Annotated in this window: 40 protein-coding genes and 2 pseudogenes (2 of these 42 cut by a window edge); 9 read left to right on the top strand and 33 right to left on the bottom strand. The window is 37.3% G+C overall.

Annotation, left to right across the window (positions count from 1 at the left end; translation table 11 throughout):
* The 4 genes from ESZ36_RS20010 to recC form a co-directional block, all read right to left on the bottom strand.
* On the bottom strand, positions 1–305 hold the 5' portion of the coding sequence (locus ESZ36_RS20010; protein WP_146791137.1) for a DUF3087 family protein. The gene continues 256 nt to the left of window position 1, outside the view; the window shows 305 of its 561 coding nt (coding positions 1–305); it begins with the start codon at positions 303–305; the stop codon falls past the left edge of the window.
* 102 nt (positions 306–407) lie between these two features.
* Positions 408–2,678, bottom strand: a complete 2,271-nt coding sequence (gene recD, locus ESZ36_RS20005) for an exodeoxyribonuclease V subunit alpha (protein WP_146791136.1) — start codon at positions 2,676–2,678, stop codon at positions 408–410.
* A 1-nt stretch (position 2,679) separates the two neighbouring features.
* Positions 2,680–6,627 carry an exodeoxyribonuclease V subunit beta gene (gene recB, locus ESZ36_RS20000; RefSeq protein ID WP_146791134.1) on the bottom strand — a complete coding sequence of 1,316 codons (3,948 nt, stop codon included), beginning with the start codon at positions 6,625–6,627 and terminating at the stop codon, positions 2,680–2,682.
* The gene (recC, locus tag ESZ36_RS19995; RefSeq protein WP_146791131.1) at positions 6,627–10,211 is read right to left on the bottom strand and encodes an exodeoxyribonuclease V subunit gamma; all 3,585 of its coding nucleotides are present in this window, start codon (positions 10,209–10,211) and stop codon (positions 6,627–6,629) included. Before recC ends, recB begins: the two co-directional genes overlap by 1 nt.
* Positions 10,212–10,372: 161 nt before the next feature.
* On the opposite strand from recC, the pseudogene ESZ36_RS23005 reads away from it, so the two are divergent.
* The 5 genes and pseudogenes from ESZ36_RS23005 (at position 10,373) to msbA (ending at position 15,446) form a co-directional block, all read left to right on the top strand.
* Positions 10,373–10,600: pseudogene (locus tag ESZ36_RS23005) on the top strand (hypothetical protein).
* Between the two features lie 179 nt (positions 10,601–10,779).
* On the top strand, positions 10,780–12,552 hold the full coding sequence (locus ESZ36_RS19985) for an AMP-binding protein (protein WP_146791129.1): 1,773 nt from the start codon (positions 10,780–10,782) through the stop codon (positions 12,550–12,552).
* On the top strand, positions 12,546–12,776 hold the full coding sequence (locus ESZ36_RS19980; protein ID WP_011043578.1) for a hypothetical protein: 231 nt from the start codon (positions 12,546–12,548) through the stop codon (positions 12,774–12,776). The genes ESZ36_RS19985 and ESZ36_RS19980 overlap by 7 nt, the downstream gene beginning before the upstream one ends.
* Complete coding sequence (locus ESZ36_RS19975) at positions 12,766–13,686, top strand: lysophospholipid acyltransferase family protein (protein WP_146791127.1); 921 nt, start codon at positions 12,766–12,768, stop codon at positions 13,684–13,686. Before ESZ36_RS19980 ends, ESZ36_RS19975 begins: the two co-directional genes overlap by 11 nt.
* Before the next feature lie 5 nt (positions 13,687–13,691).
* The gene (gene msbA / locus ESZ36_RS19970) at positions 13,692–15,446 is read left to right on the top strand and encodes a lipid A export permease/ATP-binding protein MsbA (RefSeq protein WP_146791125.1); all 1,755 of its coding nucleotides are present in this window, start codon (positions 13,692–13,694) and stop codon (positions 15,444–15,446) included.
* A gap of 7 nt (positions 15,447–15,453) precedes the next feature.
* Here the strand turns inward: msbA and ESZ36_RS19965 are convergent, their stop codons facing one another.
* From ESZ36_RS19965 to ESZ36_RS19940, 6 genes are all read right to left on the bottom strand, one after another.
* Positions 15,454–15,813 carry a DUF4870 domain-containing protein gene (locus ESZ36_RS19965; RefSeq protein ID WP_146791123.1) on the bottom strand — a complete coding sequence of 120 codons (360 nt, stop codon included), beginning with the start codon at positions 15,811–15,813 and terminating at the stop codon, positions 15,454–15,456.
* 202 nt (positions 15,814–16,015) lie between these two features.
* Positions 16,016–18,247 carry a transglutaminase TgpA family protein gene (locus tag ESZ36_RS19960; RefSeq protein ID WP_246129182.1) on the bottom strand — a complete coding sequence of 744 codons (2,232 nt, stop codon included), beginning with the start codon at positions 18,245–18,247 and terminating at the stop codon, positions 16,016–16,018.
* Complete coding sequence (locus ESZ36_RS19955) at positions 18,244–19,266, bottom strand: DUF58 domain-containing protein (RefSeq protein WP_246129181.1); 1,023 nt, start codon at positions 19,264–19,266, stop codon at positions 18,244–18,246. Before ESZ36_RS19955 ends, ESZ36_RS19960 begins: the two co-directional genes overlap by 4 nt.
* Positions 19,267–19,275: 9 nt before the next feature.
* The gene (locus ESZ36_RS19950; RefSeq protein ID WP_146791119.1) at positions 19,276–20,328 is read right to left on the bottom strand and encodes an AAA family ATPase; all 1,053 of its coding nucleotides are present in this window, start codon (positions 20,326–20,328) and stop codon (positions 19,276–19,278) included.
* 111 nt (positions 20,329–20,439) lie between these two features.
* Positions 20,440–21,498 carry a 3-deoxy-7-phosphoheptulonate synthase AroG gene (aroG, locus tag ESZ36_RS19945; protein ID WP_146791117.1) on the bottom strand — a complete coding sequence of 353 codons (1,059 nt, stop codon included), beginning with the start codon at positions 21,496–21,498 and terminating at the stop codon, positions 20,440–20,442.
* Positions 21,499–22,053: 555 nt separating this feature from the next.
* A complete protein-coding gene (locus ESZ36_RS19940) occupies positions 22,054–22,314 on the bottom strand; it encodes a DUF5062 family protein (protein WP_041736989.1) in 261 nt (86 codons plus the stop codon).
* A 237-nt stretch (positions 22,315–22,551) separates the two neighbouring features.
* Between ESZ36_RS19940 and ESZ36_RS19935 the strand changes: the two genes are divergently transcribed.
* Complete coding sequence (locus tag ESZ36_RS19935; protein ID WP_146791115.1) at positions 22,552–23,667, top strand: DUF3083 family protein; 1,116 nt, start codon at positions 22,552–22,554, stop codon at positions 23,665–23,667.
* Between the two features lie 93 nt (positions 23,668–23,760).
* Here ESZ36_RS19935 and ESZ36_RS19930 read toward each other — a convergent pair whose 3' ends face one another.
* The 9 genes from ESZ36_RS19930 to ESZ36_RS19890 all read right to left on the bottom strand — a co-directional run bounded on the left by ESZ36_RS19930 (position 23,761) and on the right by ESZ36_RS19890 (position 31,465).
* The gene (locus tag ESZ36_RS19930) at positions 23,761–24,510 is read right to left on the bottom strand and encodes a hypothetical protein (RefSeq protein WP_211357816.1); all 750 of its coding nucleotides are present in this window, start codon (positions 24,508–24,510) and stop codon (positions 23,761–23,763) included.
* On the bottom strand, positions 24,510–25,451 hold the full coding sequence (locus ESZ36_RS19925; RefSeq protein ID WP_146791113.1) for a hypothetical protein: 942 nt from the start codon (positions 25,449–25,451) through the stop codon (positions 24,510–24,512). Before ESZ36_RS19925 ends, ESZ36_RS19930 begins: the two co-directional genes overlap by 1 nt.
* Entirely contained in the window at positions 25,441–25,800 is a 360-nt protein-coding gene (locus tag ESZ36_RS19920) for a cupredoxin domain-containing protein (RefSeq protein WP_281285055.1), read from the bottom strand. Before ESZ36_RS19920 ends, ESZ36_RS19925 begins: the two co-directional genes overlap by 11 nt.
* A gap of 43 nt (positions 25,801–25,843) precedes the next feature.
* Positions 25,844–27,349 (bottom strand): ATP-binding protein, encoded by a 1,506-nt coding sequence (locus ESZ36_RS19915; RefSeq protein WP_146791111.1) that lies wholly within the window; start codon positions 27,347–27,349, stop codon positions 25,844–25,846.
* 226 nt (positions 27,350–27,575) lie between these two features.
* The gene (locus tag ESZ36_RS19910) at positions 27,576–28,328 is read right to left on the bottom strand and encodes a response regulator (protein ID WP_146791109.1); all 753 of its coding nucleotides are present in this window, start codon (positions 28,326–28,328) and stop codon (positions 27,576–27,578) included.
* Between the two features lie 8 nt (positions 28,329–28,336).
* The gene (locus tag ESZ36_RS19905; RefSeq protein ID WP_146791108.1) at positions 28,337–29,254 is read right to left on the bottom strand and encodes an FAD:protein FMN transferase; all 918 of its coding nucleotides are present in this window, start codon (positions 29,252–29,254) and stop codon (positions 28,337–28,339) included.
* 39 nt (positions 29,255–29,293) lie between these two features.
* Positions 29,294–30,628 carry a DUF3570 domain-containing protein gene (locus ESZ36_RS19900; RefSeq protein ID WP_146791106.1) on the bottom strand — a complete coding sequence of 445 codons (1,335 nt, stop codon included), beginning with the start codon at positions 30,626–30,628 and terminating at the stop codon, positions 29,294–29,296.
* Positions 30,628–30,924: a DUF4266 domain-containing protein gene (locus ESZ36_RS19895; RefSeq protein ID WP_425457425.1), complete on the bottom strand. Its 297-nt coding sequence runs from the start codon at positions 30,922–30,924 to the stop codon at positions 30,628–30,630. Before ESZ36_RS19895 ends, ESZ36_RS19900 begins: the two co-directional genes overlap by 1 nt.
* A complete protein-coding gene (locus ESZ36_RS19890) occupies positions 30,911–31,465 on the bottom strand; it encodes a TlpA disulfide reductase family protein (RefSeq protein ID WP_146791104.1) in 555 nt (184 codons plus the stop codon). Before ESZ36_RS19890 ends, ESZ36_RS19895 begins: the two co-directional genes overlap by 14 nt.
* Positions 31,466–32,485: 1,020 nt before the next feature.
* On the opposite strand from ESZ36_RS19890, the gene nhaD reads away from it, so the two are divergent.
* Complete coding sequence (gene nhaD / locus ESZ36_RS19885; RefSeq protein ID WP_211357815.1) at positions 32,486–33,730, top strand: sodium:proton antiporter NhaD; 1,245 nt, start codon at positions 32,486–32,488, stop codon at positions 33,728–33,730.
* A 260-nt stretch (positions 33,731–33,990) separates the two neighbouring features.
* Here the strand turns inward: nhaD and ESZ36_RS19880 are convergent, their stop codons facing one another.
* Positions 33,991–34,686 (bottom strand): substrate-binding periplasmic protein, encoded by a 696-nt coding sequence (locus ESZ36_RS19880; protein ID WP_146791102.1) that lies wholly within the window; start codon positions 34,684–34,686, stop codon positions 33,991–33,993.
* Positions 34,687–35,163: 477 nt separating this feature from the next.
* Between ESZ36_RS19880 and asnB the strand changes: the two genes are divergently transcribed.
* Entirely contained in the window at positions 35,164–36,828 is a 1,665-nt protein-coding gene (gene asnB, locus ESZ36_RS19875) for an asparagine synthase B (RefSeq protein ID WP_146791100.1), read from the top strand.
* 135 nt (positions 36,829–36,963) lie between these two features.
* On the opposite strand, the gene ESZ36_RS19870 is transcribed toward asnB, so the two are convergent.
* On the bottom strand, positions 36,964–38,637 hold the full coding sequence (locus tag ESZ36_RS19870; protein WP_146791098.1) for an amidohydrolase: 1,674 nt from the start codon (positions 38,635–38,637) through the stop codon (positions 36,964–36,966).
* A 232-nt stretch (positions 38,638–38,869) separates the two neighbouring features.
* On the opposite strand from ESZ36_RS19870, the gene ESZ36_RS19865 reads away from it, so the two are divergent.
* Positions 38,870–39,556 carry a cytochrome b/b6 domain-containing protein gene (locus ESZ36_RS19865; protein ID WP_146791096.1) on the top strand — a complete coding sequence of 229 codons (687 nt, stop codon included), beginning with the start codon at positions 38,870–38,872 and terminating at the stop codon, positions 39,554–39,556.
* 152 nt (positions 39,557–39,708) lie between these two features.
* On the opposite strand, the gene ESZ36_RS19860 is transcribed toward ESZ36_RS19865, so the two are convergent.
* The 12 genes and pseudogenes from ESZ36_RS19860 to pepN form a co-directional block, all read right to left on the bottom strand.
* Positions 39,709–41,568 (bottom strand): Lnb N-terminal periplasmic domain-containing protein, encoded by a 1,860-nt coding sequence (locus ESZ36_RS19860; protein WP_146791094.1) that lies wholly within the window; start codon positions 41,566–41,568, stop codon positions 39,709–39,711.
* 106 nt (positions 41,569–41,674) lie between these two features.
* Entirely contained in the window at positions 41,675–42,154 is a 480-nt protein-coding gene (locus tag ESZ36_RS19855; protein WP_146791092.1) for a DUF3015 family protein, read from the bottom strand.
* Positions 42,155–42,266: 112 nt separating this feature from the next.
* A pseudogene (locus tag ESZ36_RS23000) lies at positions 42,267–42,530 on the bottom strand (hypothetical protein).
* A gap of 153 nt (positions 42,531–42,683) precedes the next feature.
* Entirely contained in the window at positions 42,684–43,163 is a 480-nt protein-coding gene (locus ESZ36_RS19845; protein ID WP_146791090.1) for a c-type cytochrome, read from the bottom strand.
* A gap of 161 nt (positions 43,164–43,324) precedes the next feature.
* Positions 43,325–44,335 carry a quinone-dependent dihydroorotate dehydrogenase gene (gene pyrD / locus ESZ36_RS19840; RefSeq protein ID WP_146791088.1) on the bottom strand — a complete coding sequence of 337 codons (1,011 nt, stop codon included), beginning with the start codon at positions 44,333–44,335 and terminating at the stop codon, positions 43,325–43,327.
* Positions 44,336–44,469: 134 nt separating this feature from the next.
* Positions 44,470–49,335, bottom strand: coding sequence for an NAD-glutamate dehydrogenase (locus ESZ36_RS19835; RefSeq protein ID WP_146791086.1), 4,866 nt, complete (start codon positions 49,333–49,335; stop codon positions 44,470–44,472).
* Between the two features lie 494 nt (positions 49,336–49,829).
* Complete coding sequence (locus ESZ36_RS19830; protein WP_146791084.1) at positions 49,830–52,151, bottom strand: efflux RND transporter permease subunit; 2,322 nt, start codon at positions 52,149–52,151, stop codon at positions 49,830–49,832.
* A 60-nt stretch (positions 52,152–52,211) separates the two neighbouring features.
* Positions 52,212–53,246, bottom strand: coding sequence for a WD40/YVTN/BNR-like repeat-containing protein (locus ESZ36_RS19825; protein WP_146791083.1), 1,035 nt, complete (start codon positions 53,244–53,246; stop codon positions 52,212–52,214).
* Between the two features lie 128 nt (positions 53,247–53,374).
* Complete coding sequence (locus ESZ36_RS19820) at positions 53,375–54,736, bottom strand: DUF1329 domain-containing protein (RefSeq protein ID WP_146791173.1); 1,362 nt, start codon at positions 54,734–54,736, stop codon at positions 53,375–53,377.
* Positions 54,737–54,763: 27 nt separating this feature from the next.
* Positions 54,764–56,872 carry a DUF1302 domain-containing protein gene (locus ESZ36_RS19815; protein ID WP_146791081.1) on the bottom strand — a complete coding sequence of 703 codons (2,109 nt, stop codon included), beginning with the start codon at positions 56,870–56,872 and terminating at the stop codon, positions 54,764–54,766.
* A gap of 377 nt (positions 56,873–57,249) precedes the next feature.
* The gene (locus tag ESZ36_RS19810; protein ID WP_146791079.1) at positions 57,250–57,465 is read right to left on the bottom strand and encodes a DUF2835 family protein; all 216 of its coding nucleotides are present in this window, start codon (positions 57,463–57,465) and stop codon (positions 57,250–57,252) included.
* 107 nt (positions 57,466–57,572) lie between these two features.
* Positions 57,573–57,671: the 3' end of an aminopeptidase N gene (gene pepN / locus ESZ36_RS19805; protein ID WP_146791077.1), read on the bottom strand. Its footprint extends 2,520 nt past the window's final position; the window shows 99 of its 2,619 coding nt (coding positions 2,521–2,619); its start codon lies beyond the right edge, outside the window; its stop codon occupies positions 57,573–57,575.

Below are 57,671 nucleotides of genomic sequence, written 5' to 3'. Positions count from 1 at the left end.
ACCTGCCAAACATAATAAATTTCAGTGAAAAACGCGCTGTGTTTAACTTTATATAAAATAGCACCGTTAGCAAATAGTGCTAGAGCAACGCCTACTAGGTTAAATCTAAAGTTACTGTCGGGCTCAGCTTGTACGGCGTCATTAGCCGTTTGTAGAAACTCATTAACATCGCCCACATCAGCAAACAAACTAATGAGTACGGTGCCAAAAAGCAGTGACAACACTAATAACGAGCTAATAAAAGCTACAATCACAATATTTAAATGTTTTCTATAACGTACTTTATCTATATCAATCAATTGCATGGGGGGGATAAAATCCTATGTTGTTCTAAAAAAGAAGGTAAAAAACTAATGAAGTAGTGCTAAAGCACTATCTTATCAGTTTTATTACTTAGGCGTGCGATATTAGACTTGGTCAAAATCTAAATCTAAACCAGAATGGCGTTGAACTTGTCCCGTAACACCTTGTTGCCATACCCGTTGATTTGCGGCAATGGTCAACTGCTTTTTCGCTCGAGTAATACCGGTATAAAGTAATTCTCTAGATAATAACTTACTACCGCTTTGTTGATTGCTCTGCTGCTCTGATTGTGTTGCTGAAATAACCATAGCAACATGAGAGAACTCACTCCCTTGGGTTTTATGGATGGTCATGGCATAAACACTTTCAAATTGAGGCAAACGAGAGGGTAATATTTGTCTAATTGCTTGCTGAGATGTTTCTGTACTCTCAAGCACTTTACTTTCAACAGAGGTATCTTCAAAACAGGCCATCAGATGTACTTTGCCCTCTTGATCGACAACGCGCCAAATAATACCTATATCACCATTGTATAAACCTAAGCGATAGTCATTTTCATTAATCATAATGGGCTGACCATGATAAAGCGTTTGCTGATAAGGTGCGTTGTTTTTTCCTAAATAGCTTTTGATCACTTCATTAAGTCGCTCAACTCCATAATCACCTTGTCTAGTAGCACATAGCACTCTAAATTGTGATAACAATGCAAAAGCATCACTAACATTAGAACAATGCTCAATGGGTTGATAATATTGCTTCACTAGCGGTGCTAGCCAAGTAGAAAGATCACCTTGGGCAAGTGTTAACTGGCTCGACTGCTGATTTTGGTTTTTTCCTTCTTGAAGATAGCCTCCCTTAATGTATCCTTCTTGAGTGACCTGAGGCAGAGAATCGAAAAGCAGTCGCCAACTACTTTTAACATCCCCTTGTATAACACTATTTGCAATGAGACCGATGCCGCCTTTACCGTCAAAGCGTCTTGATTTAACCAAGAAGGTTAAGTAATCAAAACTGGCTTGAGTGCTTTGCTTATTACTTTGAGCGTTGTGGTTACTTGTTATAGATTGGCTCTGTGCTGAAAAATAACCGCTAACTTGATCTGGCGAAAGTTGGCAAACCAGATTTATATATTCTTCATTCTCAAGACTAAACCTACCATGTGGACGCGGAGCTATATCAGCTAAAACACTACCTGCAGCTACTGAAGGTAGTTGATCCGCATCACCTAATAAAATAACTTTAGCCGTGTCTTTTAACGCACGGAAAACTCGAGTCATTAACGGTAAATCGACCATAGACACTTCATCAATAAGGACAATATCATAGGACAAGCGATTATCTTCGTGGTGTCTAAAGTTTGGTGAGTTTGGTAACACCCCTAATAAACGATGAAGTGTTTGTGCCTGCGTAGGAATTTCAGCGAGTACCTTGTCATCAATTAAATCTTTAAAACCAGAGATTGCATTCACAATAGACTCAGACAAACGTTGTGCCGCTTTCCCCGTAGGCGCAACAAGTGCAATATTAAGAACCGGTGTGCCCTGCTGTCTTTGCTGCTCTATGCCTTTTTGTTCTAAACTTTGTTGTTCTAACAGAACCAACGCGGCTAATAATTTAGTCACCGTATAAGTTTTACCCGTACCTGGTCCGCCAGCAATAACACTAAAGTTTTTATTAATGGCATTCGCTACCGCAACTTTTTGCCAATCAATTTCTAACGAATCAGCGTCTTGCGCTTCCCCCTGAGCTGACTCATTAGGAAATAACATCCCAATACACTGACGAATGCTGTCATTATCATACTGGCTTTTTTGAAGTAACCGCACATTAATGGCTTGGCCCAAATCACTTTCAAATTGAAAATAACGTCGCAAATATAGCTTATCTTGTTGAAGAACCAATAATTGTTGGTCTGATGCTAGAATATTTAGCTCGCTTAACATGGCTTGCAGTTGTGTTAATGGCGCAAAAACAAAACCTGCGTGACTGAGTTCCTGAGTATGTTCCTGAGTGAGTCCTTCACTATCTTGTTGATTATCATTCTTTGCTTGATTTACATTATTTGATAAGACAAAGCCTTTGCCCCAATGTTGATCGGCAATTTCACTCAAAGGCAAACAACTGTGTCCCGCACGTAAGCTAGCACTTAAGGCTAAGAACAAATGGTATAAATTACGTTGACGACTTATCTCAGGCGATATATCACATCCTGATTCCGCTTTTTCTTCTGTAAGTGTTTGACTCTTTGTGTGAGAAGTTAACGCACTGAGCATTTCTTTAGCAAAGAAATAATCAATCGCTTCAACACCTTGGATAGCGTCTTTTACTTGGCTAAAACGGCTGTACACTGGTTTGTTCATACTATTATCAACCATGCTACGTTTCCTCATTGCTTTTTTCATTAGAAAACAGCGCATCTAAATTATTGATTTCTTGCTCAGTAATTTTTCGATAATAAACACCTGCACCTTTATGCTCAGGCTTTGTTGTCATACCACGTAGATATAAATAATAGACGCCACCAAAATGCTGATTAACATCATAATCTACTAAGGTTTGTTTCAAATAACGGTGTAATGCTAATGAGTAAATTAGGTATTGTAAGTCATAATAATTTTTCTCAACATTATCGAGCAATGCATCAAACTGATAATCTTGAAAGCTATCGCCTAAGTGACTAGATTTATAATCACACAGATAATATTTCCCTTGATATTCAAAGATCAAATCGATAAAACCATGCATCATGCCTGAGAGTTTTTTATAACTCGGCAACATGACTGGATATTTTAAGGTGTTGTTTAATGCACTACTTTTTCCGGAGTTAATCTCAGCGTCAGTACTACCACTTGAATCACGCTCAGCCCTATTTCGGTGATCGGTTAGCAAATTAGCTAAGGCGTTAGTGCCCTCGCCTCGCATAGGAAAATAAAATTCACTTTCACGTAGCGTTCTATTGATAGCGATATCGGCAAGACACCCGACTTCCTCATCATCGTTAGTGAGTTCACTATGATTGTTCGCGATGAAAGGAGCGCTAATCACTTGCTCTAACCACTGAATCAAATCATCCGAGGTAAATGACGTACTTTTATTGTTAGCGTTATTGGCATTTAGCTCACCATAGGCTAATAAAGGTTTTTCAAAACTCTCTTGCCAATCAGGTTCAGAAAAATCAGTTTGCTCCAAAATATCGTGTAATAAGTTACCCGTATTTGCACCTTTCGTTAATTTAAAGCAAATTTTCTCAGCACTATCATGTTCGGTATCAGTATGCTCTGCACTAGTGGTTAATGCCTCTAATTGCCTGTTCGCTATGTCAGCAGTATCTCTATCAGGATTAGAAACGCCTGCATGGCGAATATTGCGACTTAAAGCGGTAAATGAACTCAACCACCAATCTCGCTCTATTTTACCAACGAATTTACTGACCGCGGTATTGGCAAACGCTTGTGCTTTCTTGTTTGACGGACTTAGGCCTAGCGGATTTAGTGCGGCTTCATCATCCTTATCAATATTAATATTAATATCAAGAGCACAATCAAGCGATACCTCGCGAATACCAATAGCGTGCTCAGCACTTGCCTTAAGTGCTCTTAACGGTTTAATGATGCTCTCTTGCTCTTGAAACTGCAGTGTTTTACCTAAAGGTGATAAATGATACGCATCAAAGGCGCAACAGAGTACGTAACATCTTCGTTCGGCTCTGGTTATCGCAACATAAAGCAAACGAATACTTTCGGCATAAGCTTCATTACTCATAGCTTTTTTTGCTTCTTTTGAGCCATCAAGGCTTAAGCACAGCTCACCGTTTTTATCATGGTACTCTAAATAACTGACTGATTTATTGCCAAACTTAAGCGGATCTTTATGACGACAAGCAAAAGGAATAAAGACATAAGGATATTCAAGTCCTTTAGAACCATGTTGAGTAATTAAACGAATAAGATCGCCATCACTCTCCAAGCGTAGCTCGGCTTCAACGTCATTGGTTTCTAGATGACATTGCTGCTCAAACCAATGTAACAATTCTTGCCCTTGACTTAATCTAACACTCGCCGCTTGTAAAATTTCAAACAAATGCAGCACATTGGTCAAACAACGATCTTTATTATTTTGAGGTACATCAATCAGGTTATGCATCAAATTAATGGCCATGGTAATAAAACCTTGTCGTTGCCATTGCGTTCGATAATCGACAAAAGCAAACTTCAATGTTTGATAAGCCATTTCATCTTGCTGCAATCGATGTAGTTTTTTCGCATCAAAGCCTAACAAACCACAGGACAGCGCGGCGACAAACAATCGTTCATTTTCAGGTAACAATACCCCTTTAAGTAAGCCCAATAATTGCTTAGCTTGTTGAGAATGAAATAAATTGGCTCTATCTGATAAGAACACGCTATCAAGCCCTGCTTGTTGCAAGGCATGTTTGATATCTCGCGCCTCAGCGCCATCTCTGACAAGTATGGCGATGTCTTTCGGATTTATCTTATTTGAAGCCCCTTTTGAAGCCAACAAGGTAACGATTTCATTAGCACACCAGTTAGCCAACATAGGACGACTACCTTGACTCACTTTGTCACCTTGCGGGTTAGTATCATCGGATGTTTCATCATTTGTAAAATGAATAAATTGCAGTGCTTTATCACTGTCTAAGATAACTTGCTCATTTTGTGACGTTTGATCTTGGCTATCTGCTTCTTTCGCTTTTTTTCCCGCTAACACGGGTAAATAAGGAATACCAAAACCAAAGACACTCTCATTTTGTTGGCTCTGTGTTTTAGAAGCCAAAGTCTCTTCAACTAAAGATTCATTACGCTTGTATGTAAAGAACTGATTATAACCTTCAATCATTTGTGGCGTTGAACGCCAATTGGTATCCATCAACCAATGGTGATCACAGCCGCTACGCGCATTTAAATAGGCAAAGATATCACCACCACGAAATCCATAAATAGCCTGCTTTGGATCACCAATAAGGAATAAACCTGCATTAGCTTTTTTAGCATTATCGCCATAATAGATCGATTGTAATATTCCGAATTGCTTAGGGTCAGTATCTTGAAACTCATCTATTAAGGCTACTGGATATTGTGCGAGTAGCTGTTTAGCGAGTAAATGAGAGTTTTCTTCACTAAAATCACCATCAATTGCATTGTCATCGTTTGAACTGTCATCGCTTACAGTGCCAGAGTTAAGACAATTGGCTAAGGTATTAATAAGATCGTCAAAATCTAATAAATTAAGCGCTTTTTTCTGTTCAATGACTTGCTGTCGAATAATGTAAATACCAGATTTAACAATGCTATAGGCTTTCGCTTTGTTAATATTATTCGCTATTTTCTTAACTTGCTCTTTGACTTCTTTTACTGGTGCAAAAGCTTCGAGTAGCTCAGCTTTATAGGTCGATCTAGCATAACGTTTGCCATCAAAAAAACCATCCGGCATTTTCACCTTACCTTCACCAACATCAAGCAGTGATAACTCTTTGCTGATAATGCTCTCAAGCCAAGTATTTAATTGCATGAGTTCACTACGTCTTTTTTCTTGGTCTGCGCCCTTTTTAACCAGTATTAAAGCGTTTTCAAATAAATCACTGTTGGCAGTTAACGCTTGCGCTGCCAGACGTACTAAGGCAATAAATTCAGCTTCAATACTTTCAACATCAACAACCGATAAAGCGCTGGTATGACCTATAGCTTTACTAAAACTGGATAAAAAGCTATCTGGCGTCGCCCAAAAGCTTGCTAGTAGCATAAAGCTATCATGATCAGACTTGGCTAAACTGCGATACCAATCTTGGCAAACTTGCAGGGTAATTTCAGATGAATTAGCTGCCATATTGGCATTGAACGGTAAACCACTGGTAAACGCATATTGATTTAATACCCGCTGACAAAAACCATGGATAGTAAAAATAGCCGCTTCATCTAAAAACAGTAACGCGCGCTTTAATAAAAATTCTCGTTGAGTTTTTTCAATACGTTTATCAAGCGTGGCAAAGTAAGCGTCCTCTACACACAAAGTATCCCAGTCACTCAGGGCTAAACGAATAAAAGCATCAATGCGACCTCTTAATTCTTGGGTCGCATCTTTGGTAAAGGTCATCAATAATATTTGTTCAACCGTTAACTCGCGTTCAAGTAATAAACGTAAGTAGATACGGGTAATATTATAGGTTTTACCCGTACCAGCACTGGCCTCAATAAGATGTTTACCACTTAAGTCAATGGTAGCTGCATCAAGGTTTTTTAGTGTTACGTCTTCATGATTTTCTTTAGTAGAAGCTTGTTGAGACTCTGCAGTATCAAGTTGAGTCATTATTTAGCCTCCTTGCTAGCACTAGTAGATGGCTTAGCAGTAGCTTTTTTAGCTGCTGTTTTGGCTGATTTTTTAGTGACGACTTGATATAAATCCTGATAGATAAACTCGATATCAGCTTGGTGATTATGGTACTGCGGACACTCTGGCCAAAAATAGCTGAGGTAATCATCATCACTTAAGCCGCGCGTGCTCATATCACCTAACCATAAACCTTCAAAACGCGCTTGTGTCATTTCAACGATCTGACCACGTTTTTTAGTAAACACTTGGTCGGCCAACTCACCATTTAACAGTAAAACTTGTTGTTGCCCCTTGAAAAACATTTTAACAAGATTAATCAATTTTGATTTTGCATCAGCAATGTTTGCCACATTGAACTGCTCAACTTTCTGGGCTTTGGTATTAAAATATAAACCAATAGTTTCGCTAACATGCCGTAATTTTTGTTGATTCACATCAGTAATGTGAGTTTCATTGGCTATAGATTGATCTTGCCATACCTGAACGACAAGCTGTTGCAGGTACATAGTAAATTTATCTTTGGCTTTAGCGCTTGAGCTACGATAGTGCACTAAAAGGTTATTCTTAACCCCTAATTGTGTCTTTAAAGAAACGGTAACGTCGTCGATAGTAAGAGCCACATTACAGTCAATAAGTTCAGGATTCTCACAGTTAAGCTTACTAATTTCTTCGCTAAACTGTTGAACATCCTGTTGATAATCATTAAACAGATTAGTTGTTGTCGGTAAATCAGGAAACTTACCTGACAAGTGTGCACGGGTTATAACCTGTTCAAACTCATCTTTATTTGATGGGGAATCTACTGTTCCAGTTAATGCGGCACTGAGTAAGTCTTGTCGTAATAAGTAGCTTTGTAAGTGATTAACGCTAAAGGGTTCAACATCTTCAAGTAAGATGTTGTGATTCTCAAAATATAAATTAAGTTGCTGTTGGGCAAACATTTTTGCAGGATGCTGATAAAAACGTATTAACTGCTGGCTAGATAAACTCACCTCATCCGATTGCTCTTTTGTTACAGCAGAGCTTTCAATAGCGAGAGCGGAGCCTTCTCCTACGCTTTCGTCATTATCACTATCAACACTTTGGCCTAGCGCTAACCAGTTAGCATCGAAACTTGGCCAAGTTCCTCGATAGTTATTAGGACTAAAGGCTTGCATGGCTAGTTGATAGATAGCTGATTGATTGCCTTCGCTATTGGGATCATCATTGGTATCAGAACTGACCTGCTCTTCTGAAAACTGCCAACCATAACCTTGTGCTAGATATTCCATCAGTTCTTTTACGACTAACGACGGTTGTTTTTCATTGTTATTTTTGATATTTCGACCTTGATAGCTCAGATATAACGAGTCTCTCGCCGAGATAATTGCTTCAAGAAATAAGTACCTGTCGTCACCACGACGTGATCTATCGCCTAATTCAGCTTTAGATAACGACATAAGATCAAAACCTAAGGCTTGGCGTTGTCTAGGGAATTCACCATCATTCAAACCCAGAACCGCGATTACCTTAAACGGAATACTACGCATAGGTAACATAGAGCAAAAGGTTACTTGCCCCACCATAAACTGTTTACTGGCATCACCTTGACTGAAATGTTGGGTTAAATAATCAACCACAATTAACAGTGATATGTCATCTTCAAAATGGGCGTGGTGACAATGTTCAACCAGGCCTGCAATTGCTTGCTCAATTACCATCAGGCTATTTTCATTACTGACGTTGTCTGCATCGACTCGGCTAAACAAGTAGCTTAGTTGATCAAGTAAGAAACTTTGCCACTGTATCGCGGTGCGAGACCTTTGCAAATTTTCACTAAAGTAATGTAATTGTTCGATAAATAACATTAATTGACCGAGTAATATGCTGTCACTACCTTCAACATTGCTTAATAACAGTTGTTGTTGATAAATTTGTTCGCTGTCGGCATAAGCAAAACCACGGAGTAAACGTGACAAGCCTTGTTGCCAAGTAAACGAAGCGTTTGCTTGTTGCCCTAACAAGGATTGTTTGTGGGTTAAGTCTAAGCCCCAGTGCACCGTCGCTTGCTCAAGCCAAGCAGAAATTTTAGCTAAGTCTTCACCGTTAATAGAAAAGTTATGTGCCATGGCAGGTAAACGTAAAAAGGCTAACAATTGTGAGACACCAAATCGGCTATCCGGTAACGTTAGTAACTCAGTAAAAGCAGCGACTAGAGGGTCACTATCTTTGGCACTGCGATCAGCAATAGAGCAAGGCAGCGGCGGAACTTCACCCGCTATATCTTGCCAACCACGAGTAAAGACAGCGTTTACATAAGGGGCATATTGTTCTATTTGCGGGCACATAACCAAGATATCTTTAGGTGTTAAACTTTTGTCTTGATTAAATTGATGTAATAAATAGTCATGTAGTGCTTGGACTTCCCGTAAAGCGCTATGACAACTAGTGATAATAATTGAATCATCATGTTGTGATGCTTTAGGAGGAGCTGCCTCATCTTCGGTCTTATTTTCGTTACAACTTCTTGCATCAGTAAGAGAAAGAATATCGTTTTGAAGTTGATGTAAAACACTCTTTACTTCGCTATTATCAATTATTGGCTGGGCACTTTTAGCTTGCTCAAATAATTCAACATCAATGGTACTGTAATCTTGCAACATTGAGATAAATTCTCGCCCTTGCTGGCCCAAGTTTGCTAATAACGGATTACCGACAAAACTTTGCACATCGTCCACACCATCTGACCATTGTGATAACTTATTTAAGGCATATTTCTCAGTAACGACATCTCCCCAATAAGAGAAACACGGATTAAGATGAAAGAAATGTACTTCAACATGCTCACTTAGGGCATTAATAAAATTCAACCACATTGGTGCCATGGTATTAAGACCAAAAAAACTAATGCGCGGTGGAATAAGCTCTTTTTTATCTTGAATATTGTCAATCGCATCATTAAGTAATTCAACTGGATTATACGGTAATTGGGCAATTAATAATCGCCACAACTTGCCTTGCCATTTATGCTCACTGGCTGATAGTTTTTCTAAGCCTTTAAGTTCAAATTTACCTTGCTGCCAATTGTTTAACCACTGCGGCCTAAAAATTAAATACTGCTCATATAAATCGGCTAATTGTGTTGCTAATTGATAACGTTTTAGTTGTGCATGTTTGTCTTCATTATGCCCATCATTGTCATCTGTGGTAGACGCTTTTTCACCACGCCAATAGTGCGTAGCTTGACTAAAATCATCATCTTCTACGACAGAATCTAGTGCTAAAAGTGCATGTATACGCCAACAAAGTACCTCTCTTGAATAAGGTGACTGCTCAGGTACCTTATCATCACTAGCTAGCGATCTTATTAGCTTCCAGAGAAATTGAGCTGGTAACGCGTAACGCATATTCATACTAATACCGCGTTCTTGTGCAATGGCTAAGTTAAGCCAATGCTGCATACCTGCATTTTGTACCACAATGACTTCTTGATTAAATACACCTAGAGGGGAAAGCTGGGAAATTTTGTTGAGTAAGAGCAACAAGTTTTCCATTTTGTTGGCAGGATAAAGATGGATCAAGATAATGCCTTAATGGTTTGGTAAAAGGAGAACATTCCCTAAAAATAGGATTAATAAATGCGTTATACATCAATAGTTAAAGTAAGAACTAAAACTAGGGGCTGTTGATCTTTCAGGGTTAAATTTTGTTCGTGATAAAAGCGTTTTAGTCACGGCGAGTATTGTGTAGCCTAGTCATTCTAAGCAAATACTACTCAACAAAGAATAAAACGCTTTTAGCCGAATCCTTCGGACAGCGTTTGTTGGGCATTTTTACTGCGTTATCGCCTTTTTATGTGGAATAACCACATGACAAACGCTCTTCCTTGTATAAGTACCCAACAACTCGCTGCAAAAGTAACCTCGAAAGATCAACAGCCCCTAAGATAAATTTAACCATAAGGCTATAAAGAATACGAGTTAAATTAATCATATATCGAATAAAGTCCCTATTAATTTTTTAGTCAAAATTTACACTTTTTAACAAAGATACACATTGTTTCGACAGTTTGTCGACATTACACATACTGAAGTAAAGTCAGACTTTGGTTAAATTTATATTCATCGAATCAGCTCCTGAATTATCATTATGAATTTATATCAAGCAAGCTTTTTAAACGCTGTACGTCAGTTCCCTGATAATACTGCATTGTATACGGAAGAGAGTAGCGGCAAAGCCAATCGTTCATCGGCAAAAACATTTACCTATCAAAAGCTATTTGAAGTAAGCCAGCGCTGGGGAAACTACATTGCTCACTTTAATAAGGAACAGCGTCCTGTTGCCATTTATGGTGGTCGACAATGGCACATGTATGCTGGGATATTAGCAATTTTAAGCACAAATAACGCCTATGTTCCGCTTAATAATAAACAACCCGCTAATCGTATTAGCAAAGTATTATCACAAATAGATGGCCAAGTGCTTCTTGTTGCTGAAAATGAAGACCCTACTGAATTACTACAATTAACTGAACCTTCTTTAGTGGTAATTTACTTAGGCGCTGATAACGCCAAATGGTTATCAAATAACTGGCATCATCAGTGTTTTAGCATTGGAGATATTGATTTAGCCGTGACTACTACAAGTAGTTCTACTTCAACGCCAATACCATCATCTACATTAACAAGTAATACTCGTTCACTATCAGACCAATTGAACGACGCTGAATTGAAACTAAAAACAGCGAACCATTTTGCTTATATTTTATTTACCTCTGGCAGTACCGGAGTCCCTAAAGGTATTGCGGTTAGTCATAAAAACATTGTTAGTCATCTTGGTAGACTCGATGAATTATTACGATTAAAAGCGACCGACAAAGTGAGTCAATTTTTTGAATTGTCTTTTGATCTCTCTGTACATGACATGTTCAGTTGCTGGAGCAAAGGCGCTGCACTTTATGTTATTCCCAGCGAACGACTCATGTGTCCACTAGCGTTTATTAAACAGCATGAATTAACTGTTTTTTCCGGTGTTGCTTCCATTTTATCTTTCATGGATAGACTCAGTTTACTCAAACCACAACAACTGCCACATCTAAGAGTTAGTTGCTTTGGTGGTGAAAAATTATTAACTAACCAAGCACTTAAATGGCAACAATGTGCTCATAATAGCCGCGTAATAAATATTTATGGTCCAACTGAATGCACCATTACGGCTACTTATTATGAATTGAGCGATAATCAAACCATCAAATCAGCCTCAGTCCCCATTGGTAAAGCTTTACCTGGGTTATCCACGATATTAGTCACCGATAAACAAAAAATCACCTCAACAAATACCTTAGCCGAATTGTATCTAGCCGGCGATCAGCTTGTTGAAGGTTACTTCCAAGATGCAGAGAAAACACAACAAGCATTTATCACCTTAATTACCGACGTAGGAAAAACCCCGGTACGCTATTACCGAACGGGTGACATTGTCTATTACGACGAACAGCAAAACATCGTATTTCACGGCCGTAATGACCATCAATTTAAAACATCAGGACACAGGGTTGAAGCAGCAGAAATTGAAGACGCTATTGTTAATTTTTCAAACGACATAACTTGGTGCGTAGTTTCAGCACAAACTGAAATAGCGGGCAACACAAGAATCATGGCTTTTATCGAGACCGCTCAGGTTTCAAACCCTGCCCTGCACTCAGACGATATAAATCAGCAGAAGATTAGTGAGTTAAGAAAACATTGTTTACAGCATTTACCTGCTTATATGGTACCTGATGAATTTAATCTCTACCGCCATTTACCCCGTAATATCAGCGGAAAAGTAGATATCAACGCACTACTTAATAATGCAGTTCCAGCGACTTCCATTAACAAGACAAGCAATAAATTTACTCCTAAAGAGGCAACACCATGTTAATACAACAAAGTATTATTCATTTCATCGAAGAAAAGTCCCATTGCCCATTAACTGATTTAACCGATCATTTACTCGGCACGATAAAGTCATTTGATTTTATGATGTTAATACTTGAACTTGAACAAAAATTTAATTTGAAATTACCTTTTGAACAAGCGTTATCAGCCAACTTGAAACAAATAGATCAGTTCATTAGCTGGGTTGAACGTCATCATGACAGTTAACAATTCAGAAAAATTAGAGCCTAGTGTTATGGAAAGTGCGCCGCTAATGTCACTAAAACAAAAGTCTCTCAGTAAGTTGCTGAAATTACTGCTGGCTGCTTTAACCAAGCTAACAAGAACTCGGCGTAAAAAGCTGATCAAAAATATTGGTAAGACAATCTTATATTTTGCTAATAAAACACGATTGAGAGCGATAAAGAACATTACTAATGCAATGCCCGAACTTAGCATAAAAGAAGCAACCAATTTAGCTTTTGACGCTTATGGTAATTGTGCCTACGGTGTTGCTGAATCGTTTTGGCTTTCTGAGGTTGAACCTGACATTTTCTGTGACGAGGATACTTTACGTATTTTACAATCAGGTGAAGGTGCTTGTATCGCTACTATGCATTTGGGTTGTTATGAAGCAGTGCCATTAGCGGTAGCAAAATTTGCTAAAGAGTCTGTCACCTTAAGCAATATTCCGCGTTTCTTAGCAGACTCAATGGACTTTTATTCTGCCGTTAATATTACCGCTATCAATAAGAACTCAAGTAGTGCATTTAGTGAGCTATTAAAAAAATCAGGAAGTAACGCTTATCTCTCTTTGCATTGTGATCTTTATGCAAACCAAACAGACGTAACCTTCTTCGGCCAAGAAACCAAAGCGCCAGCAGGTATAGCGCTCTTGGCAAAGATGAGTAAAAAACCTTTGCTGTTAGCTTACGCAATTTATCAGGGGGACGGACAAGTACAAGTGTTTTTTGAAACCTTATACGTCAATCCAAACCTGACTGCTCAAACATCATCAAAGCAAGAAACTGAACCAACTGTTGACCAAATCATGTCAAAAATTTATCAACGGTTTGAACAAATAATCAAACAATATCCTAATCAATGGTATTGGTCATATAACCGTTGGAAAAACTAAGTACCATGACAAACAACAAAACTCTTATAGAAAATTCAAAACCCAGTGCTAACCTATACTCTCGGTTATTCTCTTATTATCGAGTATACAAAAAGCTTATTTTTATCGGCTTAGCTGGTCTTTGCCTGTTCAGTTTGGTTGATGCAGGTATGATTTATTTTGTCAAACCACTGATTGATCAGGGTTTAGGTAAAGCCGACAGCCACACCCTACAATTAGGCGCATTATTAGTTATAGGTATATTTTTACTGCGTGGTATAGCAAGTTTTACTTCAAGTTACGCTATTGCGTACATCAGCAGTAAAGTGACTTATCGTATTCGCCAACAAGCTTTTGACAAATTATTGTTTTTACCTCGAGAATACTTTGATCTAAACAGTCGTGGCAGCCTAATTTCAAAAATAATTTATGATACCGAGCAATTATCACAAGCCTTTTCAAGTGCAGTGGTTATTGCAATCAGAGAGTCGGTAATCATTCTAGTATTATTCTCTATGATGGTTTACAACAGTTGGCAATTAACGGCAATTTTTTTATTTATAGTCCCTATTATTGCGCTAATTATTAATAAGGTTTCAAAACGATTCAAAAATATTAGCCATAAACTGCAAAATAGTATGGGACAAGTGAGTAACAAAACAGAGCAAGCCATTTTGAATCAACAAGAAATTGTTTTACTCGATACTAGAACACAGATAAGCGCACAGTTTGAGAAGATAAATAACCATAATCGCCAGCAAAATATGAAACTTCAGGCGACAAGTGCCATTAGTAATCCTGTTATTCAGCTCATTGCTTCTTTCGCCATTGCTGCAGTGTTATTGCTTGCCAGTATCGATCAAGTATTAAATCAACTCACCCCTGGCAGTTTTACCTTAATATTAATTGCCATGGGCTCACTGCTAAAACCACTAAAACAGCTCAGTAATATTAATCAACAATTACAAAAAGGCTTAATAGCAGCTAACAGCTTATTTAGTTTTTTAGATCAACAAGAAGAACATGACACCGGCAAAAAACACTTATCAAAACAGTGCTTAAACATAAGCTTTAACAATTTATCTTTTACCTATCAGGGGAAAACACAGCCCGCACTCTCTAATTTTTCATTGAACATTAAAGCCGGTACGAGTATCGCCTTTGTTGGTGAATCTGGCAGCGGTAAAAGTACCTTAGCCCGTTTACTATTGCGTTTATATCAATCGCCAAAGCAAAGTATTTTAATTAATGATATTGCCATTGAAGACTATAGTTTAACCTCACTTAGAGCACAATTTGCCTTTGTTTCACAAGACATCGTTTTAATAGATGATACGCTAGCAAACAATATTTGCTTTGGTTGTCACCGCGATGTAACAGACACAGAAATTGAACAAGCAGCAATAAATGCTAATGTGATGGCTTTCGCTAAAGAGTTACCCTTAGGTTTGAATACAGAAATAGGAGAAAATGGTCGAAATTTATCTGGAGGACAAAGACAGCGCATAGCCATTGCCCGTGCTATTTTGCGCGATGCGAGAATTATCGTATTAGATGAAGCGACATCGGCCCTAGATAACCACAGTGAAAAACATATCCAACAGGCCTTAACGCGCTTAACTCAAAATAAAACAGTACTGATCATTGCCCATAAATTATCGAGCATTCAACATGTTGATGAAATCATCGTCATCAATAAAGGTCGATTGATAGAACAAGGAAATCATAAAACTTTACTGGCTAAAGCAGGTTATTATCAAGCGCTATATCACGGTCAATAAATCGATATTATTCAATAAAGTCTAAATGCCGTTGATAAAAATCACCTAACAAGGGGACTTTGTATTCTTGTCCTTGAATAGCAGCATAAATACCTACTATCCAGCCTAAAAAGACACCTATATTTAGTACCCATCCCACTAAAGGGATCAATGAAAGGATTGCGCCGGTAATAATGAGACCTAAAGATTGACGTAAATGAAAGCTTGCCAGTGATGATTGATGCTTATCATAAATAATCAGCGCAACTATCCAGCCTATAAGAGTAAAGTAGCTTATCACAGCCACCAATATAGCCATTTTAGAACGCTCAGCGAGACTCAGTTTTCTCTCAAAAACATTGTCATAATCACTTGGGATATTTGGCATAACAGGTTCTCCATTTCTAATGTTACGTTAAATCCACCTAAATAATTTGTACTAATTTTACGTTAAACTAAACGTGAAATTTAACTTAGGCTTACTTTAAACTTAGAAGAGATAAGGCCACTCGACAAGGCAATTCTCTTCCCTGATCCCAAGAATAACGGTTAAATGTTTCAATTATATGAATAAAGGTTATAAAATATTTTTATGATTGTTTTTTCAAAATATGGAGAAACTGTCGATAATGATGCTGCATGGTTAATACTAATTTATCTTGTTCATCAATCGATAGCGTTTGATAACACAGGCTATTATAGCTGGCGCTCAGCCGAGTAAAGGCAATGGCCAACTCTGGAGACTGTTCTCTTACTTGTTTTGCAAAATCATTAACTGTCATTCCCGCGGGTTTATCCATGCCCTGCTTTGCCAATTGAGCCAACGCTTTTTGATAAACGACTTGCCACTTAGATAATACTTTTTGTGTATGCTTAGTGCGATTTAACAGGTGTAAACACAACATAAGCGTAGCCATACTGATAATCAATGAAACACCAATAATTAAGGCTAATTTCCACGAGGCCATCTTGCCAAACAAGTTTTTAAATAAATTATATTGTTGTTTTGTAGTAAAACCAATAACCCAACGGGTCCATTGGTAATCAAGGGCATCAAGTTGTAAGCGTATAGCGTTCAAAAATGCACTATTCTTAAATTTATATAAACTGATTAAATCATTATTAAGTGCTGATTGCTGTTGTAGAAGTTCAGAAGACCAGCCAGAGTTAACGCGCTGCGGATCCACTGCACTTGTTGGATCAATTCGAAGCCATCCTTTACCTGTTACCCATATTTCGGACCAAGCATGAGCATCATATTGATAAATGCTCAAGTGCCCTTGTGAGTCGGACTGTTGTTCATTTTCACCATTATATTCGCCACCTAAATAACCAATAACCATACGTGCAGGAACGCCTGAAGCGCGCATTAAAAAGGTAAAGGCACTGGCATAGTGAGCACAAAATCCTGATTGAGTATCAAAAAAGAATTGGTCTAAGCTGTTATTATCAAGCATTGGAGGCTGTAAAGTGTAGGCGTATTTTTCTTTGTTGATAAACGTTAATACCGCTTTTGCCCTAGCTTCTACATCAGCATAATTGTGCCGTAATTGCAGAGCAAACTGTTCTAGTCTGGGGTTGCTCCCCTCTGGAAAGCGCAAGTTGACCTGCTTACTTTTTTTCGATAACTCAAGGGCTAATGGCGCAGTTAAGTAGCTGGTTAATTGATAAGATTTAGCTTGGCTAATAATTCTTGTGCTGCTGAAGGTGAAGCCAGTTTGAGGATTGATGCCACTTTTATCACCAGCGATAATCGCTGGCGTTAATGCAAAGAGATATTTTTGAAAACTCGGCTCGACAATTACGTGGTAATTTAAGGGCAAAACATCTGTTGTGCTAGCATCAAATGTTAACGGTTTATCATTTGAGCTTTTATCTGAACCAGTAGCCTTATTTGATAGTGTTGTTCTCGTTGCCTTTTGTCTACTCCACTGTTTACCGTCGTAATCTTCTAACACCATTGCACGCCAATATAGCTGTGAATATGCAGGCACTTTTTGTTGACCAAAATCAACGCGAAATGCCAACTTAGTAGAGCGCGTTAAATTTGCGATATCTCCAGGTTTAACGGTGTCTGACAAACCGGTTTCAGCTGATTTTGCTCGTGGGACTTGCCAAAAAGGTGATAATCGAGGAAACACTAAAAAAAGTACAATCGCCAGTAGAGTGCTCTGCCCCAGTAAGAGAACCACCACTTTAATATTCGTTGCAAAAGCCTTCTCCATTGAGAAAAGTTGTAACAACACCGCTAAATTGATTACCAATAAGATGAAAGTTATCAGCGTAAAAGCTAAGTCTTGCCTAAAAATAAGCGAAGAGGCCAGCACAAACAATCCCAAAAGTAAGAGCTGATAAAAATCACTACGGGCTTTTAATTCAAAGGCTTTAAGTACATAAGAAAAACAAAGTAGATGCAGCATACTTGTTAATATTCCCACCTCTTTTGCCGTAATCGCAATAGCTAAGCAGCCTAATAAGGCAAACATCCCGAGTAATACAGGTGCAACATTAGTGGCTAGTTGTTTATGTAGATGAGTGTTTGGACGATGGTCCGCTTGTGTACCCGATTTTATTGTATTTTTCGCTTTAACACGATCTCGGTTTTGATGTAATAAAAGTGCCTGCCATACAAGTGACAATGAAATAATGGCAAGCATCCAAGTACTTAATTCTAGGGCAATAACTGCAATGTTCAAACATTGACACAACCATAGTAACCAAGCATTTTTTCTGCTTAAGCTAAAGTTTATTTTACTTCTATTCTTGCCTTTACCGAGATAACCTGAGGATGGTTGAGTAGCTTTCCTCTTGAAAAAACTCATGAATATAATGCCAGTGCGGTTAAACAAGCTTGTTGGTGATTAATGCCAGTGTTAGGTGATATGTTCATTGATTTATTATTGATATCGGTAGAAAGTGCTAACCCAAAATGTTGATTCGTTGCGGTTAACTCATTGATGAGAAAACACAAATAAGACAATTTAGTTTCTATATTATTACTTGGCATATCATCAAGTTTTAACCACTTTAGTTGACCTTGGTTTGCTTGATAATGTTTTGAGTAATGCCCTTGCCCTTTGGCTAGCTGCTTCCAAGCGGTTCTTGCTCTCGACTCTCCTCTAACAAAGCTTTTAAGTTCTGAAAAATCATCAGTGCCAACTAGATTAGACGTTTGATAACTTTCTATACTCTGTTCATCTGATTGAGCTGATAGCTGATATTGACCGGCAATTAAGTTGGTAGGTTTAGGGTATATAATAGCGCAGTGACCAAAATCTAAGATGGTCTTGCTTTTAAAGATACCTAAAGAATACTCACTGAATAAGGTGACTCTACCTAAGCAGTGCATGCCACGTTTAGATGATTTATATGATAATTTTATTTCTTGACTGCCCTGCGGACATTGGACGATTCTTTCAATTTGGCTATTTAATGTGCTATCGGTAAAATGAACATTTATATCATAATGCATTTTTACCGCGGTTATTTGAATTGGAAAGTATAACTCGTCACCCGCATAACCCTGTTGTTTTGCTGTACTATAAAAACGCAATTGTGAAAAATTATAAAAGCTATGTAACATCACACTAATAAACAAACTCGCCAGTAAATAACTAAACAATAAAATGATATTGTTTTGGTAGTTGGTTCCCAATAAAAAGACGAGGACAACAAAGCCTAAATACGACAGGCCAAAACGAGTTGGATATATCATGATATTACGGCTGTTTAGTTGATGTTCTTTCCTAGTTGGAATCCTGCGAGAAAGCCAATGTTCAAAAGATTTATCAACCAATTTTCTAACCGATTTTGGCAATGAAAAGATTGTCATTACTCCCATAAGTAAGCCTTATGAATAACCAAAAGGATTTAACACATCGACACAGTTAAGTATTTGATTAGCCACACTAGCGCTATCACTCTGATTCGATCCTATTTTTTGATTCGGCTGCATTTCTAATCGGTGCTGACAGACAACATAAAAGACTGCTTGCACATCATCAGGTAAAACATAATCACGGTTATCAATAAAAGCCATAGCTTTAGCCGCTTGTAATAATGCCTTCGATGCTCGTGGTGATAAGGGTTTACAGTTGATTTCAGGGGCATTATCCCATGTCATGTTTGCAACATTAGCCTGACCACTATAAGCACGTCTACTGACATGACTTAAGGCAATAACATAATCAAGAACATCATTTGATACCTTAACCTGAGTCACTGCATCTTGTATGGCAATCAACTCTTCTTGTTCAATCATTGCTTCATTATCAAGCTCAACATTTTGTGATGTTTGATTTGTTCGTTGACTCATATTCAATAAAATCTGCTTTTCAGCTTTTAAGTCTGGAAAACCTAAGGATAATCGCATCATAAAACGATCTAGTTGCGACTCTGGTAAGGGGTAAGTTCCAGCATGAAAGAGTGGGTTTTGGGTAGCAATCACAAAAAATGGCGTAGGTAACTCATGGGTAATACCATCGATACTGACTTGTTGTTCAGCCATGGCTTCAAGTAGTGCGCTCTGTGTTTTTGGACTGGCACGGTTAATTTCATCCGCTAGAACCACTTGATTAAAGATCGGACCTTTGTGAAGTTCGAATCGATTAGTCTCTTTATCAAAAATTGAAAAACCGACAACATCAGCCGGTAATAAATCATTGGTAAATTGAGTGCGCTGATAACTTAAACCGAGTGTAGTAGCTAATACATGAGCCAGTGTGGTTTTACCCATACCGGGTAAATCCTCTATTAACAAATGCCCTTGAGCAAGTAAACAGGCTAGTGCTAAACGACACTCTTTGGGTTTACCTAATACTACGGTTTCAATTTTATTTAAAATGTCAGTAATGGACTGCTGGCTAGCTTGGATTTGATCAATAACGGGCTGCGTTTGAGGCATAAAAAAACGTCTAATTATAAAGAGTTAATTAGACGTTTTATCATGAATGAAGAATAAAGGGAATTGTTAGCCCTTTTTAACTCAAATGAGTGAGGTTTAAGTTAGTGTCGCTTAGTCTATTACACTTCGGCGACTAACAACGGCTTCATTTAATTGACTTAATAACGTTTCAGTATCATCCCAACCAATACAAGCATCAGTAATACTTTGTCCATAAACGGCAGCTTTGCCTTTCACTAGACTTTGATTGCCTTCAACTAAATGACTTTCAACCATAACACCAAAGATATTGTCATTGCCTTGGCTTATTTGCTTACTTACATCAGTAGAGACTATCATTTGATTTTCGAATTTTTTGCTCGAGTTGGCATGGCTGAAATCAATCATTACCTTAGTATTCAAATCAGAGGTAGTTAATTGCTCGGTAACTGCTTTAACACTATCAGCATCAAAATTAGTCGTTCTACCACCACGTAAAATGATATGACAATCACTATTGCCTGTAGTTTCAACAATGGCAGCATGGCCAAATTTTGTTACTGATAAAAAGTGGTGTGATGCAGAAGCTGAGCCTATAGCATCAATCGCAATTTTAATCGTACCGTCAGTTCCGTTTTTAAATCCAACAGGGCAAGAAAGTCCTGATGCTAATTCACGGTGAACTTGTGATTCAGTGGTACGAGCGCCAATCGCTCCCCAACACATGAGGTCTGCCATATATTGTGGTGTGATCATATCTAAGAACTCACCCGCCGTAGGTAAACCAAGGTCATTTAGCTCGACTAGTAACTTACGGCCTAAACGTAAACCATCATTCAATTTAAAGCTGTTATCCATGTAAGGGTCATTGATTAAGCCCTTCCAACCAACGGTAGTGCGTGGTTTTTCAAAATAAACACGCATGACAATCTCAAGACTATCTTTGTACTTTTCACGCAGTTTTACTAAGCGTTGGCCATATTCAAGTGCAGCTTCAGGATCGTGGATAGAACAAGGTCCAATAACCACTAATAAGCGATCATCTTTACCTTTGAGAATATTGTGAATAGCAGTTCTGCCTGCAACGACTGATTTAGTTGCTTGCTCTGACGCAGGAAATCGTTCTAATAAAGCAATTGGAGGTAAAAGATCTTTAATTTTATTGATGCGGACATCGTCAGTTTGGTACATAGTTTCGCTCTCTACTGCTATTTCGTTGCTTATTTCATTACTATTAAATTATTAGCATGAATGTTGACGATACTCTGGTCATCAATTTGCCTAAGCAAATCAACTTTAAGTACCTTATTGTTAATTCCTAATTAGAATCCCAATATTAATCTAGCAGTGTTGATGGTTGAATGCCACGGAAAATTGCGGTTACTGGCTAGTTTTTAGAATATTTAGTCTAACGGGTTAAAATTCGATATGTATACCCGTTACCATTCAAAGTGCAGGATTTCAGTGGGAATTTAAATGACTTTAGGCAAGGTAATTAATTTAAGCATAGTTTTTCTATGGTTTGATTACTTAACGCAGTATAAAGTCATTTTAAACCCATCGAAGAAGCGCTTGAGCAACATCACTTTATCGTTGCTGTGATTCACAATGGAATAACCATTATTTCATCACAGCGCCTTGAATTGAAATTGCTCAAGCACTCTGAAACCTGCATCTTGATTGATAACGGGTATAGAAGCAAATGCTCATAGCAGTTTACTTCTACAATTGCAGAAAATAATATCATTACTTCAGTAATTCATGCCCCTCTGGCAACTGTTTTGCAATCCAAAGTGCTAATTTATGTTTCATATTAGGCTGATCTTCATTCTCAACCGCTAAAGCTTGAATAAGCTTATCATTGACTAATAAGCGATAAAGACTTTCTATCTTATCTTTGGCAGAATTTGTTGCAGAAAAACTATTATAACCACGGTTAACTGCATACTTTTCACCAATGGTTAATGCTTTTTTAAGTAATTCAGCTTCATTTTTTAATTTTTTCATAGAATATCGACCTTGTAGCAATCTTGATTGTTATTACCATGCTTTATAATACGCATGAATACAAGCTTAAACACTGACGTATACCGTTATACAAAAGCAATAAGTGACCAATAAACAACCAATTACAACTTTTAACATTTTGCTCGCTCTTCTTTTGATTTACATCATATAGTAGTACGACAGATCTCGTATAATTGCGTAAATAAACTTAATTCACTCAACTTTACCGGTGTGACTATGCCTATTTCACGTACAAAAAACTTACAACACAAAGCTTATATCCCTTCATCTGCCAGAGAAAATCAATATTTGATGGCTAAAATTCCGTTAACCGATGAATTAATAGCGCAGTATCAACCTCTTATTGATAGCAGTAGTGAAACGCCATACGAAAAACTATATCAGCACCTTGCAAATACGTTCTTTGCTATTAATGATAAGTTTTCTCTTGAGAGTGCACAGTTTATTGCCAACGATAAGTTCGCTCGAGTACGTTTTAGTCCAGAAAAATTTACCGCACAAACTAAACAACAAGTGCTATTTTTATATAACCCCAAATACCACACTAGTCGAAATACTTTTTTCAATGGCGCGAACAAAGCAAAGAAAATCACCTTGATATTCTTAGCAAACGGCGATGATATTCGTGGGCAGTCTGCGAAGTTCCACCAACTGGTTACTAAAGCCTTAATGGACTTTGCAAGTGAAACTGAAATTGCACCAGAAAACATCCGCGTTAGTGATCATCAACATTTAACTTACGATTTATTTGCTAAAAGTAAAGGTATTGAAGGTAGCCAAGCGCATAAGTTTAGACCTATTGCAGACAGATACATGGCAGATCAACACACCTTATCTGCTCAAGCCAGAGCATTGACTTATGCCGTGGTCGATTTTCCCATTAACCGACGAGTTCGTGCATTAGTTAGCAATGACGAAAATCCTCAAGAGCGTTACAACCCACTTTATAACCTTATAGCGGATGCTTTCATCAGCGCAGCTAAAAACCAAAACTTAAATAACGGTGCGGTAGTCGCTAATGGGTTAGTGCCTATTATACGTTCAGGCGAAGATGAAAACGTTGTTACCTCTGGTGAGCTATTAATGCTTAGTTATAACCCACTTCATACAAGTTGCGGTTATAGTTGTAAATGGAATTCGGCTAAATTGGTAGACAGTGTACAGTTAGTTTTTGTTGCCAGTGAACAAGATAAAACCAGTCATGGTTACGGTAAGTTTGTTAATGAAATAGAACAAGCGTTACATACCTTTGCTAAGAAACTGGATATTATTGGTGAGCAAGAAGAAATGATGGTTAGATTACATCAACATGTTGGCTTTTATTTAAAATAAAGCGTCATTAATAGCTATTATACCTGCTCCACTAAAGATGCATGATTCAGCTGGAATTAGCATCGTCAAGTGGAGAGGTATTCAACGTGATAGTTAAAATTCATACTCTATAGCTACACGTAATATATGACCTTGGCTTTCACTGTTTATGCCAGTAATAAAAGCAGCTTCCCATTTCAGCTGCTTTTGCCCACTAAAACGCTGAACGCCCATAAACGCAGGACCTACACCGAGATAATCTTCGCCCGAATAGACCTCAATGGCTGGTTGGAATTGCTCAAGATAACGATAGCGATATTGCAGCCTAAATTCTGTTTCCATTTCATCTTCAAGGGTGTCGCCCCACTCATAAATTATAAAGGCATTTAAGGTTAAACTAGTACGGCCAAATTCTTTTTCTACAATAACGCCTGAGGTCACTTCCCAGTTATTTTCTTTATGCTCTTTTTCAACCTCGAATAACAATCCCCAATCAGCCCAATATTGACCTTGCTCTGTAATCATCCATCGTGCTTCTATCTCATAGGCACTTAAGGAGAAATCCTCATTGCTATCACGTTCACCGACAAGATAAAATTCTAACATCAGGTTGTCAGTTACCGATTGTCCATAAGCAAAACGTTGTGCTAAATCGTTGCTGACACCATTTTCTCGTTGAGCGAGCATACGCCATTCAACTTCTCGCTCATTAGGTAAAACATAAGGATGATAGACCTTATCAACTACGACACCATCTGCTAAGACCGCATTTGATACAACCAAGCTAATAAGAAGAGGAGTAAAGCAGAAAAGGCTCCTAATTAGACCATGATTTAAAAGGCGTTGGCGAAGAAAAGTAAACATTAAGAAGTCCCTTTCATAAAAGAAGCAGTAGAATTTTGTTTAGAAGTGTTTATTTTAGCAATGAGTATTGGCACTATAATCGCGCTTAAATAGACAATTAACTCCATTGCTGACGGTGTCGCTTCATAACCAAATAAAATAGTAAGAAAATAGCCTAGCTCGGAATCTTCAGCAATAAGGTAGTTTGTACTCCACAAGTGTGCAGTACTAGAAATGATATCAACCTGTTCAAGCAACTGTAACCCCTGAATTAACTGACCGACACCAAATAACAATAAAAAATAGCAAACAATTTGACTCCTTAATTTTTTCGCGAGACTAACAAGAATAAAATACAATAAAATAGCAATACTTAAGCAAATCCCAGTGCCTATTATCACGCCAACTACGATGCCAGAATACAATGTTTCAAGTGCTGTATTCTGAATAGTTAAACTCATGACATAAAGACTAAAATAACTGCCATGAACACAAAGAACCAGTAACAAGATGGCAAGACTTACCAATGTTTTCTGCTGAGTTAACGTTTGCTGATCAAGAAGCATTTTATCTTGTGACTTTTTATGGCTTGAAGTTTGGTTAAGTAGAAATGAAATGACAATGAAACAATAAATTAAACTAAAGAGTATTGAAAAAAGAATTTCTAGACCGGTACCTGAAAATAACTGGCTTAACATCGGCATGAAATAACTTAATAAAAAGACAATAATTAAGCCAATACCCGTTGTCTTAAGTAAGTAAATTATCGGTAAGTAATAAATATTATTCTTTTCTTTATTACTTGACTGATTACTTGACTGATTACGTGATTGAGAACTTGATTGAGAACTTTCCAGAGAGCTAGATTTATACCTAGCATCTTGCTGAGCAAACAATAAACTAAACACTACAAAAATTGGCAATATGTTTTGTAAAAAAACTAATACAGTATTAATTAACATTATCAGTCTCCCCATCAGCAGGTAGGTCTAACTCTGCCCCACTAACAATAATCATACCTCTGGCGCTGCTTGGATGATATTCACCAAAAAAAGCATATCGTCCAGGAGACAATGGGCCGATATAAATAACCGATTTTTGCTTAGGAAAAAGAACTTTTTCTCGGTTAAGTGAAAAACTATCAAACTCTTCAACGCTGTCGTCTTGATTATCAATAATCAGTTTAATTTTTTTATTTGAAGGTATAGTCATTTCAGTAGGGTAAAAAAGGTGACTTTTTAAAATAATATTGAACTCTTGTCGCTGCGCTAAGGCGCTATAGCTTGCCATTGCCAGCAGCATATAACTGATAACAAGCTTTACTTTATGCCAAACTTTTGAGCTTTTAAGGTTATTAGGCACGTTCATCCTTGTTGTCTAATTGTTTATTGCGACCTTCTACTGATTTCATCTGTGATTCTTTTTGCGTTAAGCTTTGATCACTATTCTGTTCAAGCTTTTGCCCAAGCATGTGTTCAAATTTTTCTTCAAATAAGACTTCAACGCGCAATCCACCTAATAACTTTGATTTAGACAACATAATATTGCCGCGATGCATATCAACAATATGTTTAACGATAGTTAAGCCTAAACCACAACCGAGAACGCTTGAGTCATGTTGATCGCCACCCACTCGATAGAATCGATCGAAAACTCGATGGTATTCTGCTTCAGGGATGCCCTCACCTGAATCTTCAATGATAATAGCAACTTGGGCTGTTTGTTTTTTGTCGTGTTTAACGTATTTAGTACTGACCTTTATCTCACCATTTTGTGGTGTATATTTATTAGCATTTGATATTAAATTCGTTAGCATTAACTGCAAAGAAAGTTCATCACCCTTAAGGATTATCTCATCACTCGTTAGGGTAATTGTTTGTTGTTTTTGCGCAATAGCTTGGTAGAGATCCCCAATAACAGACTGCAATAATGTTTTTAATTTTACCTGCTGTTGACTCTGATTTATTTGGTCAGGATTTGTACGATTTAAATGAAGTATTTGGTCAATTACATGCCCCATTCGCTCAACACTAACCTTAAGTGGCTTAATTAAAGTCGTCGAATATTGTTGTCCCTGCTCATTTAACTCTTGAGATAAATTATGAACATTTATTTTTAAAACACTTAAAGGTGTTTTCAACTCATGAGCTGCGTCAGCGGCAAAATGCCGTTCTCGTTCAAAAGCTAAGTTTAATCGCGCAAGCAACTGATTTAAGGTAGTAACGACTCGACTTAATTCACTGTTATCAACGTGTAATGCTAGTGGCGTAAAATCATTACTGCGTTTATTGGCTAGCGCTGTAGTAAGTTTATGTAGAGGTTTTAAACCTTGAGTAATAATGCCATAAATAAGAAATGACAATAAAACAATGGCGATGATCATCGGGGTAACTGCCGCAAGGATCACCTCTTGAGCAAGAAGAAACTGCTTCTTTAGCGGTTGAGCTACGATTATCACCAATTTATTATCGTTAGCTTCGAGTGAATTATCAGAGCTATTGGCTAAATAGATGGCACGCCAACGTTGTCCGGCAAAATTCACTTCACCAAAGTGTGTGGGTGACTTATTAAGACTCATTATCGGTTGTATCGGGGAATTAGCACTTTGGATAACTAAGTTACCGTCTTGCCACACTTGAAAGGCAAAACTAGTTTGTTGCTTGATCGTAACAAACTTCCGTTGCTTGGTATCGAAGGTTTGATGAAGGCCTTTTACTATTTGTGCAAAATCGACTAATTGCTGTTCAAATAGCTTTTCAGCACGTGTCATACTCGCTTTGTAGCCTTGGATAGCCGCAATAAAGGTAATTAACGTTAATACGGCAACTAAGGTTAATACCAGGTAACGGCGAATGCTCATAAATTTATTTCGATGTGTTATACCAATAACACTAACTAAGTGATAATTTTAAAATGGCATAAATATCCAAAAACACCGTTGCTTTCAATCGTAATAGCCAGCTATTGCTCAATTCAGCGCCTTGTTATTGATAATTTATTCACATTGCTTCATTTAAAATGAAAGCTGTATCCTTAATTAATGTCATTGATCTTAGTTAATGTAAAGACCGTTAATTTCAAGACAGTTAGTCTTGAGGATGATTAATGATGTAACCTACACCACGGACATTTTGTATGAATTTATTGGGTAGGTTTTTTCTTAATTTGTGAATATGCACTTCGACAGCGTTACTCAGCACTTCTTCCCCCCAATGGTAAAGTTTAGACTCAATCTGCTCTCGTGATTGGATACGTCCGGCATTTTCCATTAATGCCTTTAATACCATAAACTCTTTTTTTGAAAAGTGCACTTCACTTGCACTATTCTGTGCATCCACTTTGTCTTTTTGTTCGCTATTTTCTTCATTACTTTGTTCGAAAGGTAACTCATTTGCACTCGTACATTGCAGTAAGAAAACTTTATGAGCCTTAGTATCCAAGCTTACTCTATCAATCGTGATCATTGAACTAGAGGAAGTGCCTAATCGGCGCTCTATAACTCTTAATCTAGCTAATAACTCTTGCATATCAAACGGTTTTGCTAAGTAATCGTCTGCGCCATAATCTAAGCCTTTCACTTTACTATCAATGCTATCTCTAGCGGTTAAAATAATAACCGGCAAGTCATTCTTTTTCGCTCTAATCTCTTTCAATACCACTAAACCATCAATATCTGGTAAACCTAAATCAAGGATAACCATATCATGGCTAGGCACGGCTAACGCGGTTAAGGCAAGCTTTCCTCGGGATAAGTGATCTACAACAAAACCTTCTCGTACTAAAGACTGCTGCAACGCTTCAGCAAGTCCTTGATCATCTTCTACTAATAAAATTCTCATGTAATTAGTTACCTTCTTGCCCAAAAAGTAATGTCTTGTTCAGTTAAAAACTGTTCCGCATGTTCACCTTGCAATAACGCCAAGGTTGCTAATATACCCGCTTGAATACATTGAGGTGCAACCGTTGTAATAGATCGTGGCGCATTGATTATCGGCCAACCTGTTGTTGCATTCAACACGTGTCCGTAACGAATACCTTCTTTTATCAAGTATCGCCGGGCATCTCCACTTGTGGCTAACGCCCCTTGATTAAGTGCAACAATCATATCTTGTCGCTGGCCAAGTACATCACTGTCGGGGTGTTCAATAGCTACTTGCCATGCTTGGTTATTAAGTCTTGGACCTGTAACGGCCAAATCGCCACCTAAATTAACTAAAATAGGTTCATTTGTTATTTGTTTTGCTAATAATATGCAGCGATCAACAGCGTATTCTTTGCCTATACCACCAAAATCTAGTTCCATATTTTGTGGTAAATTAATGCTTTGTTGATCATAACTGACTCTGTTCCAACCAACAAAATTAAGCAATTTGTTAACATCGCTTGCACTAGGAAAATGTTGACACTCTCCGCTTAAGCTATCAAAAGACCACACTTTTCTCAGTACACCTGAACTAATATCAAAAAGACCATCGCTTAATTGATAACATTGCTCAGCAAAATTAAGTAATAAGAAAGTTTCTTCATCAATGGCAACTTTATTGCCGGCATTGTTATTTATTTGACTACAAATACTTTGGCTGTCATAACGACTGTATTTGTCTTCAATACGCCAAACCTCATGACTAACACATTGAGCAACTTGCTCTGCTAACCGCTTATTTTGAGTTTGAACTATCACCTCACACGGACTAGCCATAGCATTAAAACTAATGCTATGGCTGTCTTTTTGGCTGCTCAATTTAAGTATACGTTTTTTTTTCATATTACTGAAAATAATAACTAAAAAGTAAGTGATAACAGTTTAAAATGAATAACTCACTTGTGCAATAATAGCCTCAACTACAGGATAAATATCTTGTCCATTTAACGCATTCGGATCAGTAAATCCTGCATTAGTTGGCGTTTGACGGTAGTATTCAAGCCTGAAAGAAAGTTCATTTCCCCCATTAAGTACAACACCATATTTTGCACCAATCGTAATCGCTGTCATCTCACCAATACGATAATCGGCACTAACAAACCCTATAGGTGCTTGGTCATCAATAATATATGGCTGGTAAAAATCAGCTTCACTTTGTTGGTAAAATCTAATATGCGGTTCAATATAACTTGTTGCGCCAACAGGAATAGTAAAACGAGTATCAATAGTATGAGAGTTAATTCCCCAGTCATCCCACATGTAGCGATAAGAGACATCCGCAACAGTATTCAGTAAGCTATCATCAAAATTATATTTAGCCTGCATAAAAGTACTCTGCTTTACCCGTGAATCTGGGCGACTTTCATAAATATAATCTTGTGCTAACCCCTCGTTATTTAGCACACTAACCACTTTAAATGGGTCCGTTAAATAACCATCAACCATTGAATAAGAATAATTAAAAGCGGTGATCATGCGACGGTTTATCACTTGGGTAATACCAACAAGTATATCGGCAGTACTCTTATCATCACTATCCCCTATCCTTGTTTTAGCAAATTCAGCGTCCCACTCTGGTGAACTAGAATCGCCAACTAACATTGATGAGTGTGGCTTTGGAATACCTCCTTCCGGGGTAAATGTATCTTGAAAATAGCTTAACCCCATTGAAACAGTAGTGTTTTTCTTATTAAAGTCATAAGCTAAATTACCATTAACCCCTAAAGACAAATAATCATATTCTTTAGAAAAGTGTCCACCGACACTCCCGGTGATATTATCCGCTAATGGTTGTGTCCACTGAGCATTAAGTTGAACACGGGTATCATGAAAAGTATCATCCAGCGGTGTTTCACCTGCCGGTGTAACATACTGGCCATTACCTGAAGGACGAGTGAAAGTTTGCGCGTTAGGTTGAGCAACCGCGCCATTTGCTGATGCACCAGTTAGGGCATCAATGGTTAATTTCAGACTTAGAATTTCATCATTAGCAAAAGTTTTTGTACCCGCAATAATAGCTTCAGTTGCACTAACTCTGTCTACTTCCGAATAAATCAAAAATGCACTATCAAATTGCCACTCGTCAGCTTCTGTTGCTTGCGCCACACCAGCCGATAAAACGCCCGTACCAAGTAAAGCACTTGTCGCTAAAGACAATGCTGCTTTTATATTAGATTTTTTATTTGTTTTCTTACTTGTCTTATTTAGTTTATTCATTAGTTACACCCACAACCGCCGCCACCAAAACTTTTTCCGCCACTGGATGCTTCTTTAGAAAAATAGATGTGGTCATCTAAAGCGGCGTCCACCGGGCTCGATGTTAGCGCCATTTCTTTTTTCGCTAACAAATCACGTTCCCAAGGCTCTACCCCTAAACTACTACAAGCGCTAAGACTGACAGTGACCGCAGTTAATAGAGCAAGTTTAATTTTCGACGCATTAACTTTTGATATATGAACCTTTGACGTATTAGGTTGTGATAACGTTTTAAATACGGGTTTATTCGCTTTCATGATTGCCTCGTTTTGTCTTATTATGAGTCTTGTTATGAGTCTCATTAGTAATATTTTTAGAAAGAGTGGTTGATGATGAGTTAAGTAATTGTTTAATCTCATCTTCATATTTATTTATTTTATCGGTAAAAAAGCCACTATGACGATATTTAATCACACCATCACGACTTATTAACATACTTGTTGGCATGCCCTGAATAGAAAAGTGCTTAGCTATGGTGCCTTTATTATCATAAATAACCGCAAATGACGCGGGGTTATCTTGTAAAAATTGTTTAGCGTTCATTTCATCCGCATCCAAATTTATACTGATTACTGTAAAGCCCTGTTCCTGGTATTGCTGCTGAATTTTATTCATCCAAGGAAAAGATTTAACACAAGGGCCACACCATGACGCCCAAAAATCTATATATACCACGTTACCTTTTTGTGCTGACAACGCCTGCTCAAGGGATTGTTGAGGGCTATCAACTTTTTCCGCTGAGGTAGCTGAAGCAGCGAAAGTTATTAAAAGTAAAACAAAAGCGAGTGTTCTTTTCATCGACATATCCCTAGATACTGTTCATAAAATTAGTTTTAATAATTTTAATAAAACAACCTTAAAACTACTTAGTCCCAGTAGCTTAAGATAGTAAACTTAACTAAAACTTAAGAAAATTAATTTTGAAATAAAGCGTTAAATAATAAAACTATAGGATGACTATACTTAAGTTATTTGTCTCGCCAAAAGTGGTTTTAATTGCCACTAAAATACTGCACTTTGAGTGATGACGGGTATATACCTTAGAAGTAAATTATCATTTCCTTAAAAATTACTTTTGTATATACTGAGCCGCCATGGTGCTAATTAATGATTCAACAAGATAATGACTACTCGTAAGGCTTTTGCTTTATCGTATTTTTTATTATGCTTTTGCTTTTTAAGTACAAGTTATGCTCAACCTTGTTTAGCGGAAACTGACTTAACGAACGAATATAATTACCAATTTTCATTAGAAGAATCCCCTGAAGATAGCGCACTTTTAAACAGTAATTCCTATATAAAACCGTTTGAGCACGTGACTCAGCTCATTGAAATCAGACCAATAGAAAACCCTATAAATCATACCTTGCCTTGCTGTAATCGTGGCCCTCCTCCACATTACTTTATTAAATAGCAACCAATACTAGATAGCTAAATCACTTAAAACACGTGTTTCTAATGCCACCTGAAATCGGTGTTTTCTTGTGATTTTGGTATAAGCCCTAGCACTTAATTAGTCGCAAAAAGGCTTAGTATTTTCTTTTTATCAAGCAGGTATTCTCATTAACAATTAATTTGTTAAATACCCGTTATCAATCAAGATGCAAGTTTCAGAGTACTTGAGAAATTTCAATTCAAGGCGCTTTGATTCATAATGGTTATTCAGGAGCATACGCTCCTGCATTCTCTAATAAGCTACATCCATGTAGCGTCATTATGAATCACAGCAATGATGGAGTGACTTTAATTCCCACTGAAACCCTGCACTTTTAATGTTAACGAGTATCGAAGCCTCTTAACGCGTTAGTAGTCCTTATCATGATTAATACTGTTATTCTCATCTTAGTTATCATCAGCTTTTTGATGATCATTACTGAAGACTTAATTCACATCAACAAAGCAAAAACCACACTTTTTTTTGGCACCCTTTGTTGGATTCTTGCTTTTATTTTTCCAATAAACAATAACCTAGCAAGTGAAACGACCCACCAACTTAATGAAAACTTACTTGAAATTGCCACCTTATGGTTGTTTCTAATGTCGGCAATGACCTTTGTTGCTTACTTAAATAGTAAAGGTTTTATTTCTGCACTAGTACAAAGAATATTGCCTGAAAAAATATCTGAACGTGGTTTAATGTTTGTCATTGCCATTTTTGCTTTTGTTTTTTCCTCCTTTGCCGATAATGTTACTGCAACCTTAGTGTCTATTGCGGTGGTGATGAATTTACAGTTAGAGGTAAAAAAGCGATTAAAATATGCCACTTTAATTATATTTTCGGTTAACAGCGGCGGTGTTTCACTTATTACCGGTGATGTAACTACTTTAATGATATTCCTGGAAAATAAAGTGACTATTTCAAATTTACTTATCTTAATTCTCCCTTCTTTTTTAGGAGTATTAACACTAGCGAGTTTGTTATCTATGAAATTATCTGGAGAAGTAAAATTAGCACAAACACGTATTAAAATTGAAAAGTCAGATATTATAATTGCCCTCATATTTGTATTAACTATTTCAGGAACTCTACTGGCAAATGTACTATTTCATATCCCGCCGGTATTAAGTTTCTTGTTTGGTTTATCCATTATGTTTTTAGTCGCAAACTTGTTACCTAATAAAAATAATCAAGATGCTTTAAATTATATCAGGGACGTTGAATATGATGCCTTACTCTTCTTTTTAGGGGTGTTATTACTCGTAGGTATTTTAAAAGAAATTGGCGTACTTAATGGTTTCACTCAGTTATATCAATATTTACCTGCCATTACCGTGAACTATTTAGTTGGCTTTATGTCATATGTAATCGACAACGTGCCCTTAACGGCTGCGTTATTGAAATCGGGTGTTGATATGAAAATCACCGAGTGGTTAATGTTAACTTATGCAACGGGTGTTGGTGGTTCAATTCTGGTTATTGGCTCAGCCGCTGGGATTATCGCGATGAGTAAAGTGAAAGGACTGAATTTCATTAGTTACTTACGAAATGCTGTCTATTTAATTATTGCGTATACGGTAGGTTATATTGGTGTCTATTTCGCAGCGAATTGGGCACTAACTTAACAATTTCAGCCACTAAATTACCGTTATCCACGCAAGTAGGAGTGGATAGCAAAGCTTTTGTAAAAGTTAGGTGTTCTAGTGGCTGTTACGTATCTGAGAGTCATAACAACCAAAAAGACAAACATAGCTTTCTCAATAATTCGACATGACATTAGCATCAAGAAAATGCGTTGTTTGGTTGGAATCGCAGCCTATACGTTATTGAAAAAAATAAATTTTAAGAGTAGAGCTGAATAATCAAACAAGTTTTCAGTGAGGGTTCACGACTCTAAATACTTATTATATATTTTTTGAAATTCTCCACTTTCTTTCAAGTAACTCAGCCCCAAATTAAAATCGTCGCGTATTTTTTTGTCTCTAAATACTGGACGATAATTCATGGGGTCTACTGTGATAAAGTTATGCTCATCAATTTCACTAATTTCTAATTCTTTGATTAACTCAATTTTATTAACAAAGTATCTGAAAATATAACGGTCACAGAGCACAACATCAAATCGCCCTCGTTGTAATAATTCAACTTGTTTTAACTGATCGCTGACCCCAAAAAATCGATTATCTTCAACAACACTTTTTAACCAGTCAGGATATCGTTTTTCCGCGCCTTGAAAAGAAGCCACGTGAAAAGAATCTAAATCACTCGGTTTATTTATAGTAATATTTCTACTTTTAAGGGTAATAAAAATGTTGTCATAGATAATGGCAGGATTAGCATAAAATCCATCTTTCAAATCAACGCCCATATCACCCATCGCCGCATCAACCAGATTATGACTAAAAGCGATAGGAACTCTACCTAAAGGAAAGTACAAAGGTTTTAGTGTATGTCCTTTATATGCCAAAGCAGCAGATATAATATCAATTTCGATCCCGGAATTACTTGTTTCAATAATATAGGGAGGGATCTCTTGGCTAAACGCCATTAATATTTCTTGAGTGCTTGCTTTACTGCACATTAATCCACTGATAAAAAGCACACAGTATTTGAGTAATTTAATTATTATTCCAAAAATTTATCACATGATACCTGTTAGCAGTATATAGCAGTCTATTGGTAATGAGCAAATCCCATCCGCTAGTGCACATTTAAGTTATATAACATATGACAAAGGTATATACAGCTTCACTTATCTATTTAAACGTTTTCAAATCAAGATGACTGTTTAATGAAATGTATATTAGTTTGATTATCCGGTTAATCTTTTTTGAGAACGATAAGAACAACCATTCTGCCTTCCTATAAAAACTAAAAATACGGTAATTCCCAAGAATATTAAACAATTAATTGTTCATTTATCGAGCGCTCAAACACTTTAGTGTAAAAACTTCACTTTTTGGGTTGATTTATTTGACCAACGTGGCAATCTGTACAGGCTGAATATGTATTCAGTCCACAATTCGATTCAAACAATAATTAAAGGAGTAGCGCTTCAATGTGTTCAATCTTTGGTATATTAGATATAAAAACAGGTGCAGAAGCACTTCGTCCTACAGCGTTAGAATGTTCTCGTCTTTTACGTCACCGCGGTCCTGATTGGTCTGGAATTTATCACAACGACAATGCCATATTAGTGCATGAGCGTTTATCTATTGTTGATACTGAGCATGGCGCTCAACCGTTATACAATGGTGATAAAAGCAATGTACTCGCTGTTAATGGTGAAATATATAACCATAAAACCTTAGCGAGTCAATTAACGGTAGATTACGAATTCCAAACAGCTTCTGATTGTGAAATTATTTTACCTTTATATGAAGAATTTGGTGTTGAATTTGTTGACAAACTACAAGGTATGTTTGCCTTTATTTTGTATAACGAAAAAGATAACTCTTATTTAATAGCACGTGATCATATTGGTATTATTCCTTTGTACACGGGTTATGACAGTGAAGGTAACTTCTATGTTGCCTCAGAAATGAAAGCGTTAATGCCTATTTGTAAGACTGTTGAAGAATTTCCTCCAGGGCATATTCTTGATAGCCGTGTTGGAAAACTACAGCAATATTACAAACGTAACTGGCAAGAATATGCCGCAATAAAAGACAATACCACTAGCACTACTAAAATTCGTGAAGCATTAGAAGAGTCAGTTAAAAGTCATTTAATGACTGATGTGCCTTACGGTGTATTGTTATCAGGCGGTTTAGATTCATCACTAATTTCTGCGATTACGCAAAAATTTGCTGCTCGTCGCATTGAAGATAATGATTTAGCTGAAGCTTGGTGGCCAAAAGTGCATTCATTTGCCTGTGGTCTTGAAGGTTCGCCAGATTTAATTGCTGCACAAACTGTCGCTGATAGTATCGGTACTATCCACCACAGCATTGTGTTTACTGAGCAAGAAGGTATTGATGCACTTAAAGAAGTTATCTACCATCTAGAAACCTATGATGTAACAACTATCCGTGCTTCTACGCCTATGTATTTGATGGCGCGTAAGATCAAAGCGATGGGCATTAAAATGGTTCTGTCTGGTGAAGGTGCTGATGAAATATTTGGCGGCTACTTGTACTTCCATAAAGCACCAAACGCACAAGAATTCCATGAAGAGCTTAACCGTAAGCTTGATCGACTTCATAAATTTGATTGCCTACGTGCAAACAAATCGATGTCGGCTTGGGGCATTGAAGCACGTGTACCATTTTTGGACAAAAACTTTATGGATGTTGCAATGCGCATCAACCCAGAAGATAAACTGTGTGGCAATGGAAAAATGGAAAAAGCCATTTTGCGCGAATCTTTTGAAGGTTATTTACCTAAAGAGATTTTATGGCGTCAAAAAGAGCAGTTTTCTGATGGTGTTGGCTATTCGTGGATTGACGGCTTAAAAGCGCATGTTGAAACACAAGTAACTGATCAACAACTTGAGAGTGCTAGTTTTAGATTTCCAGTGAATACTCCTGATAGTAAAGAAGGTTATTTCTATCGTTCTATCTTTGAGGAGAGATTCCCATTAGCATCTGCTGCTGATTGTGTTATAGGCGGTAAATCTGTTGCTTGTAGTACAGAAGAAGCCTTAGCTTGGGATGAAAGTTTTCAAAACAACGCCGATCCATCGGGTCGTGCTGTACTAAGTGTACATAATGAAAGCTATTAGTATTTGCTAGCAAAAGCATTGTTTTAGTAGAGACAAATAAAAAGCCGATAATAATTATTATCGGCTTTTTTAATGTTTGAGATCAGTATTCGAAAGTCACTTTCAACACGACAGTGATTTGTCGAGCTCTATTGTTTATTTAGCTGAAGGAACATCAATAGCAGAGAAAACCTTTTTACCTGCTACCCAGGTTTGTAATACCTGACTTTGCCAAATCTGGCTTTCAGGCATAGTAAATAAGTCATCTGTAAGTAAAATAAAATCAGCTTTTTTACCCGCTTCTAAGCTACCTATAAGCTTTTCTTGATGCCCCGCATATGCGGCATCAATGGTAAAGCTTCTCAATGCTTCAGTACGTGTCATTTTCTGGTCCGCATACCAGCCGCCAACAGGTAAGTTTTTATGATCTTGTCTGGTAATTGAGGCATGCAAACCAAAGAATGGGTTTGGAGATTCTACCGGAAAATCTGAGCCTGCAGCAATAATAGCATTACTATCAAGTAGTTTTCGCCACGCATAAGCGCCTAAAATTCGTTTCTCCCCTAGCCGAGTTACGGCCATATTTTTATCACTCGTGGCATGTGTCGCTTGCATCGAAGCAATGACATTAAGCGAAGAAAACCGAGGAATATCTTCTAAAGGTAATACTTGAGCATGTTCTATTCTATGGCGTAATGCCTTAGATTTACTTTGTTTAATAGCTTGTTGGTAAAGGTCTAATATTAATTTATTAGCATTGTCACCAATGGCATGAGTATTGACTTGAAATCCAGCATTCATAGCAAAATCAATATAGTGCTGTAGTGTTTTTTTATCATGCAATAACAAACCTTTGTGGCCTGAATGATCGCTGTAATCATTAATTAATGAAGCACCTCTGCTGCCTAATGCGCCATCTGCTTGAATTTTGACACTGTTAACAGCAAACATGTCATCTTTTGTTCTATAAGGTCCTTGCTCTAATTGATGTTGCCAATTTTTACTTGGTAAATACAACATGCCATTAATACGAATAGTCATATTTCCTTCACTAGCAAGCATCTTATATAACGCAATATCTTTTTGCTCAATACCAGCATCGTGCACACTGGTTAATCCTAAACTTGCCAGTGAGTGCATTGCTCTTTTCAATGCGATTTTATCTTCTATAGGCGTTGGCTGAGTAATGCTAGCCGTTATCAACGCCATTGCATTATCAATGAAAACGCCCGTAGGCTGACCATTTTTATCTTTTATGATCTCCCCTCCTGTAGGAGCTTTGCTTGCTGCAGTTATACCCGCCAATGCCATTGCTTTAGAATTTGCCCAACCAGCATGACCATCAACTCGTCTGAGCCACACCGGCTTATTAGGAAAAGCTGCATCTAAGCTTTTCGCATTTGGATAGCTGTTATTAGACCATTGCACCTGATTCCAACCACGACCAAGAACCCAACTCATTGAAGGATTATCCTTGGCATAAGTGATGGTGCGATTAACAGCATCAAGTTCTGAGGTAGTATTAACCAGATCTACCCTAAGTAAACTGTGTCCATAACCAATAACATGACCGTGTGCATCAATGAGACCTGGTAGCATCGTTTGACCTTGGCCATCTATAACTAAGGCATCATTGGGTACTTCAACCACTTCGCCCAGGTGATAAACTTTATCGATAGTGTCATCAGTAAACGAAATAGCAGAAAACTGCGTCAGCGATTTATCGATAAAAGTATAACCATTAATATTCTCTATCAAAGTCGTCTGAGCCATCAGTTGTGTACTGAGTAACAGCAAAGGAATAGTACTAATAAATATATTTTTTTTCATAGTATTTGTCTTGTTATAGTGTTGTATTATTTGTGTTTTTTTAGCAAACTCATCTTAGCATGAACCTAAAAACATACAAAAATAAAATGTTAAATAGCTGCTCACTAATGTTCACAGATTGAAACTAAAAGAAAAGTTATCTTTGTACATTTATTGCCTTAACTTCACAGAGTTAGTTAGGGTAAAATAAACGTCTTATTTATATTTTACTGAATCATTTAAAGGTTATCGTGTGACTGAAAAACATCTAATTTGGGATTTACCCTTACGCATTTTTCATTGGAGTTTTGCCATTACTATATTGTCGGCATGGTATACCGCTGAGCAAGGGGCTGATCTGGTCGAAATTCACATGCAACTAGGTTTTGTTGCGTTAGCTTTAATAGCATTTCGGATTTTATGGGTCTTAATCGGACCTAAACATGCGCGATTCTCACAGTTTTTTCCCTCTCCAAAAGCACTAATTTCTTATTTACGAAGTTCAAATACCGCTAAGAGCACAGCTGGTCATAATCCATTGGGTGCTTTGATGGTAGTTTTAATGATAATACTCATATCAGCACAAGCAATCAGCGGCTTATTCATTAATGATGATGTTTTTTCGTCTGGACCCTATTACGGCAGTATAAGTAATGAATTAGAAAAGGTGATGAAGTTTTTACATCATAATACTTTTGATTTTATGATTGCCGCTATTGTTTTACATATCGCAGCAATCACTTTTTATTGGCGAGTGAAAAAAGAAAACTTAGTACTGCCCATGATCACGGGTAAAAAGACAACTGAGCAAGTAAAACCTTCTGATGCAATTCCACATTCAAAGATTATTCTTGCCTGTGTTGTTGCTGTTTGCTGTGTCATTTTTGTCTATTGGTTAGTTGTTATCAATGCACCTGTGATTGAGGAGTTTTACTATTAGTACCCATAACTGGGTCCTACTAACATTTCCCAATTAAAATAACGATTATTAAGAAAGAGTTATCAATTGCTTAATAGTGTTTGTTAAGCGGTTATTGATAAATAACCGCTTGTTTTAATTAAACAGTTTGAATGATAACTCATACCTGTACTTTAAAAGTAGTGGCGATACTCAAGCTTAAACTCTTGAAAGCTTTTATTATCGTGAGTATTGCTTTCAATACGATGAAAGTTAGCTGAAAGGCGTACACTGTCATTATCCCCAAGTTCTACACTTTGCTCAACACTCACTCGACTTCGCTGTGTTTGGTCAAACAAGAACTGATAATGTTCTGCATCAACTAACAACGTAGTTTTAGGCCAGTAATACAGAAAACCTAACTGTAAACCAGGTGCTACTGCAGCGTAAGTATCAAGCTTTCTATTAAATTCAAGTCGTCCTGTCGCTAATAAAAAGAGATAACTATTTTCTAATGGTTGATAGCTGACTCCGCCACCACCGGAGCCTTGGGTAACCAGTATTTCTTTATCCTTGGTCCACTGTTGTTCAAGGCTAATATTTGCTTTCCACGACCATGGTGAGAAATAGTCATTCCTTGCGGATAACGAAATAATATCAAGAAGTTCTGCTTTTTCAAGTTTCACATCCCCGCCTTCGTAAACCCTCACCATTGCATTCACCATATTCAACGACATACCCGTATAATAGCCTGATATGGGATCTAACAAATCGTGATAACTACCTCTATATTTGATTTCTGCAAAGGATTTATCAAGGTTTTGTCCTACACTAAATCCTAGCATAGCCGTTTTATGACCTAAGTCTGGTCTGTCTGGCTGTTCAATTGGTATGACTAATTTAGTTCGGTTTTCATTCAGTCGTCTAAGTAATAAAAAACTTCGACGCGTAGTTTCTTTAGGTCGCCCATTGAATGTATTTTGATAACGCAAGTAACGATAAGCGCTATCGACAATACCTTGCTGCTGTACTTTACTAAGCTTAAGGAATTCGTCGCTATTTAATACTTCAATATCCTGAGATAAAGCCAGTGCTAGTTCACTTTCTTCTGCGCTTAACATCGCTAATTGTGCTTTTAGCTCCGTCAATATTGATGGCCTATAATTTGTTTCTCTTATTAAATCAGCTTCTTGCACTACCCTTACTGTATCTAATGGCATTGCTGTCACCGGAAAATTTTTGGCTAGGTATAAGCCTGGTCTCGCAACATCAAGCAGCTCTAACAACCGAAACGAACAGTTTTCATCAAAAAAGTAATATTCAAAACTAATGCCTTGTAGCTCCCAAATATGAGCCAACATGGTATTTATTTCTTCTTGGGTTAAATCTAATTTATATTCCCAAAGGTCACGGTTTTCTAAGCGACTATATTCTTTGATTTTTTCGAAATAGGGGTTAGCCGCAAAGTATCCAGGATAACCACCGGTTAAGCCTCTTGCTGCATATAAAAAACCGCCCTCACCTTCAGGTACTGTTGCGCCAAAGTTCAATGCATAAGAAAGATAGGTTGAGTTTTGTTCAACATTATCTGGGTCAAAACGTAGAAAAGTATGACCATACATAGATGAAGGGCTATTTAATTGCGCTGAAGCAAACACTAAAACTACATTCATCGTCTTTAGAGTGCTACGCCAGTCCAGATACTCCTGGCAAACAAATGGCTCAACTTCTTTAGCAAGACCTCCAATATTTTCTAATAAAAATAATGTTCTAGCAGGAAATTTACACTGTATATCGCCTTGAGCTTTTAAGGCTTCTATTGTGGCTAATAATTCATTTTCTGGATTTTTCGCACCATCTATCGCTAAAAAGAAATTTACATCATCAACGTAGCTTTCAAGTTCATCCGCTTCAGTCTGTAGATTTATATGTAACAATGCACGCCATTGCTCGGTTTTAGCCAACTGAATAATATTTTCATGTGGTTGCGAATTAGCTTTTGAAGAGATAAAAAAAATGAGTGCTATAGATAGAAGAACTGCTTTAAATTTCATAGGTTATATTTATTAACAATAAGATTGCAATGAGTGATCGTAATGGGAACAATAGAATTAAAAAAGGCTACTTAAAGCAGCCTTTTATCATCGATAACAATTAATACTAAACAGTATATTTAGCTAAATTTTCATCATTTTTCATTAGAGAAAACATTGAGCTTACTACATGCTCAGTTGTTGCTTCTTCTGAAGGGAATAATGTATTGAAGTTGTTATGTAATGTAGATTTAAATAAAGCACGATCAGCTTCTGAAACACCTAAAGAAACGGCAACTGCAGTTAATGCCTCACCATCGCCACGAGCAACATCTTCACTAAACTCGTCCATAATCATACTAACATCAATCATTTCCTTACCGCCGTAAGTCAATGTACCTTTCGTAGAACAACCATTAGAACCGAATGACATACCAAAAGTATTGTTACCAGTTGAGTTGTTTGTAGTTGCAGCAAGAACATGGCTAGGCGTACCAGATTGACCAGCAAAAAGCATATTACCCCAACCACATGTTTGGCTACCAGGTGCATCTGCTAGTGCAGAAGTAGATATTAATAATGTTGATGCTATTAAAAGTTTTTTCATAATAAATCCCTATAAAGTTATGTTAAATAATACTTATTTAAAAAATAGAAGCCATTCCAGTCTAATACATATATTTACAAAATTCTAGCGTTAAGCTGCATATTTCCTTAAGCTATTTAGCTGTTGAAATACAAGCCCACTTGACTATTTTATTTAAATTTTTTAATCGGAAATTAGGGCCTATTGATCTTTCGAGATTGTTTTTGCAGCTATTTTTTGGATATTTATACAAGGTAGAGCCTTTGTAATGTGGTTATTCCACATAAAAAGGCGATAACGCCGTAAAAATGACCAAAAATCGCTGTCCGAAGGATTCGGCTAAAAGCGTTTTACTCTTTGTTGAGTAGTATTTGCTTAGAGTGACTAGGCTACACACCACTCGCCCCGATTAAAACGTTTTACTTTCTTTAAAAAAAGCGAACAAAATTTAACCGCGAAAGATCAACAGACCCTAGTCGTAATAAAAAAGCCTTTAACTGCGTTAAAGGCTTTAAAAATAAATATTTTTATCTAACAGCGACGAATATTATTAATCTTCTTTAAAGTCGTCATGACAACCACCACAAGTTTTACCTACGCCACCAATAGCTTTTTTAATTGCATCTTCATCGTTAGACTTTGCCGCTGCAATCAACGTAGAAGAAGCGACCGTTAACTTGTCGATATTTTTACTGAAATGTTCTGGCTCTTGCCAAATTTTTGCTAAAGCTTCTGTTTTTACATCAAACTTAGAGGTATCAGTACGAGTGTAATCTGCAATCATTAAAGATAATTGGTTTATGCGTATTGCATTTTTTTCAACAACCTTAGCATCAAGTGGAATTTTACCTTTCGCCATAGCGCCTAATGGCCCCATGTTTCCACCTAATAATTTAAACACTGATTGACGTAACTCAGTTGCATAAATAGCATGTTTTTCAGAGCTTGCCGGTTGCGCCAAACTTGTCGTTGCAACCACTAAACTGGTAGAAATTGTTAACACTAAAACACTTTTTTTCAGAAAACTCATTGATATACTCTCTATTAATAATTATTGTTTTATACATAAACCACTTGAATATAGGCCTTATGTCCGGCTAGTTTAGCCTAATGGTAAACGGCAGCAAGTAAGAACTTGTAACAAAACAATAATATTTTAAAAAACAAATAAACGCTTGTAGTTAAAGGCTTTTATAAGCCATTTACAATCTCTTTAACTAAAGGTGGTCCTTGATAAATAAAGCCAGTGTAGACTTGTACTAAACTTGCACCCGCTTCAAGTTTTTCGTTCGCGTCATCACTTGATGCTATACCGCCCACACCGATAATTGGTAATTTATTATCAAGTGCTTCACTGAGGAATTTAATTACTTGGGTACTTTTCTCTTTAACCGGTTGACCACTTAGCCCACCCTGCTCAGTGCCAAATTGAAGACCTTCAACACCTTCACGACTTAAGGTCGTATTAGTCGCAATAACGCCATCTATGCCATTATCAATTAAAGATTTAGCGATCGACTTCACTTCATCACCTGTTAAATCGGGCGCGATCTTAACAGCAAGCGGTATATACTTACCGTATTTTTCAGTAAGTACGGTCTGCTCTGCTTTCAACGCGGCCAATAGTTCATTTAATGCATCTCCATATTGCAGAGAACGTAAGCCAGGCGTGTTTGGAGAAGATATATTCACCGTGATATAAGTAGCTAAGTCATAGACTTTACGCATACAGTGAAGGTAATCATCTTTAGCATTTTCTTCAGGGGTATCTTTGTTTTTACCAATATTAATACCTAGAATACCTTTAAAGTTTGCTGCTTGTACTTGAGATACCAAGTAATCTACGCCCTTGTTATTAAAGCCCATGCGATTTATTACTGCATTAGCCTTAGGCAAACGAAAAATACGAGGTTTATCATTACCTGCTTGAGGACGTGGTGTTACCGTGCCCACTTCGACGAAACCAAAACCCATCGCATCAAAGGCATTAATACACTCACCGTTTTTATCAAGTCCTGCAGCTAAACCAACAGGATTTGGGAAATTGATGCCCATAACAGTTATTGGTTTGTCTTGCACAGTCTGCTTGTAAAAGGCATTTAACGGTGACTTCCCCGTACTCTTTAAACCCTTTATGGTTAATTCATGGATGGTTTCAGCATCAAACTGAAAAAGTACTTTACGAATGGCTGGATAAAACATAATGCCTCGGTTTGTTTACGAATAATGAAAATAAAAAATCCCCGCTAAGCGAGGATTTTATCAGTTAACTCTAACATTACAATATGCTAGCTTTGTTTGACCAAAATAAAGTTACGTCAATGTTTATTTGACGGTTATTTTGGTGATACAGGCTGGCAATTTAAGCTTAATAACATTAATTCACGTAAGGCTACTGAGAATTTAGCGAAATCATGTGACTGACCTATTTTAAAGTCAGCTAAAATATGCTTCCAGCGTTCAAGTGGTTGTTCATTAGTATCAATCCACACAGTAAGCAGCTGTTCTAAATCTGCAAATTGAGCATCACATTGACAGCGAAGAACAACCGAGGTTAACGAACGTTGTTGCCAATCTAACTCTTCTCTAAAGGAAGCACGAGCAAGTGCTTGCCAATGGTTTGCAACGGGTTGGCGAGTTATTTGGTCTAGGAACCAATGTAACTCTAAACGAGCACCAAGCTTAAAGTACAAGCTGGCAGCTTGTTCTACAGTACAACTATTTTCATGAGCTATTTCAGCAATATCCATGGTCGAGAATAAAGTGCTTAATTGAGAAACTCGTTTTGCAATAACCTTAGGAACGCCTGACTCAACTAGGTCACTCGCTACACGTTCTAAAGCTTCAATTTCTTCACCGATCATAAAGCTTGCTAACTGTTCAGATATAATAGCAAACGTTGGTTGATACAAAGTAATTGATTCTGCAATCGATAACGCCTTATTACGATGACGCAAGAACCAACGAGTTACACGTCGAACTGTTCTACGGTATTGGTATAACATTTCGGTTTGGATAGCAGTAGAAATTTGATTATCTAATACTTCTATTTGATTCCAAAACTCTCCTAACTCAAATACGGCACTGGCAATAATATAAGCATTAGCTATTTCAGCAATACTTGCACCTGTTTCTTCTTGCATGCGGTTTACAAAATTAAAGCCCATGTCGTTACCAATTTTATTGGCAAGTTTAGTTGCTATAATTTCTGCACGTAATGGATGCTGTTGCATTTCATTTTGATATTTTTCGCGTAACTGTTTAGGGAACGCTTCAATAAGTAAACTGTTATGGTAAGGGTTATCTGTAATTTCAACATGAACAAAATCATCTTTGAGAACCATTTTACTATAAGCAAGTAATACCGATAGTTCTGGACGAGTTAATCCTTTACCTTGTGCTAACCTATCAGCAATTTCTTCATCATCAGGGATAAACTCTAAACCACGGTTTAATTTACCTGCTCTTTCAAGTTCGTGAATAAAACGGACTTGTTCTTTTAATTGATTCACACCACGCATCGCTGTAATAGACAATGAATGTGTTTGGCGATAACAATCTTCAATTACAATATCACCGACTTCATCTGTCATATCAGCAAGAAGTTTATTACGTTGCTTAATGGTTAAGTCACCATTTTGTACCAAGCTATTAAGTAATATTTTAATGTTTACTTCGTTATCTGAGCAATCAACACCACCAGCATTATCAACGGCGTCAGTATTAATACGGCCACCGTTAGCAGCATACTCAATACGTCCTAATTGAGTTAAACCTAAGTTACCACCCTCACCAACAACTTTGGCTTGTAAATCACTACCGTTGATTCGTAAATTATCATTCGCTCTATCACCCACTTCTAAGTGTGATTCTTTACTACTTTTAACGTAAGTACCAATACCACCGTTCCAAAGTAAATCAACTTTCATTTTAAGTAACGCTTGCATCAAATCAGTAGGCGCCATGCTCTGTTTTTGCGTACCAATCATTTTCTTAATTTCAGGAGTAAGCTTGATAGATTTAACATGACGGCTGAAAATGCCACCGCCTTTAGAAATCAGCTCTTTGTTGTAATCTTCCCACGTACAACCAGCTAGATTAAATAAGCGTTCACGTTCTACATACGAACTAGCAGCTTCAGGGCTTGGGTCAATGAAAATATGCATGTGGTTAAATGCAGCTTGTAAACGAATATGCTTTGATAACAACATACCATTACCAAATACATCACCCGCCATATCGCCAATAGCAATACAGGTAAAATCAGAACTTTGACAATCAATATCCATTTCTCTGAAATGACGTTTTACTGACTCCCACGCACCCTTGGCTGTAATACCCATAGCTTTATGGTCATAACCAACACTACCACCTGAGGCAAATGCATCACCCAACCAGAAGTTATATTCATCAGATATAGCATTAGCAACATCGGAGAAAGTTGCTGTGCCTTTGTCCGCGGCAACAACTAAGTAAGCATCATCTTCATCTAAACGAACTACGTCTTTCGGCGGAACAATTTCACCACCAACAATATTATCGGTAATATCTAATAAGGCACGAATAAAGGTGCGGTAACACTCTTTACCTGCTTCAAAGATTTCTTGACGAGAACCATTAGGTAGTTGTTTACAAACAAAACCACCTTTAGCACCAACAGGAACAATTACACTGTTTTTAACTTGTTGTGCTTTAACTAAACCCAGTACTTCAGTACGGAAATCTTCACTTCTATCTGACCAACGTAAACCACCACGAGCAACCTTACCACCGCGTAAATGTACACCTTCAATTTGTGGAGAATAGACAAAAATTTCAAATTTTGGTACTGGCTGAGGCATTTCACTTATTTGCTCAGGCAGTATTTTAAATGAAATGTATGACTTATCACCTTTAACAGGATCTGCTTGAAAATAGTTAGTACGGATAGTGGCATTAATCATTTCAACAAAACGACGAATTATGCGGTCATCATCTAAGTTAGCAACGTTATCAAGTGAACTTTCAATTTCAGCTAATAATTTGTTCGTTGTTTTTTCTTTAGCAATTGCTGTTGATTTACTTTTTGGATCAAAGCGTACGGTAAATAAGGTGATCAGTAGTTCAGCAATTTCTGGATAACGTGAGAAAGTATTTTCGATGTAACTTTGACTAAATCGACCAGCAATCTGACGATCATATTTAGCATAAGCACGTAAAATGGAAACCGCTCGACCTTCAATACCAGCACCTAAAATAAGACGGTTAAAACCATCATCTTCTAAATCACCATGCCATACTTTAGCAAAAGCATCTTGGAAAAGGGTTCTAACTTTATAGACATCAAACTTACCTTCACCGGTTAGATACATTGAAAAATCTAAAATCCAGCTAGCTTCATCTTCTGTTGTTTTAATCGCATATGGTCTTTCACCAATAACACGTAAACCAAAGTTTTCTAACATTGGTAACACATCACTTAAGTGAATTGGTTCGCCTTTATGGAATAATTTTAATTTTACAAAACGACTATCAGGCTTCTCTTCAAGTGGTTGATAAAAAAGCATTTCCAATTCATTATCAGCACTGATATTTTCAAGCTTTTCAATATCTACAATGGCTGATCCTGGTAACACTTCATCTTTATAAGCTTGTGGAAATTTAACATACTTACGACTTAATGCTTTCGCTGCAGCTTCACCGCGATTAGCGCCTAAAGCACTGACTAATTTATCGTCCCAGTTACGAGCTGCTTCATTTAAGTTCTTTTCAATTTCTTTCACGTCTATATCTGCTTTCGTTGAGTTCACTCGAACAATGTAATGGGTTCTCGCATGAACCGATTCTGAGAAGAAGGTAGTGAATTCAACTTCTTCATTACTATTAAACACTTCTTGTAATAATTTTTGCGTGTCCATACGTAACTGAGTGTTATAACGTTCTCTTGGTACATAAACCATGCAAGAGTAGAAGCGGTCAAAAGTATCGCGACGAACAAATAACCCCGTATAATCTCGTTCCTGCATCTGTAAGATACCGGTGACGTTATGTAGTAGCTCTTCTACAGAAGATTGTAATATTTCATCTCTTGGGTAAGTTTCTAATATATTGATTAGTGCTTTATAGTTATGAGTACCTTTTGCAAAAGGAGATGCTTTGCAAACGGACATTACTTTAGAGTTGATAAAGGGTAAATCTAGTGCACTATTGGTGTAATAAGCAGAGCCGAAAAGCCCGATAAAGCGTTCTTCACCAACAACATTGCCTTTGTCATCAAAACGTTTAACACCAATATAATCTAACTGGGCCGGACGATGAACACGTGAGCTAGAATTAGTTTTAGTTAAAATAAGATGATTTTGATCTAATGCTACTTTACGCCCGGTTTCACTTAAGCTTGATACTAAGCGAGACTTTGAACCTTGCGAGTTTTTCATTAAACCAAGACTTGATTCAACATTCGCTTCTAAAGAAATATCTCCCTTAACAGCTCTAACATCGTATGAACGATAACCCATTAGGGTAAAATTATTCTGAGAAATCCAGTTTAAGAAACTTAAGGTATCCTCTTTATCCGTTTTGAGTCCTGGATATTTACCTTTCTTAACATCAGCAATAACCTTGTTTAAACAAGTTAACATGGGTTTCCAATCACTGACCGTTAAACGAATGTCTTCTACAACAGAAAGCAAGGCAGTTTTGATCGCGTCTAACTCGTCTTGACTTGATTGACTGTCAATTTCGATTAAAAAAACTGTCTCTTCTGAGCTCGCTTTTACTTTACTGTCAACAATAGGTGCTAATTCAATTACCTCGTGCTTTTTATCACGCGTAATTTTAAGGGGAGCATTTAACATTAAATGCGGCGATACGCCTAATCGATTTAAGGCTATGCGGATAGAATCTACTAAAAATGGCATATCCTGAATTATCACTTCAATTATAGTATGGCTAGATTTCCAACCATTTCTACTTACCGAAGGATTAAAAACATGAATAACAGGAGCATCATCTTTATGCTCATTAAGTGAACTCCATAAACTTAGCACCGCACCATACATATCACTTTCATTACGATGATCGAGGTCTAGAGAAGACATATTTCCATAAAGTAAATGGGCAAACTGCTCTACTAATGGAGCTGTTTTGTCATTTACTTTTTGTTGGATAAGTTGTGCAACATTGCTAAGTATAACCGAGGGTGAACCGTTTACTAACGCCATGGATGTTCCCTTTTAAAAAAGCTTGAATAATTGATTTTTGGTTTTGATAAAGTTTATGCTTTCAACGAAAGCAGTCATAAGAATAACCTTTATACTTTATATTTTTGTATATTGTCTATCAGAATAGACTATCCATCGAATTTTATGAATAAATTTAGGCTTTTGCGAGTGTTTTTTTGTATTTTAGTTAGTTAATTCTTAAGCGTAGAAGCAGTAAACGAACCGTTTATTTTACAGTTAACTATGTTTATTCAGTTATGATAAATAGATACTGGTTAAACGGCTTTTTTATTGTTTATTTATGCAATATCCCCAAGTATTTTTTATTTAATTTTAGTCAAAAAAAAGCACTTAATTATACGGTTAAGTATTTAATTAAGTGCTTATTATCGTTTAAAGTAAAATTTTAAATTATAAGCGCTGCTATTTAACAACTTCATGACCAAATTTTATATTAACAATGTTACCTTATACGAAAAACTATTCAGCAACATTTATTGTTTTTTATCATTCCCTTTATCTGACCATAAAAAGGCAGAGAGTGCAGGTAAAATAATAATAGCAGCCAACATATTAACCAAAAACATAAAGGTTAGTAATATTCCCATATCGACTTGAAACTTCAAATATGAGAAAAACCAAGTCGACACACCAATAGCTAAAGTTAAGCCGGTAATAAGAACGGCACTACCACGCTCTTTTAATGCCTCAAGGTATGCATCATGGACATTCATCCCCTCTTTCAACTTAGTACTCATGGTAGACAATATATAGATACCATAATCGACACCAATACCAACACCTAAGGCAATAACAGGTAAAGTAGATACGGTTAATCCAATATCAAGTGCAGTCATTAACCACTGAGCTAGCGTAGAAACCACATATAAAGGTAATACAACGACTAACGTTGCTCTGACGCTTCTAAAGCTAATTAAGCACAATGCAATTACAGCACCGTAAACATAAAGCATCATAGGTAATTGCGCTTCTGCAACTGCTTCGTTCGTTGCAGCCATAACACCAACTGGCCCAGAGGCTAGCTTGAATTGAACTTTTTCACTACCCAACTCTTTAGCGGTAGCTTTAACCGCTTCAATGACAGTGTTAATCGTATCTGCTTTATGATCTTCTAAGAATAAAATCACTGGCATAACACTACAATCACTATTAAGAAGACCGCTAGAAGATGGCACCCGTGCAATTGACTGTACTAACGTTTGCTGATTACGTGGAATAACTCGCCATTTTGGATTGCCTTCGTTGTAACCCGCGTTCACAATTTTAGATATAGAGGATAAGCTTACCGCTGATTGCACACCCGCAACATTTTCCATCTGCCATTGAAAGCGGTCTATCGTTGACATGGTGTCGTAATAAGTACATGCATCAGGGCTTGTCTCGATAATTACCGACATATAATCAACACTTATTGCATACCTATCAGTAATTAAGAAAGTATCTTGGTTATAACGTGAAGATTCATGTAACGCCGGAGCACCCGAATGTAATTCACCAATTTTCAAACCTTGGCCTTGGTAAAAACCAACAACGAATAAAATAGCAGTAAAGAACAATATTATTCTTGCAGGACCTTTACTGGCGAAACTCGCCATAAAGTTCCACACAGCACTTTGTTCACTTAACTGACCAACTTTCGCACTCACTTTTATTTTGGTAAATGAAAGTAATACCGGCAATAAAATAAGGTTAGTTAAAATAATCATCGCGACACCTATCGAAGCGGTGATAGCCAGTTCTTTGATAATACCAATATCAATAGAGAGAAGCGTTAAAAAACCAACCGTATCGGAGAGTAATGCTACACCGCCAGGAATCAACAATGCTCTAAAACTTGCTTGAGCTGCTGAAGCAGGAGTTAAACCAGTTGCTACTTTTTTAACTACCGAATTTATCATTTGTACGCCATGACTCACACCAATGGCAAAGACTAAAAAGGGAATTAATATCGACATAGGATCAAGACCGAAGCCAAGGCTTGATAACATGCCCATTTGCCAGACAACAGCAACTAAAGAACAAAGAATAGGTAAAATTGTTAAACGAATTGAATGACAAAAGATGTAGACCATCACTGCGGTAATGGCTATTGCCAAGGCAAAAAATAATACTACACCCTTAGCACCTTCAGCAACATCGCCAACCATTTTGGCAAATCCAATTATATGTACACTGATATTATCGCGTTCAAATTCTTGACGAACTTCTTGTTCTAGTTTTTCTGCTATTTCAAGCGTATCTAATTTTTCACCTGTATCAGGATTAAATTCTAATAAAGCCGCTTTGACCATGGCACAACTGTAATCGTCAGCAACAATACTACCGACAATACCCGCTTTCTCTATATTACTCTTGACAACGCCAAGGCCTTTTTCTGTGGGTTGAAAGTCTGCGGGGATAACTGGACCACCGGCAAATCCATCCTCAACGACCTCAACAAAACGAGTGCTAGGCGAGAACAGAGATTTTACTTGGATTCTATCAACACCAGGAATGAAAAATAATTTATCGTGTACACCTTTAAGGGCGTTAAAGAAATCGGCGTTGAAAATATCGCCATTACTATCACAGACAGAGATAAGAATATTATTAGCACCACCAAAGTTTGTCCTATGTTTCAAATAGGTTTTCATGTAACTGTGGTTTAGCGGTATATTTTTAGTAAACGAAGCATCGAGTCTAATTTGTGTTGCTTGGAAGAGAAAAAAAGCACTGGTGATAATGAATAACATTAGCACAAGGAGTTTATGACGAAATAGGCCTACTTCAATACGGTTAGCCAGAGAAATTTTCATATTAATACATTCCGAACTTTATTAAATTTATAATGTTTTGTGTGTTTTACGAAATTGCAATTATTGTTGCGATAGATCAACTACCTTTATACCAACATCAGAGACTGCAATTAACTTACCTTTAAACCACACACCCGCGATTAGCGTTTTTCCATCTTGCTGAGGTCTTTTACTAAAACTTTCACCATCGTCGGTGCTAATAAGCAACATACCATTGTTTCCTAGAATGAAAATACGCTCATCATTAGCAAAAACAATATCATTTAATAATGCAGTGGTATTTGTGGGGATTTCATCCCATTGCGAACCATTATTCAGGCTACGAAAAACATGACCACGAAGGCCCACGACTAAAACATTACCCGTTTGTGTTCGCGCCAAGGAGAAAAAAGACCCTTGGTAAAAATTATCAAATTGTTGCCAAGTCAGTCCAAAATCATCACTTCTTGCCAATAATCCTGTTTCACCTAATAAGAACAAACTGTCTCCGTCTTGAACCAAACCATTAAAGTGCGGCAAAATGAAGGTAATCTCGTCTAGGTAGGCGGCTTCATCTTCAGCCTTTAATTCATTCAGATATTCAACATCATCAGCTAACAACATCTCTTGATGAAATTCGTTTTTCCAAGTGATACCACCATCATTGCTGCGAAAAACCTGACCATAAGCACCAACAGCGATCCCCTGCTGAGGGTTTTTAAAATAAATATCAAAAAGGGGCTTTTCCAATAAAGGTAAATATTGTTGAACTTGCCAATTGAGCCCACCATCTTGGCTGTGTAATATCGTTGCATCGTGACCAACAGCCCAACCTAGCTGATCATTTAAAAAGAACACATTGGTTAAGGTAACCTGTACAGGCACATTGGCTTGTTGCCATTTTTCACCATCGTTAGAGAGTAAAATATGCCCATGTTGACCGACCGTTATTAGCTTTTCTTGACCAATAAGAGAAATGTCTAATAATAGTGATTTACTTGCTAATGGAGACTCTATTGCTGGAGTTGGGATGGCGATAGTTGACGCTGTATTATCAGCAAAAACAGGAGAAATGGAGATAAAATATATAACTGCAAAAGCAACTAATAAACGCATAACAACACTCTTTTGACTTTTCTAATGATAAAAATATATATAGAACAAAATTAAGTTAAATTAACATAAGTGCTAAATTAGCACTAAAAAAAACGGCTAACATCTGTCAGCCGTTTTCATGTTACTGATTATCTACGACCTTCTCGTCTTAACGCAGCGGGAGTAAAATCTCGCTCATTAAGCTTCTTAGAGAAGTCATACATTTTAGCTTCGTTATCTAACCCTATTGCTATATAACGACGTGATTGAAGATCATGAAACACATCAAGCGTTGACCAAAGCGTGGGTACATCATAATAATTGATAGCATGTGCTACACCTACACGATAAAGCTCATCACGGTTATCATAAATATCAGTGACGGCTACTTGCCAACTATCTTCATCGATATAAAAAACACGCTTCTTGTATATATGACGAGTATTTTCTTTAAGGTTTGCTTCAACTACCCACACACGATGCTTTTCATACCGCACTAAGTCGGGGTTAATATGCCCTGCCTGTAGAATATCTTCATACTTAACTTTATCACTATGAAGTCTATAGTCGTTGTAAGGGATCAATAATTCTTGCTTGCCTTTTAACGTCCAATTATAACGATTTGGTGCGCCATTATACATATCAAAATCATCTGTGGTTCTTAAACCATCTGACGCTGTACCTGGTGCATCATAAGCCACATTCGGCGCACGACGTACACGACGCTGACCGGTATTATAAGTCCAGGCTTGTCTCGGTGTTTTGATTTGATCCATAGTTTCATGAACTAATAAAGCAGTACCTGCTAGACGAGCAGGCTCAGTTAATTTTTGTTTGAATTTAAACAAAATATTAGTTTTTTCAAGCTCCTCTGGTGAGGCACCTTGAGCACTGTATGGTAATAATAATGTTTCATTTAAACCAACATAAGTAAAACTACCTGATGCTGTTGGTGCTGCTTGACCCGCTTGACGAGTAACACTTTCACCACGATAGCGTAATGTGTGGTTCCAAATAGCTTCTAGACCATTTGCTGGTACCGGAAAAGGAATACCGACAGCAGCTTGCTTAATACCATTACCTTCTTTAACTAATTCTGAACGTGTAGCATTATCTTTAACAGCCTGATAAACATGTTCTGGATATGAAGCACTACGATGTGTTTGATAAACATTCATTTTGTAGGTATCAGGATAAGTCTCAAATAACTTAATTTGTCCTGGTGTTAACAACGTTTTGTAATCTGCAAGATTACTCGCTGTAATCGTAAATTGAATCTTGTCTGTTGGATAAGGATCAATATGATGATCGCCCGGAGTATATCCTGCAGGTGGCTTAGTAATACCGCCAGTCCATTCAGGAATCGAACCATCTTCATTGGCAGCACGTGTTGCACCTAATGGAGTTAACTCCGACGACAACGTTGCTGCTTGATCGGCTGGTATTTTAGCTAAAGCACCTGCCGATAAGACCATAGAGATGGTCAATGATAATAGTTTGACTCTATTCATGTTATTTCTCATGATTTATGCCTTAAATTAGATTGAATATTTTACGCTGAAAGAAACATAGTCGTGATCTTCCATCTTATTAGTCGTGCCAACACCACCGAAGAAGCTGTTATAGTTCAAATCTGCTGACCAACGACTTTGATAATCAAAGGTTACTCCAAGCGCCATTGACTTTCTGCCTTCAATAAACATAAACAATGGGTCAGGTGTTATACCACTAACATCGTGGGAAAATACAACACGTGGCGCTATGTTGATGCCAGCGATAACGTTGGTATATTCAAATTTAGCGATTGCACGGTAACCCCAAGCGAATTCGGTTGGGAATGGGTTAGTTTCAACACCATCTTGTAAAGCTTTGTTTAAACCTGGAGCACCATTACTAACACCACCACTGCGCGCGGTGCCTGGGCCATTTAAACGTAATTCACTTTGCTCAGGCATATCATTAATATTGATACCACCTACTTCAATGAGTCCTACCACTTGACTGGCACCAAAAGTTGGTCCAAACAGATGTGTTAAGGTCATTTGTGCTTGCATAGTATCAGAGAGAATATAACCATTTGCTCTTTCACCAGGACCGAAAGGATTACCATCAGCATTAACCATTTGCGAAACACCATTTAGCGCGGCGCCCGCAGGGTTTCCTGAATTATAAACTTGCTGAGGAACTGCAGCAAATAGTAGTTCAACATCATCAATTTGCAACGGCTCATCTTGACGATAACTTACTTCACCGGCAAAGGCTGTTGTACCCAAGGTTGTGTTAAAACTCATTGCGTACATTTTAATGTCTTCTACATAGTCTAACTCAACACGAGAAAAACTATTTAAGTCAGTATAGTTATCTTCGTTAATTTGATTTTTTGTCAGATAACCAAGATCTCCCCCTACTGACGTAGCACTATAATCTGCGGTAACGCCTGAAAATATAGGTCGACGACTATGGTAATTAACATGATACAAACTTATTTCGGTATCATTAAGTTCAGGTAAAAACCAAGATAAACGCAAACCATATTGGCCGCCATCATCCGGTTCATTTTCAGCCTTAGAACCAGGAGCTCTTAAGGTAAGGTTAGTAGCATAAGCACCATACATACCTCCAGCTTGAGCCTGAGCTTTTGCTATAGTTGCAGGGTCACCGGTTGCTAACGCTGCTCGAACTACATCTCCAATTTCATTTAGACCCGCTATTAGATAATCTAAATTCATATCAGGATTGCCACCAAAACCGAGTTGAACATTGTTGTACTGACCGCCGTCACCGGCAAAATCGTTGGTAGAAAAATAACTACCTGGTGGTGGTAAAATTGTTTTTTCCCAAGAGTATTGGTAAAACATCTCAACGTTAAAGTTATCCGTAACACCTAAAGACGCCCACAAGGCACCAAAAGGTATAAAAGCTTCTTTTACTTCAGCGCCTGGCGCACGTAAACGGGCAACATCAACCGGGTTTATCTCACTGATGCCGTGAGAAATTAACGTACTTTCACCCCAGCTAATTACTTGATCACCAAGACGTACTGAGAAAGGCATTTCACCGATTTCAAAATCGCCATAAACATAGGCATCAAGTAAGCGAACATCTTTACAAACTTGCTCTTGCGCTTCACCATCACGACACGGGTCGAATACATTACCGGTAAGTGCATTAGATGATGCTCTATCATCATCCATCATGGCATAATCATAAAAATACATACCACGAACAAAAACACCAACATTTTGATAGTGGATATCTAATTCATGAACACCTTTAAATATCTTTGAGAAACTTTCACCGGCATCGTAATTTAAATTACCGTTATCGCCATTGGTAGAATAACCACCAGCACCTTTCCAAACATCTTCTTTAACTGGGTTTGGGGCATAGACCTTATAATTTCCGAAATCGATGCCACTATTGGCATTGTTAGACTTACCTATATTGTCATTCCAGTTTCTATCTTCTGTTCGCCAGCTTGAGCCGAGACTAAAAGTAGAATCAAAACTGATCTCTACATCACCGAGCTCCCATCTTGCTGCTTGAGCAGTATTAACCATTGAGGTTAACAACGACATTGAAAGCGCGGCAGCAATACCTACAGCTAAAGGTTTTTTGGCAAAGCCATGTTGAGGCTTGTTTTTCATCTATTCTCTCCCCTGTTCAGAACATGATGCTAAAAGATAAAATATCACCGAAAGTTCATCTACATTAATGTAATCAAAAGTTAGTTCTTGTTATATTATTTATCTAACGACAGCAATAATTACATCATTTGACTTAGGTAGCAAGCGTAAACATACGAGTTAAAGCGCTATATTTTAATGACTTGCATTCAACTAAATGCTCGCTTTAATGCATTGTTTTAAACGAGCGTTTGAAAATTAAATATTACAATACTAGGTTTGTTTTATAAGCTCATGAAATAACGATTATTTGTTTAAGTTACGATTGTAAATACACAAGGCGAATGGTCGGACCACTGTTTCAAGTGATTACTCTATTTAACAACATTGAAGCGAAATTAATTCAGTTTAGATAAGGATAAAAATTTATTTTGTTGAGTTTGTAAACAAAAATCACCTTGAATACCATTAACGCTAAGGTACTTTCGTAAGTGCATAGCAGGAAACTGCACTTTAACGCCTTGGGTTGTTGTGACGACAACATTTTGAACTGTGCCTTGGTAGTAAGGTAGAAATTCATTAGTTGTTATTTTAAGAGAGAAGTAATATTTCATATTTTAAATACATTAACGGATATAAATAGTAGTAACGTGCTAATTCGAAATCAAAGCACGTTACTACCAGGTGATATACCTAGTTTTCTAATTGGTAATAGGTTGAATTAATCATTGAGTGCAGCATCAAGCTTTTCTTTTAAATCATTAGACAAGTTGGTTAATGCCTGTAATTTAACTAACTCTGCTTTCATCAACTTTTGATG

The sequence above is a fragment of the Colwellia demingiae genome (assembly GCF_007954275.1).
Taxonomy (GTDB): Bacteria; Pseudomonadota; Gammaproteobacteria; order Enterobacterales; family Alteromonadaceae; genus Colwellia; species Colwellia demingiae.
This window is presented reverse-complemented; position numbering and strand designations above follow the sequence as displayed.

Coding starts and splice junctions, on each gene's coding strand:
- recD (WP_146791136.1), bottom strand. CDS start 2,678: ATGGTTGATAATAGTATGAACAAACCAGTGTACAGCCGTTTTAGCCAA.
- recB (WP_146791134.1), bottom strand. CDS start 6,627: ATGACTCAACTTGATACTGCAGAGTCTCAACAAGCTTCTACTAAAGAA.
- ESZ36_RS19985 (WP_146791129.1), top strand. CDS start 10,780: ATGAATTTATATCAAGCAAGCTTTTTAAACGCTGTACGTCAGTTCCCT.
- ESZ36_RS19980 (WP_011043578.1), top strand. CDS start 12,546: ATGTTAATACAACAAAGTATTATTCATTTCATCGAAGAAAAGTCCCAT.
- ESZ36_RS19975 (WP_146791127.1), top strand. CDS start 12,766: ATGACAGTTAACAATTCAGAAAAATTAGAGCCTAGTGTTATGGAAAGT.
- msbA (WP_146791125.1), top strand. CDS start 13,692: ATGACAAACAACAAAACTCTTATAGAAAATTCAAAACCCAGTGCTAAC.
- ESZ36_RS19965 (WP_146791123.1), bottom strand. CDS start 15,813: ATGCCAAATATCCCAAGTGATTATGACAATGTTTTTGAGAGAAAACTG.
- ESZ36_RS19960 (WP_246129182.1), bottom strand. CDS start 18,247: ATGAGTTTTTTCAAGAGGAAAGCTACTCAACCATCCTCAGGTTATCTC.
- ESZ36_RS19955 (WP_246129181.1), bottom strand. CDS start 19,266: ATGGGAGTAATGACAATCTTTTCATTGCCAAAATCGGTTAGAAAATTG.
- ESZ36_RS19950 (WP_146791119.1), bottom strand. CDS start 20,328: ATGCCTCAAACGCAGCCCGTTATTGATCAAATCCAAGCTAGCCAGCAG.
- aroG (WP_146791117.1), bottom strand. CDS start 21,498: ATGTACCAAACTGACGATGTCCGCATCAATAAAATTAAAGATCTTTTA.
- ESZ36_RS19940 (WP_041736989.1), bottom strand. CDS start 22,314: ATGAAAAAATTAAAAAATGAAGCTGAATTACTTAAAAAAGCATTAACC.
- ESZ36_RS19935 (WP_146791115.1), top strand. CDS start 22,552: ATGCCTATTTCACGTACAAAAAACTTACAACACAAAGCTTATATCCCT.
- ESZ36_RS19930 (WP_211357816.1), bottom strand. CDS start 24,510: ATGTTTACTTTTCTTCGCCAACGCCTTTTAAATCATGGTCTAATTAGG.
- ESZ36_RS19925 (WP_146791113.1), bottom strand. CDS start 25,451: ATGTTAATTAATACTGTATTAGTTTTTTTACAAAACATATTGCCAATT.
- ESZ36_RS19915 (WP_146791111.1), bottom strand. CDS start 27,349: ATGAGCATTCGCCGTTACCTGGTATTAACCTTAGTTGCCGTATTAACG.
- ESZ36_RS19910 (WP_146791109.1), bottom strand. CDS start 28,328: ATGAGAATTTTATTAGTAGAAGATGATCAAGGACTTGCTGAAGCGTTG.
- ESZ36_RS19905 (WP_146791108.1), bottom strand. CDS start 29,254: ATGAAAAAAAAACGTATACTTAAATTGAGCAGCCAAAAAGACAGCCAT.
- ESZ36_RS19900 (WP_146791106.1), bottom strand. CDS start 30,628: ATGAATAAACTAAATAAGACAAGTAAGAAAACAAATAAAAAATCTAAT.
- ESZ36_RS19895 (WP_425457425.1), bottom strand. CDS start 30,924: ATGAAAGCGAATAAACCCGTATTTAAAACGTTATCACAACCTAATACG.
- ESZ36_RS19890 (WP_146791104.1), bottom strand. CDS start 31,465: ATGAAAAGAACACTCGCTTTTGTTTTACTTTTAATAACTTTCGCTGCT.
- nhaD (WP_211357815.1), top strand. CDS start 32,486: ATGATTAATACTGTTATTCTCATCTTAGTTATCATCAGCTTTTTGATG.
- ESZ36_RS19880 (WP_146791102.1), bottom strand. CDS start 34,686: ATGTGCAGTAAAGCAAGCACTCAAGAAATATTAATGGCGTTTAGCCAA.
- asnB (WP_146791100.1), top strand. CDS start 35,164: ATGTGTTCAATCTTTGGTATATTAGATATAAAAACAGGTGCAGAAGCA.
- ESZ36_RS19870 (WP_146791098.1), bottom strand. CDS start 38,637: ATGAAAAAAAATATATTTATTAGTACTATTCCTTTGCTGTTACTCAGT.
- ESZ36_RS19860 (WP_146791094.1), bottom strand. CDS start 41,568: ATGAAATTTAAAGCAGTTCTTCTATCTATAGCACTCATTTTTTTTATC.
- ESZ36_RS19855 (WP_146791092.1), bottom strand. CDS start 42,154: ATGAAAAAACTTTTAATAGCATCAACATTATTAATATCTACTTCTGCA.
- ESZ36_RS19845 (WP_146791090.1), bottom strand. CDS start 43,163: ATGAGTTTTCTGAAAAAAAGTGTTTTAGTGTTAACAATTTCTACCAGT.
- pyrD (WP_146791088.1), bottom strand. CDS start 44,335: ATGTTTTATCCAGCCATTCGTAAAGTACTTTTTCAGTTTGATGCTGAA.
- ESZ36_RS19835 (WP_146791086.1), bottom strand. CDS start 49,335: ATGGCGTTAGTAAACGGTTCACCCTCGGTTATACTTAGCAATGTTGCA.
- ESZ36_RS19830 (WP_146791084.1), bottom strand. CDS start 52,151: ATGAAAATTTCTCTGGCTAACCGTATTGAAGTAGGCCTATTTCGTCAT.
- ESZ36_RS19825 (WP_146791083.1), bottom strand. CDS start 53,246: ATGCGTTTATTAGTTGCTTTTGCAGTTATATATTTTATCTCCATTTCT.
- ESZ36_RS19820 (WP_146791173.1), bottom strand. CDS start 54,736: ATGAATAGAGTCAAACTATTATCATTGACCATCTCTATGGTCTTATCG.
- ESZ36_RS19815 (WP_146791081.1), bottom strand. CDS start 56,872: ATGAAAAACAAGCCTCAACATGGCTTTGCCAAAAAACCTTTAGCTGTA.
- ESZ36_RS19810 (WP_146791079.1), bottom strand. CDS start 57,465: ATGAAATATTACTTCTCTCTTAAAATAACAACTAATGAATTTCTACCT.